The organism is Jongsikchunia kroppenstedtii DSM 45133 (assembly GCF_000380485.1).
GTDB classification, from domain to species: domain Bacteria; phylum Actinomycetota; class Actinomycetes; order Mycobacteriales; family Mycobacteriaceae; genus Jongsikchunia; species Jongsikchunia kroppenstedtii.
On record NZ_AQYG01000049.1, the window covers coordinates 57,550 to 113,994 of the forward strand.

The following is a 56,445-nucleotide window of genomic DNA, read 5'->3' on the forward strand; positions in this document are numbered from 1 at the left end:
CGTGATGTCCGCGGTGAAGTCGCCGAAGCCCGAGAAGTGCGCGAGCTTGCTCAGCTGGTCCCGAACCGCGTCGGCGATCTCGGTGCGGCCGTGGCCGACATTGGTGAACCACAGACCGGCGGTGGCGTCGAGGTACTTGTTTCCCTGGTCGTCCCAGACGTGTACGCCCTCGCCCCTGGTGACGACGAACGGCCCGGAAGCGTTCACGGCGCCCATGTCGGCGAATCCGTGCCACAGTGCTGAGCTAGAGGTAGTCATGAAGGACATCATGCCGAACCCCATTAGGCTTGGTGCAGCATGCCTGTCACTTCTGGGCCCACCCCGCCTTCGCGCACTTCCGAGCCCGCGCCGTCGCCGACCAAGGCACAGCTGTACGCGGCGCTCGCCGACGTCACCCTCCTCGACGAACACCGGCTGCGCCGCAAACTGCGCCGCGCCGACTCTGCGGACGCCCTCGAACGCGTCGCACGCGATGTCGAGAAGAGCCGTTCCCGCCTGCAGCGCCGGCTGGCCGTCGCACCACACCTCGACTACCCAGCACAGCTGCCGGTGTCGGCGGCCCGCGACGAGATCGCCGCGGCGCTGCAGCAGCATCAGGTGATCGTCGTGGCCGGCGAGACCGGTTCGGGCAAGACGACGCAGCTGCCGAAGATCTGCCTGGAACTCGGTCGCGGGCGACGCGGGATGATCGGCCACACCCAGCCACGCCGGCTCGCCGCCCGTGCCGTGGCGACCCGGATCGCCGAGGAATGCCAGACCGAACTCGGCACCGCGGTCGGATTCTCCGTCCGGTTCACCGACCAGGTATCCGACACCACGCTCGTCAAACTGATGACCGACGGCATACTGCTGCGCGAGATCACCAAGGATCGATTCCTCCGCGCCTACGACACCCTCATCATCGACGAGGCGCACGAGCGCAGCCTGAACATCGATTTCATCCTCGGCTATCTCAAACAACTGCTGCCGAAACGACCCGACCTCAAGGTCATCATCACCTCGGCGACGATCGAGCCCGGGCGATTCGCCGAACATTTCGCCGGGCCCGCCGGCCCGGCGCCGATCATCGAGGTCAGCGGTCGCACCTATCCCGTCGAAATCCGTTATCGTCCGCTGCAGCTGCAGCCTGACGATCCCGAGCATGAGCACGTGGATCTCGATCAGCAGCAAGCGATCTCGGCCGCCGTCGACGAACTGTGTTCGGACGCCCCATCCGGCGACATTCTGGTTTTCCTGCCGACCGAACGGGAGATCCGCGACACCGAGCAATCGTTGCGGCACCTGAAGAATCGCGGCATCGACATCCTGCCGCTGTATGCCCGCCTCTCGAACGCCGACCAGCAAAAGGTGTTCGCGCCCCATTCCGGCCGGCGAATCGTCCTGTCCACCAACGTTGCCGAAACCTCGCTGACGGTCCCCGGGATCCGCTACGTGATCGACGCCGGAACCGCTCGCATCTCGCGTTATTCGTACCGCACCAAGGTGCAGCGGCTCCCGATCGAACCGATCTCGCAGGCCAGCGCCCGACAGCGGGCGGGGCGCTGCGGCCGCGTCGCCGACGGCATCTGCATCCGCCTTTACAGCGAGGACGACTACGAATCCCGTCCGGAACACACCGATCCCGAGATCCTGCGCACCAATCTCGCGGCCGTCATCCTGCAGATGACCGCACTCGGCCTGGGCGACATCGCGGCCTTTCCGTTCGTCCAGGCGCCCGACCCCAAGTCGGTCCGCGACGGCGTAGCGCTGCTCGAAGAGCTCGGCGCGCTGAACCCGGTAGGAACATCACAGGCAGGGCCATCACAGGCAGGGCCATCACAGGCAGGCACCCAGTCCCCCGAACGCACGTTGACTCCGGTCGGCCGGGAGCTGTCGCAGCTACCGGTCGATCCGCGCCTGGGCCGGATGCTGGTTGCCGCGCATCAGAACGGCGCCCTGGCCGAAATGCTGATCCTGGTCGCCGCCCTGTCCATTCCCGACGTGCGCGAACGCCCGGCCGAACACCGACAGGCCGCCGACGAGACGCACGCCCGATTCGCGGTCCCCGGATCGGAGTTCCTGAGCTATCTGGAGCTCTGGAAATACCTGGGCGAGCAGCAGAAGACGCTGTCGGGCAATCAGTTCCGCAAGCAGTGCGGCCGCGAATTCCTGCACTGGCTGCGGATCCGCGAATGGCGCGACCTGCACGGCCAGCTGAGTCGCATGACCAAAGACCTGGGATGGCAGCCCAATTCGGCCGCCGCGACACCCGACGTCATCCATCAGTCCGTCCTCGCCGGGCTGCTCAGCCATATCGGCCTGCGCGACGCCGAGACACGAGAATTCCTCGGCGCCCGCGGCACCCGGTTCGCCATCTTCCCGGGCTCCTCGCTTGCTAAGAAGCCGCCACGATTCGTGGTGGCCGCCGAACTGGTCGAGACCTCACGCCTGTGGGCACGGACCGTCGCCGGCGTCGACCCGGCCTGGGCCGAAAGCCTTGCCGGACCACTGGCCAAGCGCAGCTACAGCGAACCGCGATGGTCGGCCAAGCGATCCGGGGCCGTTGCGGCCGAACGGGTCACCCTCTACGGCGTGACGCTGGCGGCCGACCGGCTGGTGCCGCTCGGCCGGATCGATCCGCCCCTGGCCCGCGAGTTGTTCATCCGGCACGCGCTGGTCGAGGGCGACTGGCGCACGAGTCACGCGTTCTTTCAACAGAATCGCGAACTACTGGAAGACGTCGCCGGGCTGGAGGACCGCGCGCGGCGGCGCGACCTGGTGGTCTCGGACGATGCCCTCTTCGACTTCTACGACAAGCGGATCCCCGACGATGTGGTGTCGGGCCGTCACTTCGACACGTGGTGGCGCAAGGAGCGTCGAAAGCATCCCGACTCCCTGACATTCACCGCCGACGACGTCGCGGCCGCAGGTACGGACGCGGTGCAGGCCGGCGACTTCCCCGGTAGCTGGGTGCAGGGCAGCACCGAGTTGGAGCTGCGGTATCGATTCTCACCGGGCGACCCGGACGACGGGGTGACCGCGGTGATCCCATTGCCGTTGCTGCCGACCATCCGGGCCGCCGGTTTCGACTGGCTGGTGCCCGGCTATCGCGCCGAACTCGCCGCCGAGCTGATCCGCACCCTGCCGAAAGCATTGCGGCGCCAGGTGGTTCCCGCTCCGGATATCGCCGCCGCGGCACTCGCCCGGCTGCGGCCGCGCAGCGAGCCGTTGGTGACCGGGCTCGCGCGGGAGGTCTCGTCGCTCGCCGGGGTGGCGCTATCCCCCGGCGACCTACGGCCGACTGAATTGCCGGCGCACCTGCGGATGACGTATCTGGTCGTCGACGATCGCGGCCGGGCCGTGGCCTCCGGCAAGAGTCTTCCGGAGCTGCAGCAGCAACTGGCCGACTCCGCCGAGCATGCGCATCGTGAGGCGGTCGACGAGCGCGGCGGCCCGCCCGCCCGCGACTGGTCCGACGACACGTTCGGGACGCTCGAACGCGAAGTCGTGCAATCGATTGCCGGCCAGCAGGTCACCGGCTACCCAGGTCTGGCCGTCTCCGGTGATGGCGTGCGTGTCCGCGTCTTCATCACCGAACGCGAACGCGACACGAATCATCATCTGGCGGTGCGCAGGCTGCTCGATCTGCAGCTGACGGCGTCGCGTCGCAACCTGCTGTCGGTCCTGGACTCCCCCAGCCGGCTGGCCCTGAGCCAGAGCCCGTACCGGGACACCGACCGGCTGATCGCCGACTGCAGACTCACGGCGCTTGACGACATCCTTCGCGCAGACGCTTTGTCGCACAACGGGTTGCCACGCACCACCGCCGAGTTCGCCGCCCTGCGGGAGCGGGTACGCGCCGAGCTGGGTGCCCGCACGCTGACCGCTTTCACCGCAGCGGTCGACACGCTGCGCGAAGTCGGGCCGCTGCGCTCGACGATCGACGGCTGCCGGGTGCGGCAAGCGGCCGACGACGTCGTCGACCAGCTGGAGAACCTGGTCTTCGACGGTTTCGTCGGCGCCACCGCGTTGGCTCACCTACAGCAAGTGCCCCGCTATCTGCGCGCCGCGCGCACGCGCTTGGAGGCGTTGCCGGCCTCGCAGTCGCGCGACACCGAAGCGATGGCCGCTGTCGATCGGACCGTGGGGCACTGGAATTCGGTCGCCGATTCCGTCTCCGTCGACCTCCGCGACGACCTCAATGAGCGCGCGGGCTGGATCGTCGAAGAGTTGCGAGTCGGCCTGTTCGCGCAGCGACTCGGTACCGCGTATCCGATTTCTGAGAAGCGCGCGAAGAAGATGATCAGCGAACTGCGATAACTACTCGATCAGGAATCGGCACGGGCGGAACGCAGCTCGTCGATCTCGCGCTGGAAGTCGTCGACCGACGCGAACGACCGGTAGACCGACGCGAACCGCAGATAGGCGACTTCGTCGAGATCGCGCAGCGGGCCGAGGATCGCCAAACCCACCTCGTTACTGGGGATTTCCGCCGACCCGCTGGATCGCACCGAGTCCTCGACCGCCTGCGCCAACTTCTGCAGCTTGTCGTCGTCGACCTGCCGGCCCTGGCAGGCGCGGCGCACACCCTTCATCACCTTCTCGCGACTGAATGGTTCGGTGACGCCATTTCGTTTGACGACGGCGAGTACGGCACTCTCGACTGTCGTGAAACGGCGTCCGCATTCATTGCACGACCGGCGCCTGCGGATCGCCTGCCCCTCGTCGGCCAGGCGCGAGTCGACCACGCGGGTGTCTTCGTTCTTGCAGAACGGGCAGTGCATCGGCGCATCCTCGGCAGGCAGTGGTACGACCGCACCGGAATCCGGCGCGTTATACACGGGCGCTGCCCAGAATACTGGTGGTCCAGCGCCGATCAATACCGTCGGCGGCTTGGTCCGCACCGCGCCCGCCCGCTAGCGCTGGTAGACGGGCGCGAGCAGCGGCTGACCGGCCATCAGCTGCGCATTCGGCAGATCATTGAGATCGAGAATCTTGTCGATGACAACGGACGACGGCATCGTCGGCGCAACGCGTTGTGCCACATCGCCGATGGTCTCGCCCGGCTTCACGTGCACGACCTCGGTCTGCGCCGACGCGGGCAGCGTCGCCTGCTCGATTCCGTTGCCCACCAGGCCGACGACGAACACGGTGATCGCGAGACCCAGGCCCACGAGAATGCCGACCGCCCAGGCCCGCCGCCGGGCATAGACGGACCGCGGCTCGCGTGGCATTCCCGCGCATGCGGTGCCCGCCGGCGATGCCGACATCGGCCGCCCGCCGGGCCGCTGACCGTACGGGCGCACGCGGCCGCCGCGGCCATCCCGCGGACCGCGAACCGCCGTGCCGCCGGAACGGCGAACGGTGCTTCCGGAGCCGCGGACCGGGGCGCGGAAATCGTCGGTGTAGATATCGGTGGAACGCAGTGCCAGTGCCGTGGCCATGTCGTCTCTCCTTCGATCATTCTTCGAACACCCGTTTGAGTGAACCTATGTTCGAATTTGTACCACGCGGCTCCGACAAGTGCGCAACATCGGTCGAACAGATGTTTGAAACTTGTGACCTTCTCGGCTAGCGTGGTCGACAACACCACCGACAGGAGAGGTATCCCGATGACTGAAAAGCGCGGGTCAGACGAGGGATCCGGCGACGCGACGCCCGAGCCCGGCGCCGAGGCCAGCCTGACTGATCGGCAACAACGCGTACTGGGAGTCATCCGCGCATCTGTTCGAGAGCGGGGCTACCCGCCGAGCATTCGCGAGATCGGCGACGCCGTCGGACTGACATCGACCTCGTCCGTGGCGCACCAGCTTCGCACCCTCGAACGCAAGGGCTTCCTGAAGCGCGACGACAACCGTCCGCGCGCGATCAACGTCCAGGACAGCGACGGTGAGCCGACGACGTCGGTGCTGGGCGAGGGCGATACGTCCCTGCCTACACCCACCTTCGTCCCGGTCCTCGGCCGGATCGCCGCCGGCGGCCCGATCCTCGCCGAAGAAGCCGTCGAGGATGTGTTCCCGCTCCCCCGCGAGCTGGTCGGTGAGGGATCGCTGTTTCTGTTGAAGGTGGTCGGCGATTCGATGGTCGACGCGGCGATCTGCGACGGCGACTGGGTGGTGGTGCGCCAGCAGAACGTCGCCGAGAACGGCGACATCGTGGCCGCCATGCTCGACGGCGAGGCAACCGTCAAGACGTTCAAACGCGTTGCGGGCGGCCAGGTCTGGCTGATGCCGCACAACGTCGAGTACGACCCGATCGACGGCAACCACGCCCAGATCCTCGGCAAAGTAGTGACGGTGATCCGCAGAATCTAGCGAAACGCGAGGATCCCCGGCCTCGGCGCAAAGCCAAGACCGGGGATCCAGAGGTGCGTTGGCGCAGGTATCAGACGCCCAACGACCTACCAATGATTTCCTTCATGATTTCAGTGGTTCCGCCATAGATGGTCTGGACGCGAGCGTCGAGGAACGCCTTGGCGACGAAGTATTCGCGCATGTATCCGTAGCCGCCGTGCAACTGCAGGCAGCGGTCGATGAGGTGTACCTGGTTCTCGCTGGCGTAGTACTTGGCCATCGCGGCCTCGGGAACGGTCAGCTTGCCCTGGACGAGCAGGTCGATGCAGCGGTCGACGAAGACGCGGGTGGCCGCGGTCGAGGTCGCCAGCTCGGCGAGTAGGAACCGGCTGTTCTGGAAGTTGCCGATCGACTTGCCGAACGCCTTGCGGTCCTTGGTGTATTCGATGGTCTTCTCGAGCACCGACTCCATCGCGGCGGCTGCGGCGACGGCGATCGAAAGCCGCTCCTGCGGCAGATTCTGCATCAGGTAGATGAAGCCCATCCCCTCTTCGCCGAGGAGGTTCTCGGCGGGCACGCGCACATCGTTGAAACTCAGCTCGGCGGTGTCCTGCGCCTTGAGGCCGACCTTGTCGAGGTTGCGCCCCCGTTCGAAACCCTCCATGCCACGCTCGACGGCGATGAGGCTGAAGCCCTTCGAGCCGGCTTCCGGGTCGGTGCGGCAGACGACGATCACCAGATCGGCGTTGATGCCGTTGGTGATGAATGTCTTGGAGCCGTTGATGATCCAGTCGCTGCCGGACTTGGTCGCCGTGGTGCGGATGCCCTGCAGGTCGCTGCCGGTGCCGGGCTCGGTCATCGCGATGGCGGTAATCATCTCGCCGCTGCAGTACTTGGGCAACCACCGCTGCTTCTGCTCGTCGTTGCAGAGAGCCATCAGGTACGGCGCGATGATGTCGTTGTGCAGGGTGAATCCCGGTCCGCTGAAGCCGCCGCGGGCGCTCTCCTCGCCGATGATGGCGTTGTAGCGGAAGTCGTCGACGCCACCGCCGCCGAACTCCTCGGGGATAGCCATCCCGAGGAAGCCGTTCTTACCCGCCTCGAGCCAGACGTCGCGATCGACGATTTCCTGCTCTTCCCACCGGGCGTGGTTCGGTGCCACGTGCTGGGCGAGAAAGCCCTGGTAGGCCTCCCGGAACAGGTCGTGCTCGGGTTCGAAGATCGTGCGTTCCACAGTGCCTCCTAGACAGGCGTCCAAACAAAACATGCAGGAATGATTGTTATCGCAGTGTAGAGCACGGGCCGAGCGGGCGTTCGGGTGGAGATCCGGGTGGAGATCGCGCCACAGCCCGCGATGTGCGCCGATCAACCCGTACACCCGTGGCAGGCTGGCGATATGTCCTTCGTGAACGTCGCCGCGGTCGATCGCTGGCTCGGTTTCAACGACTTCACCCCGCCCCCGCCGGCCGGTCCGCTGTTCGACACGATCGGGAAGGCGCGCAATCAATGGCCGGTGATCGTCATCATCGCCGTCATAGCAGCGACGACGGTTTCGCCACTGGGAGTGACCGGTCGTGGTCTATACGGTCTGTCGCTGCTCATCGTCAACATCGCCTTTACGTTCGTCCGCTTGATTGCACCCGACCATCTCTCTCCACGTCGCCGGTTTCTGCTCCTGTCTCTGGCGGCGGTATTCGGCGCATTGCTGATCGGTTTCGATCCGTCCAGTGCCGCGTCGGTCTTCTGCTGCTACGTCGCCGGCCACGCCGGCTATTCACTACCCACTCGCGCGGCGATAGTCGTCGCCTGCTGCTGCTCGATGTTCTCCGCAATCGCCGTTGCTCTCCATCACGGCACCGGGTACCTCTGGGCCCCGACCCTGCTCGTCGGATTTACGGTGCTGTTCGGCATGACCAGGCAAAGCCGCCAACAGATGCTCCGACTCGCTGACGAGAAGGTGCTCGAGACCCAGCGGGCCGCGACGGCAGAAGCACGCGCCAGTGCGCTGGCCGAGCGCGGTCGTATCGCCCGGGACCTGCACGATGTTCTGGCGCACTCGCTCTCCGGCGTCAACATGCAGCTCAATCTGGCTGAGGCGCTGCTGGATTCCGGTCGCGCCGACCAGGCCCGGACCGCGGTGGATCAGGCCCGGCAGATGGTGACCGACGGACTCGCCGACGCCCGCAGCGCGGTCTATGCACTGCGCGAAGAGACCCTCGAACTGATCCCGGCGATCCGCTCGCTCCTGCAGTTCGACAATGAACATCTTGATGCACCAACAGATTCCGTCGCGCTGGACGCCCGCCGCACCGCTGCGGTACTGCGGATCGTCACCGAAGCAGTCACCAACGCTCGTCGCCATGCGCCTGGCGCGGCGACGACAGTCACCGTTCAACAGACCGACACCATGCTGAAGGTCACCGTGCGCAACGCACCACCGGCGACCCCACCCGACCCGTCACCGGGCAGCGGTGTCGGTATCGTCGGCATGCGTGAACGAGCCGCCGAACTCGGCGCCCTGCTGATCGCCGGTGCCGATCCCGATGGATCGTGGACCGTATCCCTCGAGCTACCCACCGACACCGGACAGGAGCGTCAGGAATCGTGAACGGTGATGCCCGGCAAACCGATTCCCCACCGATCCGGGTCGTGCTGGCCGACGATCAGGCGACCATCCGGGACGCACTCGCCATGATGCTCGACCTGTTCGACGACATCGACGTGGTCGGCGTCGGTTCCGACGGCGCCGAACTGGTCGCGCTCACCCGCGAGCATCAACCGGATGTCGTACTCACCGACCTCCGCATGCCGGCGCTGGACGGCGCGGCGGCGACCGCCCGCATCCTCGATGAACGACCCGATCTGCCCGTCGTCGTGCTGACGACCTTCGACGACGACGAATCCGTATTCGCCGCACTCGATGCGGGCGCCCGCGGGTACCTGACCAAAGACGCGGGCCGGGCCGAGATCGCGGCCGCCATCCGCGCCGCGGCGGCCGGCCAGTCGGTCCTGGATCCGTCCGTGCAGATGCGATTGGTGCGGGCCGCCGCCGCCCGCGGAAAGGCCGCAGCCGCACCGCGTTCAGACCCCGGCGCCGGCGATCTCACGGCCCGCGAGCGCGAGGTTCTCGGGCTGATCGCCTCCGGACTGACCAATCGAGAGATCGCCGCGCGGCTGTTCATCGGCGAGTCGACGGTGAAGACGCATATCAACAACCTGTTCGCCAAGGCCGGGCTGCGCGATCGGGCGGCCGCCGTGGCGTACGCGTTTCAGAGCGGAATCGCCGCTCCGGCAGACTGATCCGCGACTCTGCCTCGCCTAGTCCGTCACACGCAGCGGCGTCAGCTGGGCGGCCAGGTCGGCCGGAACCCGCACTCGCATCAGCGTCCCGTCCGCGTTGTGCTCGGTATTGAGCACATCACCCTGCGCATGGATCCGCGACACCACATCGCCGCGGGAGAACGGAATCTGCACGGTGAGTTCGACATCGGCCCGGCCGACCGCCTCGCGGATCCGGTCGAGCAGCTCGTCGATGCCCTCGCCGGTGTGCGCCGACACGAATACCGCGCCGTCGAACAGTCCGCGCAGCTGTGCCAACACGGTCGGGTCAGCGGCATCGATCTTGTTGATCACCAACAACTCCGGCGGCGCATCCGCCGCGGCGATACCCGCCTCCGCGAACACCCCTTCGACGACGGTGCGCACGGCCGAGATCTGGCGCGTCGGAATGGGATCCGAGCCGTCGACGACATGCACGATCAGATCGGCCTCGGCGACCTCTTCGAGGGTCGATCGAAACGCCTCGACGAGCTGCGTCGGCAGATGCCGGACGAAGCCGACGGTATCGGTGAGCACGATCTCGCGGCCGCCGCCGGAACCGTCTGCGGCGGGCGGCAATTCGGTCCGGCGACTGGTCGGATCGAGCGTGGCGAAGAGGGCGTTCTGCACCAGCACCCCGGAGCCGGTGAGGGCATTGATCAGACTCGACTTGCCGGCGTTCGTGTAACCGGCGATGGCCACCGTCGGCACCGCGCCGGATTGACGCTGCTGCCGCTTGACGGTCCGCGCGGTCTTCATCTCCCGAATCTCGCGTCGCAGCTTGGCCATTCGCTCGCGGATGCGCCGACGGTCGGTCTCGATCTTGGTCTCGCCGGGACCACGGGTACCCACGCCGCCGCCGGCACCACCGGCCCGACCGCCGGCCTGCCGGGACATCGATTCACCCCAGCCGCGCAGCCGCGGGATCATATACTCCATCTGCGCCAACGACACCTGGGCCTTGCCCTCGCGGGACGTCGCATGCTGCGCGAAGATGTCGAGGATCAGCGCCGTGCGGTCGATCACCTTGACCTTGACGACTTTCTCCAGCGCGTTCAGCTGCGCGGGCGTCAGTTCGCCGTCGCAGATGACGGTGTCGGCGCCGGTGGCCACCACCAGATCGCGCAGCTCATTGGCCTTGCCCGACCCGATATACGTCGCCGGGTCCGGCTTGTCACGACGCTGGATCACCGCATCGAGCACCGCCGATCCGGCGGTCTCGGCGAGCGCGGCGAGTTCGGCCATGTTCGCCTCGGCCTCGGCAGACGTGCCCTCGGTCCAAACGCCGACCAGCACCACCTGTTCCAGTCGCAGCTGTCGGTACTCGACCTCGGTGACATCGGTCAGCTCGGTCGAGAGCCCGCCGACACGGCGCAGCGAACTCCGCTCATCGAGTTGGAGTTCGCCGGTCGTCGGCTGCCGCCCGGAAGAAGGAAGGGCGGTTGCGGAGAGTTCTTGTTCAGTCACTGGCATCGCGATTCATGATGCCGCGCTGCCCGGTTCGCCCGCATCCCAATTTCGGCGCCGGGTGCACCGCGAACGAGTCCGGCGGTCACTTTCGACGGCGTCACAGCGCTTGCGCCGTGAGCGTGCCGCGGGCCACGAGACGCGACGGACCGCGGAGCACACTGCCGTCCTCGGCGATCCGCACCTGGACCACGCCGCCGGGAATATGGACGGCGACCTCGCCGGTCGACTCGCCGCGGGCCAGCAACGTCGCTGCGGCTGCGGCAACGGTTCCGGTTCCGCAGCTGCGGGTCTCCCCCGAGCCCCGCTCCAGCACCCGCATCGCGACGGAGGACTCATCCCGCACCGAGATCACCTCGACGTTGCCGCCATGCGGGAACACCGTCGAATCCAGTTCGGCCGCAGGAACATCCAGATCGATCTCGGCCAGCCCGGCGGAGTCGAGACCATCCTCGACGCAGGCCAGATGCGGATTGCCGACATCCACGAAGATTCCCGCGAAGGTACGTCCGGCGATCGTCGCCTTGCTGTGCGCACCGAGACGCACAGGCCCCATCTGGACGCTGACGTCCGCGGCATCCGCGTCGGCCGAATGCACGGTCACCGGCCGCGCCCCGGCCCGCGATCCGACGACGAACTCCGGCCCGTCGACCAATCCGGCCGTCGTCAGATAGTGCGCGAACACCCGCACCCCGTTGCCGCACATTTCGGCGATGCTGCCGTCGGCATTGCGGTAGTCCATGAACCAGTCGGCCGATCCGACGCCCTCCGGGAGCGCGGGCAGCACGCCGGCGTTCACCAGCGCCCCGGCGGTGGCGACCCGCAGCACGCCGTCGGCACCGAGCCCCCGCTGGCGGTCGCACAGCGCGGACACGAAATCGGTGTCCAGCGACAGCGCGACATCGGGGTCCGGCAGGACGACGAAGTCGTTCTGCGTCCCGTGTCCCTTGAGAAATTCGATACCGGTCATCGCGGCCAGTCTACCGGCCGACGACCTGCGCCTTGTTCGTCGGCGACCAGCACCGCTGCCCGATCGAGGAGGTCGGCGGACCCCGCGTCCAGCCAATGAACCCGGGGATCGCGACGGAACCACGATCGCTGCCGTCGGACGTATCTTCGGGTGCCGATGAATGTCAGCTCCTGCGCCTTGTCGAGGTCGTAGTCGCCGTCGAGGGCGGCGAGCACCTGCGCGTAGCCGATCGCTCGAGCGGCCGTCACGCCGCCGCGCAGGCCATCCTCGATGAGCGCGGCCACCTCGTCGACCAGCCCGGTCTCGAACATCAGTGCCGTGCGCCGGGCGATCCGCTCATCCAGCTCGGCGGTGTCGCGGTCGAGGGCGATGATCGTCGTCCCCCACCGCGGTTCGCCGATCTGCGGTTGCGAGGCCGCGAACGGCCTGCCGGTCAGCCGGACGACCTCCAGCGCCCGCACGATGCGCCGGCCGTCGGTCGGCAGGATCGTCTCCGCGGCGGTCGCGTCGACTTCGGCGAGCCGCTGGTGCATCCGCAGCGGGCCGTCTGCCGCCAACTGCTCCTCGAACTCGGCACGCACCACCGGATCGGTCGCGGGAAACTGCCAATCGTCCAGCAGGGACTGGATGTACATCATCGATCCGCCGACCACGACCGGCACCCGGCCGCGGCGCAGAATGTCCTCGACGTCGGCGCGCGCCGCCTCCTGGTACCGCGCAACCGTCGCGGTCTCGGTGACGTCCAGGACATCGATCTGATGGTGCGCGATGCCGCGACGCTCCGACATCGCGAGCTTCGCCGTCCCGATGTCCATGCCGCGGTACTGCTGCATCGCATCGATATTCACGATCTCGCCGCCGAGGCGTTCGGCGAGATCGAGGGCCAGATCGGACTTGCCGGTGGCGGTCGGCCCGATCACCGCGATCGGCGACGGCCCCGACATCGAGGTGCTCACGTCGACCGGCGCCATCGGCTGACGACATAGCCGACCCCGAAAGGCGCTGCGGCATAGCAGTTCTCGGCATCCCACGCACCGTCGAGCGCGGCCAGCGCGACCTGATACACGGCGCGGCCGTCGATACCGACCGCCGCTGCGTCGGTCGCCGGCCAGGTGACCACCCGGGACCGGGCGTCGAGGTCGCCGCCGACCGCGGCGACCAGATCGTCCTGCCAGCGCTGCGCGTCGGCGTGGAAGCCGCCTGGGGCTTTGGCGGTCAGCGTCGTCGCCCCGTCGGCCACGACCAGCAAGCCGGTCGACCCGGATGCGGTCTCGCATTCCGCCCGCAACCGGCGGCCACGATCGGCGCAGTCCTGCGGCGTACTGGCCGGATCGATCAGCGCGGTCCGCGCGGTCGCGTCGGGCGCGGCCCGCCCGCGGAGCCATCCACCCACCAGGAGCGCGAGCGGCCATCGCGGATCGGCCGACCCGTCGGCGGTCGGCGACAGCCGGACCGGAACATCGGCCCCGAAGCCGGCGAACGTGCCGACACCGTCGGCGACACTCGGATCGGCCGACCCGGCCCCGAGAATCAGCCAGTCCGATACATCTGCGGCAAGTCCGGACGCCGCCTCGATCGCCGCGCCGCGGACAGCGTCCACGTCGGGGTCGACGCTCGAACCGGTCAGCTCCGGGATCAGCAGAGGCGCTCCGGGCACGAACACGGCAGCGGTCAACACATCCGCAACGCTAGCCGAGCACGGCGATTCGACCGGCCTCCGGCCCGCCCGCAGCGAAATCACCGATCTGGACGCCGCCCGGGGCCGTATCCGGCCCCGGAAACCGGAAACTACTGATTCAATTGGCAGACACCCTGCATACCGCGGGCGTGCACTTATAGACGGATGGCAGCCGTGACGCGCGGCGGGATGAGGACGTTATGACCGACAACACCACGGGGGATTCCACTACCGGAGCTTCGGACCACGGCGACGGGAAACCGACACCGAAGCCCATCCCTCGCCCCGGGCCCAAGCCCGGTCCGGGCCCGAAACCCGCCGTCCTCTCCTCCACGGTCATCCCGGTCGTGCATCCGCACCCGCCGACCGACCCGAGCAAGTTCGGCCGGATCGACGAGAACGGCACAGTCTGGCTCAAGACCCGGGATGGCGAGCGGGAGATCGGCCAGTGGCAGGCCGGATCGCCCGACGAGGGCCTGCATCATTTCGCGCGGCGCTACGACGACCTGTCCACCGAGGTCGAGATCCTGGAGACCCGGCTCACCGCCGGGACGGGCGATCCACGCAAGATGGCCGTGGCGGCCCAGGCGCTGGCCGACCAGCTGCCCACCGCCGCCGTCATCGGCGATGTCGACGAGCTGTCCGACCGACTCGCCAAGCTGATCGAGGGCTGCGGCAAGTCGGCGACCGAGGCCAAGGAGCACCGCGCGAAGGACCGCGCCGCCGCGATCGCCCGCAAAGAGGAGCTGGCCACCGAGGCCGAGCAGATCGGTGCCGAGTCGACGCACTGGAAGTCGGCCGGCGACCGGCTGCGCGCGATCCTCGACGAGTGGAAGACGATCAAGGGGATCGACCGCAAGACCGACGATGTGTTGTGGAAGCGGTATTCGGCGGCCCGGGACGCGTTCAACCGCCGCCGGGGCGCGCATTTCGCCGAGCTGGACCGCGAACGGGCCGGCGCGAAGTCCAAGAAAGAAGAGATCATCGCTGAGGCCGAAGCATTGCAGGACTCCACCGAGTGGGGCGACACCAGCGCCAAGTTCCGCGAGCTGCTGTCGCAGTGGAAGGCCGCCGGCCGCGCCCCCCGCGATCAGGACGACGCGCTCTGGGCCCGCTTCAAGGCCGCCCAGGACGTGTTCTTCGGCGCGCGCAATGCCGCCACCTCCGAACGCGATGCCGAGTTCGCCCACAATGCCGAGGCGAAGAAAGCGCTGCTCGCCGACGCCGAAAAGCTGGATCCGGCAACCGATCTCGAAGCCGCTCGACGCGCATTCCGGACGCTGCGCGACAAATGGGACGAGATCGGCAAGGTCCCGCGCGATCAGATGAATGCGCTGGAATCACGGATCAAGCAGGTGGAGAAGAAGATCCGCGACGCCGAGGGCGCCCAGTGGCGCCGCACCGACCCGGAGGCACAGGCCCGGGCCGAGCAATTCGCCAGCCGCGTCGCACAGTTGGAGGATCAGGCCGCCAAGGCCGAGGCTGCCGGCAAGGATCGCGACGCCAAGAAGCTGCGCGAGCAGGCCGCCCAGTGGCGCGAATGGGCGCAAACCGCCGAATCCGCCGTCGCAGATCGGTAGCCGACGACGATCGATCGGCCGGCACGGTCTCCCGAACCAACACAAAGAAGAGCCGGAATTAATCGGACTTGGGTCCGGTTACTGAGACATGAGCAAAAAGATCGGGTTCCTGTCGTTCGGCCACTGGTCGGACGGACACGGCTCGCAGGCCCGCACCGCGACCGACGTGCTGCACCAATCCATTGACCTCGCGGTGGCCGCCGAGGAATTGGGGGCGGACGGCGCCTATTTCCGCGTCCACCACTTCGCGCGGCAACTCGGATCGCCGTTTCCTCTGCTGGCGGCAGTCGGCGCCAAGACCTCCAGCATCGAGATCGGAACCGGCGTCATCGATATGCGCTACGTCAATCCCTTCACGTTCGTGGAGGACGCCGGGGCGGCCGACCTCATCTCCGACAGTCGACTGCAGCTCGGGATCTCGCGGGGATCGCCGGAGCAGGTGATCGACGGCTGGCGCTACTTCGGCTTCGCGCCCTCTGACGACGAAACCGACGCCGACATGGCGCGCCGGCACACCGAGCTGACGCTAGAACTGCTCAACGGCGACGGGTTCGCGCAACCCAATCCGAGGCCGATGTTCCCGAATCCTCCAGGACTGCTGCGGCTGGAGCCGCATTCGGAAGGTCTCCGCGAGCGGATCTGGTGGGGTGCGGGCAGCCGCGCGACCGCCGAATGGACAGCGCGCGAAGGCATGAACCTGATGTCGTCGACGCTGCTGACCGAGGACACCGGGGTGCCGTTCCACCAGCTGCAGGCCGAACAGATCCAACGGTTCCGGGATGCCTGGAAGGAAGCCGGCCACGAGTGGAAGCCGCGTGTATCGGTGAGCCGCAGCATCTTCGCGCTCACCAACGACACCGACCGCGCCTACTTCGGCCGCGACCGCCACAGCTCGGACCAAGTGGGCCACATCGACGGCGGGATCGCTCGGTTCGGCAAGTCCTACGCCGACGAGCCGGACAGACTCATTGAGCAGCTCCGGGGGGACGAAGCCATCGAGGCGGCGGACACCCTGCTGCTGACGGTGCCCAACCAACTCGGCGTCGAATACAACGCGCACATCATCGAGTCGATCCTGACGGAGGTGGCGCCGGCGCTGGGTTGGCGGTGAGCGCGGGCACGGATCGATACGACCGAAAACTCATAGCGGTGCTGACGCAGCTGGGTTAAGCGTCGTCTTTGCCGGCGGCCGGCTTGGCGCGCGGGGCATCGGCCGCCTGGCCGGCCCGGCGCTGTAGAGCCAGCGCACGTTTCTCCGCCTCCGCGGCCTCGTCGCGGCGCTGCGCCTCCAGCGACAGGTGATAGTTCGTGCGCGCCCACACCACCCGCGCCCAGTGGAAGGTGATGACGAACATCGCGATCCACCCGATCACCAGGCCGGCGCCGACGCCGTGCTTCGGGTCGCCGTCGAGGCCCGGGGTGTTGCGCGACCACCACGCCAGCATTCCGGCGACGCAGGCAACGGCGCTGCCGCACAGCGCGACCCACGCGAGCACCCACCGCCGCGTGACCAGCGCCAGGGCCGAGAACCCGATGCCGAACACCAGCGTCAGCCAGACGAACACGCGTGAGGTGATCACGATGTTCTCGGCGTGTGCGGTGGAATCGCTCGTCAGCACATCGATCGCGGTGGCATGCCCGGTATGCGGCAGCACCAGCGACCCGATGGCCACCAGCACGGCGATCGCGACGACCAGCGCGCGGGCGCCGGGGTCGATCTCGCCGGCGACCTTCCGCTCGGCTCGCTCCAAGTCGTCCTTGAATCCGTCGAATGCCTCGGCCTCGGAAGGCTTCTCGGCTCCGGACGACCCGTCGGTGCCGCGGTCTTCTGCGTTCGATTCTTCGGTCATCATGCACATCCTCCAGTCGCGCAGCCGGCGTCCGCCGGCGCCGGGGCGGGCGCGCCGATCCCCGGAATGCCCAGTCCCACACCGATCGGCGGGGTGGACGGTGTCTGTCCGCGTTCGGTCATATCCCCCGCGCGTGTGCGCCGGTGAGACAGCAGGCCGCCATCGGCGAGCAGATGATGCGGTGCGGCAGCGGTGATCTCGGCCGTCACCACGTCGCCCGCGCGCACCTGGGACGCGTCGGCGGCGAAATGCACCAGCCGGCCATCGCGGGCACGGCCGGCCAATCGACCGGACTCGGCACTCTTGCGGCCGTCGCTGCCGGTCACCAGCAGCTCGACCGTATTGCCGACGAGCTCCCGGTTCTGCTCCAGGCAGACGCGTTCCTGCAGCGCGATCAGCCGCTGGTAACGCTCGGTGACCACATCCTTGGGCACCTGATCGGCCATGTCGGCCGCCGGGGTGCCCGGGCGCGGCGAGTACTGGAAGGTGAACGCCGACGAGAACCGTGCCTTCTCAACGACCTCCAGGGTTTGCTGGAAGTCCTCTTCGGTCTCGCCCGGGAAGCCCACGATGATGTCGGTGGTGATCGCGGCGTGCGGCATCGCGGCGCGCACCTTGCCGATGATGCCGAGGAACTTCGCGCTCCGGTACGAGCGGCGCATCGCCTTCAGGATCCGGTCCGAGCCGGACTGCAGCGGCATATGCAGTTGCGGACAGACATTCGGCGTCGCCGCCATCGCCTCGATCACGTCGTCGGTGAATTCGGCCGGATGCGGCGAGGTGAAGCGGACCCGCTCGAGCCCGTCGATCTCGCCACAGGCGCGCAGCAGCTTGGCGAACGCGCCGCGGTCGCGATCCGGGGAGCTTGCGACCCGGCCATCAACAGGAGCGTCGGCCGCGAAGTTGACACCGTATGAGTTGACGTTCTGTCCGAGCAGCGTCACCTCGAGGACTCCCTCGTCGACCAGCGCCTGCACCTCGGCGAGGATGTCGCCCGGCCGGCGGTCGACCTCCTTGCCGCGCAACGACGGAACGATGCAGAACGTGCAGGTGTTGTTGCAGCCCACCGAGATCGACACCCACCCGGCGAAGGCCGACTCGCGCTTCGCCGGCAGCGTCGACGGAAATGCCTCAAGCGACTCGATGATCTCGACCTCAGCCGCCTGGTTGTGCCGCGCCCGCTCCAGCAGGGTCGGCAGGGAGCCGATGTTATGCGTGCCGAAGACGACGTCGACCCACGGCGCCTTGTTCAGCACGGTGTCGCGGTCCTTCTGCGCCAGACAGCCGCCGACTGCGATCTGCATGCCCGGGCGGTCCTGCTTCACCGGCGCGAGATGCGACAGGTTTCCGTACAGCTTGTTGTCGGCGTTCTCCCGGACCGCGCACGTGTTGAACACGACCAGGTCGGCATCGGTCCCGTCCGCCGCGCGCACATACCCGGCATCCTCGAGTAGTCCGCCGATCCGCTCCGAATCATGGACGTTCATCTGGCACCCGTAGGTGCGGACCTGGTAGCTGCGCGGGGTCCCGGACGAGGCGCTCGTCGTACTCGTTAGATCCAGGGTCTGCAGTCCACCACTCACCCGTCCAGGGTACGTGCAGCCCAGGTGGCATTAACAATTGATGACGCTCGGCGGCAATTGTCGGACTCGCGGGCCCACTCGGCATAGGGTCTGCGACATGACCGTCTCGCCGCCCGACCCGGCACCCCGATCCGATTCGGCCCACCCCGATACGACGCCGATGATCTCCCTCGAATCCGTCGACAAGAGCTTCGGCGATCTGCATGTCCTCAAGCACATCGACCTGCAGGTGTCTCGCGGGCAGGTCGTCGTCGTGCTGGGTCCATCGGGTTCGGGAAAGTCAACGCTCTGCCGCACGATCAACCGGCTCGAGGCGATCGATTCGGGCACGATCCGCATCGATGGTGACCTGCTCCCCGAGGAAGGGCGACCGCTGGCAGCACTGCGCGCCGAAGTGGGAATGGTCTTCCAGTCGTTCAACCTCTTCGCCCACAAGACGATTCTCGACAACGTGACCCTGGCGCCGATCAAGGTGCGCGGACAGAGCAAGGCCAAGGCGCAGGCGCGGGCCATCGAGTTGCTCGAACGGGTCGGCATCGCGGACCAGAAGGACAAGTTCCCGTCGCAGCTGTCCGGCGGCCAGCAGCAGCGCGTGGCGATCGCCCGCGCCCTGGCCATGGACCCGAAGGTGATGCTGTTCGACGAGCCGACCTCGGCGCTGGACCCGGAGATGGTCAACGAGGTCCTGGACGTGATGGTGTCGCTGGCCAAAGAGGGCATGACGATGCTGGTGGTGACCCACGAGATGGGTTTCGCCCGCAAGGCGGCCGACCGCGTCATCTTCATGGCCGACGGCGCCATCGTCGAGGACTCAGATCCCGAAAGCTTCTTCACGGCGCCGAAGTCGGACCGGGCGAAGGACTTCCTCGGCAAGATCCTCGGTCATTGATATGCGAGTGCGCGATATGCGAATGAACCCCACCCTGATCTGTGCCGCGGCGATCCTCGCGCTGGTCGCCGCGATGACCAGCGCCTGCGGCAGCACCGAGCCGCGCAGCCTGATGGATTCGATTCGAAACGGCTCGGTGATCCTCGGCACCAAATTCGACCAGCCCGGCCTCGGGCAGCGCGAACCCGACAAGACCTTCACGGGCTTCGACACCGATGTGTCCCGCTATGTTGTGAGCTACCTCGCCGACCGCTACAACGGCGGCAAACAGCCGAAGCTCCACTGGAAGGAAACGCCGAGTGCGCAGCGCGAGACCCTGATCGACAACGGCGAGGTCGACATGATCGCCGCCACCTATTCGATCAACGCCGCGCGCAGCAAGAAGGTGAGCTTCGCCGGGCCGTATCTGGTCACGTACCAGGGGCTGCTGGTCTCGGCCACCGACAAGCATCCGATCAACGGGCTGGACGACCTCAAGGGCCGCAAGCTGTGCTCGGTCGCCGGATCGACGCCGGCGCAGAACGTGAAAGCTCAACTCCCCCAGGTCCAATTGCAGGAGTTCGACACCTACTCGCTGTGCGTGGACGCACTGCGCGACGGCACAGTCGCAGCCCTGACCACCGACGAGACGATCCTCGCCGGGTTCGCCGACTTCCGGCAGTACAAGGACAAGTTCCGGCTCGTCAGCCTGACGTACTCGCATGATGCCTGCGTCAACAAGGCCTTCAAGAAGGCGGGCTCGCCGTTCTCCACCGAGCGCTACGGAATCGGGATGTCCAAGAAGGATCCGGACAGCGTCGCCAAGGTCAACGAGGCACTGAACGCCATGATCAGCAGCGGAGTCTGGGAACAAGACCTGCGAAAGTCGTTGGGCAACAGTACGGTCGACTCCTGGATCGCGCGGGCGAACGCCCCCGGCTCGGGATACAAGCTGTTCCCGACGGTCGGTGACCTCGCGTTCGTCAACAGCAAATCGACCCCGTGCCCGGGAGGTGCGTCGTGAGCGGACTCTGGAGCGACGTCGCGCCGCAGCTGTGGCCGGCGTTCTGGGTGACGATCAAGCTGACATTCTGGGCGGCGTTGGGATCCATGATCTGGGGAACCGTACTTGCCGCGCTGCGGGTTTCGCCGGTGCCTGTGATGCGGGTGTTCGGCACCTGGTACGTCAACATCGTGCGCAACACCCCGCTGACACTGATCGTCGTGTTCTGCTCGATCGGGTTGTACGGGAAGCTCGGGTTGGCGCTCGCCCCGGAGAACGAGAACTTCATCAAGAACAACAACTTCTGGCTGGCCGTTCTCGGATTCGTCTTGTACACATCGACATTCGTCTGCGAGACGTTGCGGTCGGGCTTCAACACCGTTCCGATCGGCCAGGCCGAGGCCGCCCGATCGCTGGGCCTGCCGTTCACGAAGGTGTTCACCATCATCGTGCTCCCCCAGGCGATTCGATCGGTGATCGTGCCGCTCGGCAGCGTGCTCATCGCGCTGACGAAGAACACCACGATCGCCTCCGCGATCGGTGTCGGCGAGGCATCGCTGCTGATGAAGGAACAGATCGAGAATCACGGTGACCAGGTGGTCGCGGTCTTCGCGATCTTCGCCGTCGGCTTCATGATCCTCACCCTGACCGAGAGCCTGGTATTCGGCGCGCTCGCACGACGATTGGCGGTACGGCGATGATGACGACCCAGACCGCCACGGTTCTTTACGACGCTCCCGGGCCCCGCGCCCGGATACGCAACCGCATCATCGCGGTGGCATTCGGCGTGATACTGATCGCTGCCGTCGCCTACGCGGTGTGGGTGCTCGACGACAAGCAGCAGTTGACGTGGGAGAAGTGGGAGCCGTTCACCCAGGCCGACATGTGGACCACCTACCTGCTGCCGGGTCTGTGGGGCACGCTGAAGTCGGCGGTGCTGTCGATCGTGTTCGCGCTGGTACTGGGCGCGGTGCTCGGTATCGGCCGACTGTCGGATCACCGGTCGGTGCGCTGGGTCGCGGGCATCGTCACGGAGTTCTTCCGGTCGATCCCGGTGCTGATCCTGATCATCTTCGCCTACTACCTCTTCGCCCAGTACGCCGTCTTTCCGTCGAGCCAGCTGGCATTCGCGGCCACGGTCACCGGCCTGACCCTCTACAACGGCTCGGTGATCGCGGAGCTCCTGCGGTCGGGCATCAAGTCGCTGCCTCGCGGGCAGACCGAGGCGTCCCAGGCGCTGGGCATGCGGAAGTCGCAGTCGATGCTCCTGATCCTGTTGCCGCAATCGGTGGCCGCGATGCTGCCGGCGCTGGTGTCGCAGATGGTGATCGCGCTGAAGGACAGTGCGCTCGGCTACCTCATCGGCTACATCGAGATCGTGCGGTCCGGCATCCAGTCGGCGACCTACTTCGGCAACTATCTGCCGGCGCTGATCGTCGTCGCGGTGATCATGATCATCATCAACTTCACACTGTCGATCGTCGCCACCCAACTGGAACGACGGATTCGGGAGGGCCGCACCGCCGCGCCACGGGCAGTGGTCGTCGAGGCGCCTCCGGAGTAGGCGACCACCAGGACGCGCGCCGGTCAGACCAGCCCGCGTCGCTGATCGATCGCCTCCCGGGCGACATCGAATGCCATCGACCCGCCGTACCCGCGGCGCGCCAGCATGGCCACCAGCCGGCGCAGATGCTTGTCTCGAGTCTCCCGGTCAGCCAGCGCATCCGGGTCCACCGACCCGATCTTGCGGTCGACCAGCGCCGCGGCCTGCGACCGCTCGGAATCGTCATCGATCTGCGACAGCGCATTCGCGATGACCGAGTCGTCGACTCCCTTGTCCCGCAGCTCGTGCCGCAGCGCGGTGCGTCCCTTGCCGGAATACAGATGCCGAGAACGCACCCACTCATCGGCGAAATCGCCATCGTCGAGCAGCTGTTGGCGGGTCAGCCGCTCCAACACCTCGTCAACATCGGCGGCCGCAAATTCTTTGTCCAGCAGACGCTTTCGAAGTTCACTGCGGCTGCGCGCCCGGACGCCGAGCAATCGCAGCGCGGCGTCGTATGGGCTGGGCGGCTGCTTGTCGCGGCCCGCCCGACCACCACTGACGCCACGCTCGGACGAGCCATCACCAGCGGGCCGGCCCGACGGTCGGACGGCCGGCGTAGAACCCCCGGGGATATCTTCACCCGTTGGCCCCGCCGAGCCGACCGACCGGGGTGGCGTGCGATCGAGCACCTCGGCGGTGGCCGATCGCAGCACCGCGATGACATCGGCAGAAGTCTCCCGCTCTCTGCGCGTCATCAAGCCACTACCGAATCCGGTTCAGCTGCTGCGCAAATGGATCAGAAGTCGACAGGTGCCGGGACCGGCTCGACCGGCTCGGCGTCGACGACAGCGCCGATACCGAGCTTCTCCTTGATCTTCTTCTCCAGCTCGTCGCGCACGTCCGGGTTCTCCAGGAGGAACTTGCGGGCGTTCTCCTTGCCCTGTCCCAGCTGATCGCCCTCGTAGGTGTACCAGGATCCGGACTTGCGAACGAAGCCCTGATCGACACCCATATCGATCAGCGAACCCTCGCGGCTGATGCCCTGGCCGTAGAGGATGTCGAACTCGGCCTGCTTGAACGGCGGCGACACCTTGTTCTTGACGACCTTGACGCGAGTGCGGTTACCCACGGCGTCGCTGCCGTCTTTGAGGGTCTCGATACGACGCACATCCAGGCGCACCGACGAGTAGAACTTGAGAGCCTTACCGCCCGTGGTGGTTTCGGGCGAGCCGAACATGACACCGATCTTCTCGCGCAGCTGGTTGATGAAGATGGCCGTGGTCCCGGACTGGCTCAGCGCGCCGGTCATCTTGCGCAGCGCCTGGCTCATCAGACGAGCCTGCAAGCCGACGTGGCTGTCGCCCATCTCACCCTCGATCTCCGCACGCGGAACCAGCGCGGCGACCGAGTCGATGACGAGGATGTCCAGGGCACCCGAACGAATCAGCATGTCGGCGATCTCAAGTGCCTGCTCTCCCGTATCCGGCTGCGACACCAGCAACGCATCGGTGTCGACACCGAGCTTCTTGGCATAGTCCGGATCCAGCGCGTGCTCCGCGTCGATGAACGCCGCGATACCGCCGTTGGCCTGAGCATTCGCCACCGCGTGCAGCGCGACCGTCGTCTTACCCGAGGATTCCGGCCCGTAGATCTCGACGACCCGGCCCCGCGGCAGACCGCCGATACCCAGGGCCACGTCCAGTGCGATCGATCCGGTCGGGATGACCGAAATCGGTTGGCGGACTTCTTCACCCAGGCGCATCACCGAGCCCTTGCCGAAGTTCTTATCGATCTGCGACAGGGCGAGGTCGAGGGCCTTCTCACGATCTTGCGTGGGTGCCATGGGGTTCTCCTTCGATTGGCGCCGCCGGGGTGTACGTACGGCCGGCGCGAGGTCTGTGGTCTGGTCTGCGATCCGGTTGCGAGCTGTCGATCTGGATTTCGCGCTCACGCTATGACGGCCCTCTGACATTTTCGGTTCAGCCGGACTCTGCGGACCCGGCGACGGATTTCGAACACCACCCACAGTAGGCGAACATCTGTTCGAGTCAAGTGGGACACGCCGAGTGTTTCGCCCCGGCGAGGGAGCTACCAGCGTTCGCGGGGAACATCGAAGTCGCGGCACAGTGCCAGCCACACTTCGCGGGGTTCGACGCCGTCGTCCAACGCCTGTGCGGGCGTCCGCCCGCCGAAGTCGATGAGGGCATGGTCGACCAGCATCGAGTCAGCTCGGACCGTGCCGAACTGCTCGGTCATCTGCTCGGAGAACTCGGTCAACCGCACGTGGCGAGGATAGGCCAACGACGGGCATCAGGCACACCGGCCCGATCGCGATAGCTCACGCGGTGAACGTCGAAGGCCTCGCTCGTCGAGGCCAACGGGCGCCGGCCTTTGGGCCCGTCCGGTTTCTGACCTACGGCGCCCCAGACGCGGTCGCGATGCACACCTGTACCGGGTCGACCACCGCCGCCGCACTCGCCGCCGCATCGCCGGCCGCAGTAGTGAACACACTGTCCGACAGCACCTTTCGACAGGCATCGGCCAGGGCATCGGCGGTCAGCGGCCGCACGAGCAGTCCGCTCCCCTGACGCTGAACCCGATTGGCCAGCTCCCACTGGTCGCCGCCGCCGGGCACCATCACCACCGGAACACCCGCCAGCAAGGCCTTCGACAACAGCCCGTGCCCGCCGCCGCAGACCACGAGATCGGCCGCGGCCAGCAGCCGATCCTGCCGGGCCGAACCGGCGACCGCCCAGGGCGGCAGTTCGTGCTGCGACGAATCCAGCATCGAAAGCGCCACGCGCACCGGCATTCCCAGTTTTTCGGGAGCCAGCGCAGCCAGCGCCGCATCGACCAGCCCACCCGCGCCGGTGTCGGCGGTCGACGGTGCCACCACGACCAGCGGGGCAGCCCCGGGCGGCAGCTCCAGCACGTCGTCCACCGGCTCCCAGTGCAGCGGCCCGACGAGGTGAGTGTTCGCCGGCCAGTCCGGCCGCGGCAGTTCCAGCGCGGGCAGCGTCGCCACCAGGCGAGCATCCGGCCCCGGATCGCGGGCCGGCAGACCCAAGCCGCTTCGTGCCGATTCCCGCTGCTGCACACCGGCTTTCACTGCTCGCGCGCTCATCGCCCGCAGTACCCGATTTCGCATCCGGCCCAGCGGCCCGACACCGGGCGCCAAACCCATGCCGACCGGCGGCAGCGCCCGGGAGGGCAGATACAGCGGATGCGGACACAGCTCGATAACCGGCAGCTCCAGCATCTCCCCGGCCATCGCGCCGCAGACCGTGATCACATCGGAGACCACCGAATCCGGCCGCTCGGCCGCCAGCAGCGGCGCCAGGTCGCGCGCCATCCGGGCGGCCCGTGCGTTCAGCTTGCTGCCCGCGTCGGCGTCGTCCTCGTCGTCGGCGACCAACAGCCCGGGCAGCTCCCGGATGGCGAATCGATCGGCGGCACGACCGGTCGACCACCGGGCACCGGTATAGATCACCGTCTCGATGTCGGCCGCTTCCAGCCGTTCCGCGAGTCCGAAGACCGGAAACGCATGCCCGGCCTCGGGGCCCGCCACCAGCGCAATTCGCACGCCGGTCAGTGTAAAGCGCCCGGCCTCCGGCCTGCCCGCTGCCAGCGTCGCCGCATCACCGCGGATCCGGTATGGGTCAGATCTTCGTCTTGGGCCTGTCGCTCGAAACGATCCACTTCACGAGGGCGACCGTGCCGACCACCACGAGGACCAGAACGATGAACGTCGCCACTCCCTTGAGCAGCGCGCCGATGATGCCGAACGCGACCCATAGCGCGACGACGGCCAGAGCGATCTTCCACCACATGTTTCCTCCATACGATCGGATTGCATCCGCCTCAACCGTCGCACCGACCGGCACGCAAAGTCACGTGCTCACAAGCGATTTCAGGGAAAGATGGGTGGGTACCCTGAGCTGGGCGAAACCCGCTACTGCGGGTCGGCCTGCTCGGCGTCCGGAGCCTTCCCGATGGCCGGGTTCGCCGCCCCGCCGCTCGGCAGGGCTCCGCCGTTCATGCTGGCGCGGATCTGCTCCAGCCGGGCGTGTCCGGCGGTCTGCACCGTCGCCTGCTGCACCTCGAGCATCCGACCGTGCACCGACTCGCCGGCGAGCTCCGCCGATCCGAGGGCCGTCGCATACCGCTGCTCGATCTTCTCGCGTACCTGTTCCAGGCTGGGCACGTTGCCGGGCACCGCGAGCTGGTCCATCTGCTGCAGGGACGCGCTGACCTGCTCCTGCATCTTCGCCTGCTCCAGCTGGCTGAGCAGCTTGGTGCGCTCGGCCAGCCGCTGCTGCAGCATCATCGAGTTCTGCTGCACCGCCTGCTTGGCCTGCCCCGCCGCCTGCAGCGATTGATCGTGGAGCGTCTTGAGGTCTTCGACACTCTGCTCCGCGGTGACCAGCTGGGAAGCGAACGATTCGGCCGCGTTCGTGTACTCGCCGGCCTTCGTGGCGTCGCCGGCCGCATTCGCCTGATCCGCCAGCGTGATCGCCTGGCGGGCGTTCGACTGCAACCGTTCGACCTCCTCGAGCTGACGGTTGAGCTTCATCTCGAGCTGCCGCTGATTGCCGATCACGGCCGCCGCCTGCTGCGAGAGCGCCTGATGCTGACGCTGCGCATCCTCGATGGCCTGCTGGATCTGAATCTTCGGATCGGCCTTCTCATCGATCTTGGCGTTGCTGTACGCCGTGAGGTACTTCCACGCCTTCACAATCGGATTCGCCATTACCCGCGCTCCTGCCCTTCTACCGGTTTCAGCTCGACCACCAATCTAGTCCCGATTTCGGGCAATAGTCTCAGGCGAGCGCAAGTTCGGCGGGCGGCGGGATGACCAGTCGCGTATTCGCGGCGATCGACGGACGTCCCGCGGCGACATCGACCCGACGGAGCGCATCACCGACATCTGTCATCACGTCGGCCACCGGAACCTCCAGCGCGGCGCAGATGGCGGCGAGCAACTCGCTCGATGCCTCCTTCTGTCCCCGCTCGACCTCCGACAGGTATCCGAGACTCACTCGGGCATCGGCGGACACCTCGCGCAGCGTGCGCCCCTGACCCGTCCGGGTCCGTCGCAGGGTCTCGCCCAGTGCTTCCCGCATCAGAACAGTCATGTGTGCCTACCTTTCTTGCAGGTGCAACGCATCGAGGACCGATTCAGTTCCCCTCGATCCAGTCACACAGTCCGTCGACGGCGGCCGCGCAGGCGCCGAACCGGATCTCCCACCGGTCTCCGTTCAGGTCCAGCACCCGCGAGATCGCGCCATCCGGCCCGGCCAGACCCAGATAGACCGTGCCCGGCGAGTGGCCGTCCTGGGAATCCGGGCCGGCCACCCCGGTCAATCCGATGCCCCAGGTCGCGCCGCATCGAGCGGCCGCCCCGGCGGCCATCGCCCGCGCCACCTCCGGGTCGACCGGTCCCCGCTCCGCCAGCAGGTCGGCGTCCACGTCGGCCAGGGCATGCTTCAACTCGGTCGCGTAGACGATCAGTCCGCCGCGTAGAACCGCCGACGCGCCCGGGACGCCGGCGATCGTGGCGGACAGCAGGCCCGCGGTGAGGGATTCGGCGGTCGCGACCGTCTCGCCGCGGCCGGCGAGGAGCCGGACGAGACGTTCGGGCCGGGCGCCCGCGAGCGGGTCAGGACGCACGTCGGGCGGCACGACGCAGCTTCATCGCCTGCCAGACGTAGTCGATTCCGGTGACGATCGTCGCGACGACCGCGGCCGCCATCACCACCACGGCGCACCAGTGCAGTGGGGTCGGCAGCGGCAGGATGAGCATCCCGATGCCGAAGACCTGCAGCAGCGTCTTGAGCTTGCCGCCGCGGCTGGCCGGGATCACACCGTGTTCGAGCACCCAGAATCGCAGCGCCGTCACGCCCAGCTCGCGCACCAAGATCACGATGGTGACCCACCACCAGAGATCACCCAGAATCGATAGCCCGATCAGCGCGGCACCGATCAGCGCCTTGTCGGCGATCGGATCCATCAGCTTGCCGAAGTCGGTGACCAGACCACGCTCCCGCGCGATACGACCGTCATACCGATCAGTGATCGCCGCGACGGCGAACACGGCCCACGCCGCCACCCGCCACCAGGTCTCGTGGCCGCCCTCGATGAACAGCACCGCCACGAACACCGGAACCAGCGCGATTCGGAAGAGGGTCAGAATATTCGCGATATTCCAGAGCGGAACCGATCGGGCCGCGGAGTGGTCATGGCCATCGGCTGACGACGAGCGGCCGATGCTGGCGTCGCCCGCCACTCCATCGGTGATTCCGTCCGTCATCGTTCTCCGTGCGTTCTGTGTCAAGTCTTCGGTAAAAAATCGGCATCACCAGCCCCGACATCGGGCGATGCACGACTTAAGAGTATCGGCGGCGGTATTACTGTGCTCGCATGGCTACCGATCGGACGCAGCGGCCGCCCTCCGGGCTGCCCGGCGACACGGCGAACACCTTGGATCCCGACCCGCAGCAGGTCGCGATCCGTCGTGCCCGCACGTCCGACGTGCCCCGGATCAAGGCGCTGATCGACCAGTACGCCGGCAAGATCCTGTTGGAGAAGAACCTGGTCACCCTGTACGAGGCGGTCCAGGAGTTCTGGGTGGCCGATCTCGCCGGCGACGTCGTCGGCTGCGGTGCGCTGCACGTGCTGTGGGCCGACCTCGGCGAGGTCCGCACCGTCGCGGTCGACCAGAACCACTCGGGCCTGGGCATCGGCCACCGACTGGTCGGCCGGCTGATGGAGATCGCCCGCGAACTCCAGCTGACCCGGGTCTTCGTGCTCACCTTCGAAACCGAATTCTTCGGCAGGCACGGTTTCGTCGAGATCGACGGCACGCCGGTCACCGCCGAGGTCTACGAGGAGATGTGCCGGTCGTACGACGAGGGCGTCGCGGAATTCCTCGACCTGTCCTACGTGAAGCCGAACACGCTCGGCAACACCCGAATGCTCGCCAATCTCGACACCGATTCCGACCACTAGAGGAACTCAAATGCCGCTGTTCGCAGTCGAATACACCTACGCCCCCGGGCCGCCGCCAAGCCTGCGGGAGATCCGTCCGCAGCACCGGGCGTGGCTCGGCGCGCTGTATGAGGCCGGAACCGTCCGGACCAGCGGGCCGTATCCGGACGACTCCGGCGCATTGATCATCGTCGAGGCGGAATCCGTTGCGGCAGTGCAGGATCTCCTGACTCACGACCCGTTGCGCGAATCCGACGCCATCAGTGATGTGCGGATCAACGAATGGGTCTGCGTCTTCGAGTGGCGCAGCTGATCATTCGGCGAGTTCGTCGTCCTTGCGACTCCTTGCCAGACTCGCGATCGTCGTGATCACGAGAGTGCCGATGATGACCGCCAACGACACCGGCGTGCTGATGTCCGGCACGGCGACGTGGTGCCCGCCGTTGATGAACGGCAGCGTGTTCTCGTGCAGCGCATGCAGAACCAGCTTGACGCCGATGAACCCGAGGATGATCGACAACCCGTAGGACAGGTACACCAGCCGGTCGAGCAGCCCGCCGAGCAGGAAGTACAACTGGCGCAATCCCATGAGCGCGAACGCATTCGCGGTGAAGACGATGTATGGCTCGGACGTCAGGCCGTAGATCGCCGGGATGGAGTCGAGCGCGAACAGCACGTCGCTGAAACCGATCACGATAAGCACCATCAGCATCGGCGTCGCCATCAGCGCGCCGGCCTTCTTGGTGAACAGCTTGTCCCGGTCGTACTCGTCGCTGGTGCGGAGCACCTTCTTCACGAACCGCACGATCCGGCTGTCGCGTTCCTCCTCGACCTCTTCCTCGTGACCGGACTCCCGCAGCAGCTTGATCGCGGTAAACAGCAGGAACGCGCCGAAGAGATAGAACACCCAGCTGTAGGCGCTGATCGCAGCGGCGCCGACGGCGATGAACGCGCCGCGCATCACCAGCGCCATCACGATGCCGAGCAGCAGCACCTTCTGCTGATACGCCTTGGGCACGGCGAATTTCGCCATGATGATGACGAACACGAAGAGGTTGTCGACCGACAGCGCCTTCTCGGTGATGAAGCCCGCGTAGTACTCGCCGCCGTAGGTGCCGCCCCACTGCCACCAGACGAATCCGCCGAAGGCCAGGGCGATCGAGATGTAGACCGCCGACCAGAATCCGGATTCCTTGAGGGTCGGTTCGTGCGGCGTACGCACGTGCGCGAAGAAGTCGAAGATGAAGAGACCGAGGATCACCGCGATCGTGACGATCCACACGGTCAATGAGACGTTCATAGGCAGACTCCAGCTATCTATCGTCGATAGCCGGAGGTCTCTCCCACCACGAACGTCGTCGTGGCCGACAGGCCCGGGAACCGATCCACCCGACGATCGGCGTCGAGGCTAGCGGCTCCGTATTGACGGACCTGCCGTCTTGGGGATACTCCCCTCACAGCGGTCACCACTTTACCAAGTGATTACCCGCGGCGCGCGCCGAGATGGCTACGATCGCTTCCATGGCTCGTCGCGGCCCGACCTCCCCGGCGACCGTGGCCGACATCCATGCCGCGGCCACCGCGATGCCGCATGTCACCGTCTATCCGGGCACCGAGAGCCGCCCCGTCTATCAGGTGGGCGGCAAGTCGTTCGTCTTCTTCCGGACCCCGCGACCCGACGCCGTCGACCCCGAGACCGGCGAACGCTTCGACGACGTCGTGGTGATCTGGGTGCCCTCGGAGGCCGACAAACAGGCATTGGTCCAGGACCTCTCGAACCCGCTCTTCACCACCAAGCATTTCGACGGTCATCTATCGGTGCTGCTGCGGACGTCGCGGGTCGGCGAAGTGTCGCGTCAGGAGGTGACCGAACTGATTCAGGACGCATGGCTGTCGCGAGCGTCGCGCCGCCGGGCACAGATCTGGCTGGCGGAGAACGGGCTCACCGACGACGCATCCGGCTGAGCCGCCGTGCACGGCGCAGCGGCCGTGACCTCCCGTTCGGGAGCCACGGCCGCCACGTTCGCCGTCGCCGACGGCCTCAGCCGCAGGTGCGCGGAGTAGCCCGCCCGGCCATCGCCGAACCCACGAACGCCTGCGCATCCGCCAGCGACGCCGGTACCGAGCCGCGGTGATCCTGGCCCGCGTATGTCCGGTAGTCCAGCGCAATGCCCCGGCCGCACATGGCTGCGACCATCGCGGTGGTACCCGCCGGCGCCACCACGGTGTCCGCCGTACCCTGCGCGACCATCGTCGGAACAGCGGGATTGGTCGTGATCGGATCCTGCGCCTTCAGGTAGGTCGTCAGCGGTCCGGTGTTCGCGCCGGCCTTGAACAGCTGCGCGGTCGGGATCGCCGGCACCGCCCGGATCTGCGCGATGCAGCCGGCGCGGGCGGCCTGCTCGAACGGCTGAGCAGCGGCGCTGAAGATGTCCTGCGGCCTGACCGCCGGATCAGCCGCCTGCGCGCCGAGCACGATCAGCGGCGCGAAGGCTTCCGCCGCTTCCGCGCCCGGACCGCCGGCCATCATGTACGGCACCATCTGATCGAGCGCCACGCCGCCGGGCGCGATCGACACGGCCGCCCGCAAGGCCAACTCGGGCGCCCGCTGCCGAGCCTGCTGCGCGGTGAACAGCGTGGCCTGACCGCCCTGGCTGTGTCCCGCGACCGCCCAGTTGCGACCGACAGCGGGATCGAGCCGGCGGGCCGCGCGGACGATGTCGATCACCGAATTCGCCTCGCTCACCCCGTTGAGGTACGGGTGCACACCCGGCGCGCCGAGGCCCTGGTAGTCGGTCTGGGCAACGGCGTAGCCCTTGCGCACCCAGGAATCCAGCACCTGGGTCACCGGCCCGAGATAGTCGTGATCGAGGCCGGTCGCCGTATCACGGGACGGCGCACACACATCGGCGATGCCGGTGGTGCCGTGGGCCCAGCTGAGGACCGGCCAACCCCCGGCCGGCGCCTTGCCCCGCGGGATCGCGACGGTGCCGGTCACCGCGATCGGCCGACCGTTCATATCGTCCGAGGCGTACGTGATCGCCATCGTGCGGGCCGCGCTCGGCAACGCGGCCGCGGTCCGCAGCGGCTTGGCGTCGAGCAATCGGCCGGCACCTGGGTCGTGCCGGCTCGGGGCCGCGGTCGCAGTGACGGCGCTCAGCGCGGCCACCGCCGCCACCGTCGCCGCGACGACGACGCGGCCGACTGTCCGCGTTGGACGTTGTGACATCTCGTATCTCCCTAGGATCGAATCCACACGCGGGCCGCTCTCGGACCCACCCGGTAACAATAAGAAAGATTTCTTAATCGTATGACCTCAACGGCAGAATCGACGGGCTCGTCGGCGGCTCCAGGCAAAGAAGCACTGGTCAGCGCCGCCGAGCGGCTGATCGCCGAACGCGGATTCCACGGCGTGGCAGCGCGCGAAGTGGTCAAGGAGAGCGGCCACAAGAACAACTCGGCGATCAACTATCACTTCGGCTCCTGGCAGGGGCTGCTCGACGGCATCTGGCAGCGCCACTCCGTGCCGATCAGCCGCGAACGCGCCGAACGACTCGCCGATATCGGTGACAACAGCACGCTGCCGGAGCTCGTCGCCGTCTACATCGGTCCGCTGGTGAACGAGGTCGCGCGGGCGACGCCGAGTTATTGGGCGCGGTACAACGAGCAGTGGCTGGCCAGCACGCCGCTCGACGTCACCGCGGCAGGGTGGACCGGCACGCTGTCACGGGTGCATACGCCAGAGCTGCCCGAGCTGTATCAACTCGGTGCGCTACTCGATCAGATTGCCGCTCAATTGGATTGGCTGCCGGCCGACGACCGGCGACGACGGGTGTCGCTGATGAGTCGATTCGTCATCGTGGCGCTGGCGGCCGTCGAGCGCGATGCCGCGCGCGAGACCCACGACCCCGCCCGGACCGACCCGCGCTGGCCGGACGTCACCGCGGAATTGGTGACGCTCGCGCTGGCTCTGCTACGCGCCGGGTAGCCGCGATCAGAGGTCGTCGTCGGCGTCCCCGGAGTCCCCGCCACCGGTGATCGAGGCGATCACCCCGGCCAGGTCTTCGGGCTTGACCAGCACCTCGCGGGCCTTCGAACCCTCACTGGGACCGACGACGCCGCGAGTCTCCATCAGGTCCATCAACCGACCGGCCTTGGCGAAGCCGACGCGGAGCTTACGCTGCAGCATCGACGTCGAGCCGAACTGACTCGACACCACCAGCTCGATCGCCTGCAGCAGATCATCGAGGTCATTGCCGATGTCGGCGTCGATGTCCTTCTTCTCCGACGCCTTCGCCGTGGTGACGCCCTCGGTGTACTCGGGGTCGCCCTGCTCCTTCGTGAAGTCGACGACCGCCGCGATCTCCTCGTCGGTGATGAACGCGCCCTGCATACGGATCGGCTTGTTGGCGCCCATCGGCAGGAACAGCCCGTCGCCCATGCCGATCAGCTTCTCGGCGCCCGGCTGGTCGAGGATGACCCGCGAATCGGTCAGCGACGACGTGGCGAATGCCAGCCGCGACGGGACGTTGGTCTTGATCAGGCCTGTCACGACGTCCACCGAGGGCCGCTGGGTCGCGAGGACCAGGTGGATGCCGGCGGCACGGGCCTTCTGCGTGATGCGGACGATCGCGTCCTCCACATCGCGCGGTGCGGTCATCATCAGGTCGGCGAGCTCGTCGACGATAGCGAGGATGTACGGGTACGGCTTGTACACCCGCTCGCTGCCGAGCGGCGCGGTGATCTCGCCCGAGCGCACCTTCTTGTTGAAGTCGTCGATATGCCGCACCCGGGACGCCTTCATGTCCTGGTAGCGCTGCTCCATCTCTTCCACCAGCCACGCCAGCGCCGCCGCCGCCTTCTTCGGCTGCGTGATGATCGGCGTGATCAGGTGTGGAATGCCTTCGTACGGAGTGAGTTCCACCATCTTCGGATCGATGAGGATCATCCGTACATCCTCCGGCGTCGCGCGGGTCAGCAGCGACACCAGCATCGAGTTCACGAAGCTCGACTTACCGGAGCCGGTAGAACCGGCGACCAGCAGGTGGGGCATCTTCGCCAGGTTCGCGCTGACGAAGTCGCCCTCGATGTCCTTGCCGAGACCGATCACCAACGGATGCTTGTCTTTCCGCGTCGATTCGGCGGTCAGCACGTCCGCCAGCCGCACCATCTCGCGATCGGAGTTGGGCACCTCGATGCCCACCGCCGACTTGCCCGGGATGGGGGCCAGCAGTCGCACGTTGTCGGTCGCCGCCGCGTAGGAGATGTTGCGCTGGAGCGCCGTGATCTTCTCCACCTTCACGCCCGGCCCGAGCTCGACCTCGTAGCGGGTGACCGTCGGGCCGCGAGTGAATCCCGTGACCGCTGCATCGATCTTGAACTGCTCCAGGACGGCCTGGATGCGGTCGATCATGTCGTCGTTGGCAGCACTGCCGGTCTTCGGCGGATCGCCCTCGACCAGCAGGCCCACGGGCGGCAGCTGATAGTCGCCGTCCAGCGCGCGGTCCACGGCCTTGGCGTTCGGGTCCATCGGCTTGGGCTTCGCCAGGGCCGGCTTGGCGGCCGGCTTCCGGGCCGGCTTGCGCGCGGGCGCCGCGGGGGCTTCCCGGACGATCGGTTCGGTCGTCGCGGTCGGATCCATTTCGGGCAGCAGCGGTTCGGTGAGCGCGTCGCCGGCGCGGACCGGCTGGTCCGCGCCCTGCCGGCGCCGGGACGGACGTCGCAGCCGAGCGTCCGACAGTCGTTCCAGGCCCGATCCCCCGGCGTCGTCCGGTGGATAGTTGTCGTACGGATCGCCGTATTCCGAGTCCCAGGTCGGCTCGTCGCCATCCGCCGGCTCGTCGTACTCGTCCTCATCGAATTCCCGATACCGCTCGGGGGTGACGCCGAAGTACTCGCGGGTGCGAAGGACCAACTCGTGCAGGGTCATTCCGCTCAGCAGCAGCAGGCCGAAGGCGATGCACAGCACCAGCAGCGGAATCGACAGCCAGACGGTGATGCCGTCCGTCAGCGGGCCGCCGATCGCGAATCCGACGAAACCGCCGGCCCGCTCGCGGCCGTCCAGATCCAGCGGTCGACCACCGATGATATGGAAGAGGCCGAGCAGCGGCAGCACGAGAAATGCTGTGCCCGCGATGATTCGGGGGCGCTCCGGCGGGTTCGGGTAGCGCCGCATCAGGGTCAGCGCAATCACCACGAGCACCGGGGGCGCGAACACCGACCCCAGGCCGACGACCGACCGGATGCCCTTGTCCACGAATGCACCCGCGGGGCCGCCCGCGCCGAACCAGACGCTCGCGGCCACGACCAGCGCGATCGCCAGGAGTGCCAATGCAATCCCGTCGCGGGCGTGGGACGGTTCGACCTCGACGGTCGAGCCGTAGCCCCTGTCCGTGCCGCGATCCCGGTCGATATCGCCGGACTCGGCGTGCTCGTCGTAGTCGTCGGCGTAATCGGCGTCGTGGTCGGACTCGTAGTCATAGTCGCCGCCGCGATGCGATCCCCCGAGGCGCGCCATCGATCCGACGCCCCGGGCGAGCAGCTTCCAGCTGGCACCGACACCCCGACCGACCGTGGCCGCCGCGCTCCGGCGCGGTTCCCGGCTCACCGTGGTCGGGGCGGTGCGTCCGCGGGGGGTCGACTTCTTGCTGCCGGCCGAGCCTGCAGACCGCCCGCTGCTCGACCGGCCCTTCGACCCGGTCGACTTCTTGGCGGTCGTTTTCTTGGCGGTGCTGGCCCGCGATGTGGTGGACGACCGGCCCGCGGCCGAGCGGCTCGAGGCGGCCCCACCCGACGACTTGCGCGACGACGCGGCCCGACCCGAACCCGACCGGGTCGAGCCACCGCGCGCACCACGAGATCCACGGCTCGTTGAAGGAGACGACATAGGTGTAAGACTAGTCGTCAACTGTCACATTGACCTCACCGATAACACGCGCCACGGGCGGTGTGTCGGTTTCGTTATCTGTCCCCGCCCCGGCTATCGCACCAGCTCATCCGGCAGTCGGCCGTGTCCATACAGGTCAGCGACGCGGCTGCGGAACAACCAGACGCCGTCGACCAGGACGATGTCGTCGATGTAGGCGCCGACCGCGTCAAGGCCGGGTGCCGTCGCGCGGGTGCGATCGCCGCCGACCATCGCGACCGGGGTGAATGTGACCAGCCGGTCGGGCGCGACCCGCGACATCAGCGTCAACCCGGTGAAATGCGCGGATACCAACCGCGACCCGCCGGGAATCTGCGCAGCCTGCTCGCCGAAGGCAAGCAGTTCCTGCCGCCCGGTGACAACCATCCGCTCCTCCTCGGACAGCGGGAATTCCAGCCGGCCGTCCTCGGTGAACAGGGCTACCCACGCATCGAGATGCCCGTAGTCGAAATAGGCTCCGTACCGCGAATGCAGATCAGTGACCAGCGCCCGCGTCTCGCCATCGACCGGCTCAGGGGTGTTCACATTCTGTAGAGCGTAAGTCGGCACCGATAACCGCGCGACTGTTAGTCCTGGTCATCGGGAGGAAGCCGCCGATCGAGCCAGCTCAGGTAGGCGGCGCCGCGCGGGGACAGCTCGTATCCGACGTCGTGACTGATGGTCAGGCCGAGCGCCTTGAGTTTGCGGATATCGGCCTTCATCGGCTGCAGTTCCACGCCGCGCCGCTCGGCCAGCACCGTCGACACGACTCGCGGGTTGTCGCGGATCCACGTCAGGATGTCCCGGATCCACGGGACGTCGCGTCGCGATTCCATCCGCGTGAGCCGGGCATGCAGGTCCGCAAGCTCGGCCCCATCGGGCAGCATCTCGCGCAGCGCGATCCGCGGATCCTCGCCGACCCACTCGACGTTGATGCGGAACACCGTGTCGCCGCCCCGGCCACCCCGCGGCGACCGGGGCCGATCGCTGGTCAGCGCCTTGCGCAGGGTGTCCGCATTCTTCATCCCGGCGGCCTGCGCCGCGCGATCGGTGATGCGGTCCAGGTCGCTCACCCTCGTGACCCGGGTGAACCGGATGATCCCGGCCGACGTCATCTGCGTGCCGCCGACTTTCACCCGTGGTTCGTCCCAGCGCCGGTATTGGGTGGTCACGCTGCCATCCCGAATGCCCTCGGCGATGCGCCTGGTGATCAGCATGAGTCGGTCCCGATCGCTCAGAAGCCGCGCTTCGCCGCCTTCACGGCGGCCACGGCATCGGCGTCGCCCGCGAACTCCACCTGTGCAGGTTCGCGACCGAACGCGAACAGCAGCAGCTCTGCCGGCTCCCCGGTGACCTCGACGACGGAGCCTGACCCGCCCCGCGCGAGTTCTGCGCCGTCCGGGGTCTTGAGCACGGTGGTCGCCGGCGACCTCCGCAACGACTGCTTGCCGACGGTGGCGACCGGACGGCGCAGCTGCCGTTGCAGGTCGGCGCCGATTTCCCGTGGTGTCCAATCGGCTCCGGTGCGGCGCACGTCCTCGTGGTGAACGAACATCTCACTGAGATTGGCGAAGTTGTCGACGAGTTTGAACGGCGAGTAGACCGGCGGACCGCTCGCCAGCTTGTCGAGCATCTGGTCCCAGTCGCCGGCGGCGATCTTCGCGAACACCTTGTCGTGATAGCCCGACAACGCCTTGATCAGGATGCCACCCGCGGCATCCGGCCGACCCTCGCGAAGGATCAAGTGCGCGACCAGATCTCGGGTCGTCCATCCTCCGCAGAGCGTCGGCGCGTCCGGGCCGACCTCGCGCAGCGTCGCGACCAGGGCAGCGCGTTCATCCTGTGCAGCCGTCATCCCTGTCTTGCTCCGATCATCTCAGTCCTGTTCCCCGGCAGGCGGCCGGTTGTGTCAGTCCCCGACCGACATCACGGTCGGTACGATCATCGGCTTGCGCCGGTACGTGCTCGCCACCCACTGCCCGACCGTGCGGCGGATCGTCTGCGCGATCCGGTGCGCGTCGGTGACCTGTTCGGCGGCGAGCTGGTCCAACGCCTTGTCGACCAGCGTCGCGGCCTCCTTGAGCGCGGTCGGATCGTCGGAGAATCCGCGCCCGGACACCTGCGGCGTGCTCACCGCCCGACCGGTCTCGGCATCGACCGCCACGGTGATGGCGATGAAGCCGCCCTCACCCAGGACCAACCGGTCCGACAGCGTGGAGTCGCCGACGTCGCCGACCGACAGACCATCGACGTAGACATGCCCGACCGGGACCCGTCCGACGATGTCCGCGCGACCGTCGACGAGGTCGACCACCACGCCGTCCTCGGCGAGGACGATGCGGTCCTCGGCGACACCCGTCGCCTTGGCCAGTGCCGCATTGGCTCGCAGATGCCGCCATTCGCCGTGCACCGGCATGGCATTCGACGGCCGCACCGCGTTGTACAGATACAGCAACTCGCCCGCCGAGGCGTGGCCGGAGACATGCACCTTCGCGCTCTGCTGCGTGACCACGGTCGCCCCGCGCTTGGCGAGACCGTTGACGACGGCGAACACCGAGTTCTCGTTGCCCGGGATCAGCGACGACGCCAGGATCACCAGATCGTCGGCGCTGATGTTGATCTGCCGATGCTCGCCGTGCGCCATCCGCGACAGCGCCGACAGCGGCTCGCCCTGCGAACCCGTGCTCACCAGCACCACCCGATGATCGGGAAGTGTTGCGGCCGTGTCCATGTCGACGATGACGCCGTCGGGCACCGTGAGGTAGCCGAGCTCCTGGGCGATCTGCATGTTGCGCACCATCGAGCGGCCCACGAAAGCCACGCGACGATCATGCGCCTGCGCGACATCGACGACCTGCTGCACGCGATGCACATGGCTGGCGAACGAGGCCACGATCACGCGCTGGCGGGCCCGCCCGATCACCTGGTCGAGGACGCCGCCAATATCGCGTTCGGGGGTGACGAATCCGGGGACCTCGGCGTTGGTCGAGTCGACCAGGAACAGGTCGACGCCCTCGTCGCCGAGCCGGCTGAACCCCGCGAGGTCGGTGAGACGGCCATCGAGCGGCAGCTGATCGAGCTTGATGTCGCCGGTGTGCAGCACCAGGCCGGCCGGCGTACGGATCGCCACCGCGAGGGCGTCCGGGATCGAGTGGTTGACCGCGAAGTACTCGCAGTCGAACGGTCCGTGCTTGGTCTTCTCGCCCTCCACGACCTCGATGAGCTTCGGCTTCTGGCGATGCTCCCGACACTTCGCGGCGAGCAGGGCCAGGGTGAACCTGGCGCCGACGACCGGGATGTCCGGGCGCAGACGCAGCAGGAACGGCACCGCGCCGATGTGGTCCTCATGCCCGTGGGTGAGGATGATCGCCTCGATGTCGGCGACACGGTCCTCGATGTACCGGAAGTCCGGAAGGATCAGGTCGACTCCGGGCTGCTGGTCCTCCGGGAACAGCACGCCGCAGTCGACGATGAGCAGCCTGCCGTCGTACTCGAAGACCGTCATGTTGCGGCCGATCTCGCCGATGCCGCCGAGCGCGACGACGCGCAGCCCGCTCTTCGGCAGCCGCCCCGGCATGCCCAGACGCTCGGTCGGGTCGGCGACGGCCGGTCGCTTGGCCCGGGTCGACGCCGACGGCGGCGTCGACTTACCGGACTTCTTCCTTTTCCTGGGCGCGTTCTTGGGTGCGGACTTCTGCTGCTCCGCCTTCGGCGCAGATTTCTGCTCGCCCTTCGGCGCGGACTGCTGCTCGGCCTTCGGCGCGGACTTCGACTCCACCTTCGCGACATGCGGGGCCGCCGGCGGCCCGGCCTGGCGACGGGCACGGCGCGGCTTATCCGCGGACGTCACGAAATCACCCCGGCCGCACGCAGATCCGCGAGGACACCCTCGACTTCCCAACCGGACGCGGCTATCTGCGGCAGTCGCGGATCCCCCACGTCCATACCCATGATCCGCAAGGCGGTCTTGACCAGCGTCACACCGCCGACCCGGCCCTGCGCCGCGACGAGCGGGGCCATCGAGTTGTAGATCTTGCGGGCCGTCGCGATGTCGCCGGCTTCGTGGGCCGCCAGCAGCGCGGCCAACCGGTCCGGAACGAGGTGACCGAGGACGCTGACGAAGCCGACCGCGCCGACCGAGAGCCAGGGCAGATTCAGCGCGTCGTCGCCGGAAAAGAACTGGATCCCTTCGGAAATCAGCTCGGCGCCGGCATGCAGGTCACCCTTGGCATCCTTGACCGCCGCGATGTTCGGATGCTTCGCCAGTGCACGGATGGTGTCGGACTCGAGCGCCACCGCCGAGCGCGGCGGGATGTCATACAGCATCACCGGCAGATCGGTCGCATCGGCGACCGCCTGGAAATGCGCGAGCAGTCCCCGCTGATTCGGCTTGGAATAGTACGGCGACACCACAAGCAGGCCGTGCGCGCCGTTCTTGGCGCCATCCTTGGCGAATTCGACGCTCTCCAGGGTGTCGTAGGTGCCCGCGCCATGGGTGATCCGCACCTTGTCGCCGACCGCACCGACGACCGCCCGCAGCAGCTCGAGCTTCTCGTAAGGCTGGGTCGTCGGCGATTCACCTGTGGTACCGGACAGAACCAGCCCGTCGACGCCCTTGCTGACCAGGTGATCCGCGAGCTCGCAGGCCTTGTCCAGATCCAGCGACCCGTCCGGCCTGAACGGCGTCACCATTGCCACGACGACGGATCCAAACGGGCGCGCCCCAAACCGGGCCGAATCGGTTGCCATAGCGGTAAGGTTACCGCCTCATCCGGCCGATCATCGCGCCAGGACCCGCCGCGGCTCGCCGCGACTACCTGCGGGTTTGGCGGTCGTCAGCTTTCGGCGACGAACGGCGACGTGGCCACCTCGGAACCGTCGCTGAGCTGGGCGATCTCGAAGTCCCCGAAAACCGTCGGAGCCAGCTTCGAGAGCTCGCGCAGGCAGGCGATCGACAGCTGCCGAATCTCGGTGTCCGCATGCTCGGTGGCACGCATGCCGATGAAATGGCGCCAGGCCCGCAGATTCCCCGTGACCACGACGCGGGTCTCCGTCGCGTTCGGCAGCACGGAACGGGCCGCCTGCCGGGCCTGTTTGCGGCGCAGGATGGCGTTAGGCACGTCCGCAAACTTGTCCTCCAGCGCCGTCAGCAGTTCGCTGTAGGCGGCACGACTGGCATCGGTCGCCGCCCGGAACTTCGTCTCGAGCTCGGCATCGCCGGCGATGGCGGGCGGTACCACCACATTCGAATCATGTTCGGGCACAAAGCGCTGCGACAGCTGGGAGAACGAGAAATGCCGGTGCCGGATCAACTCGTGGCTGCAGGACCGCGAGATTCCGGTCAGATAGAACGTCGCCATCGCATGCTCGAGCAGCGACGTGTGCCCCACCTCGAGGATGTGCCGCAGATACGCATCGTTGGTGGCCGTCCGCGGGTTGGGCTTGTCCCAGCTCTCGTAGCAGGCCCGGCCTGCGAACTCGATGAGCGCCTGGCCGCCGTCGGCATCGGTGGACCAGTCCACGTCGGCGGGCGGTTCGAAGGCGGTGGACGCGATCAGACGCACCTGCATCGGCACGAACTGCGACATGGGCGCTTACTCCTTAGGCGACTGTGGACGATCACTCTGGGGCCGATCGGACCGGGGACCATCGCTCCGGCGAACGCTTCGCACAATTGTCTCCCAGTGAGCCGAATCAACCTCTGGCGACCTCTTCGGACGGCCACTAGGCTCCACCGACATGACTCCCGAAGATCTCGTTGACATCGCCGAAATCACCGCACTGAAGTACCGATACGGACGCAGCCTCGACAATCGACTGTGGGACGAATTCGGGTCGACACTGGCACCGAATGTCAAGGCGAACTACGGATCGGTCTCGCAGGGCCGCCCGCTCGTGTTCGATTCCCGCGATGCGGTCGTCGAGTACCTGAGCTCCGCGATGTCCGGCTCGCTTGTCAGCGAGCACCGGTTCAGCCAGCCGGAGATCACCGTGGAAGGCGACACTGCGACCGGAACGTGGGCGCTGTCGGACATTGTGATCATGCCGGACAGCGACACCCTCGTCACCGGCAGCGCGTTCTACACCGATCGGTATGAGCGCGGGCCCGACGGCTGGCAGATCACCGAAACCAGCTATTACCGCATGTACGAATCGGCGCAGTCGATGAAGGCGATGGGGTTCATGCTGCTCTCCAACCGCTTCGCCCAATAGTTCACCGGCGCGGGCCAGTAGTCTCGCTCGGGTATCGATGAACGGTTACGAACTCTAAGGACAGAAACGTGAAGAAGCAGCTCGTCTCGGCCCTCGCCACCGCCGCGCTGGTCGCCGTGCCCGCCACGTCGATGGTCGCCACCGCGCAGGCGGCCCCGCCACCGGCCACCACCGCACCCGCCACCACCGGACTGCCGCATTCGTTGGGCCTCACCAGCGTCAAGAACGCTCGCGACCTGGGCGGATACCGCACCGCGAACGACAAGACGCTCGCAAGCGGCTTGGTCTTCCGCACCGCCAACCTGGCCACGCTGTCGCCCGCCGATGCGGCCAAACTGACGTCGCTGCATCTGGCCACCGACGTCGACCTGCGCACCGCGATCGAGCGCACCGTGCAGCCGGACCGCCCGGTCGCCGGCGCGGCGCAGCAGTGGAATGACGTTCTCGGACAGGCCAATCCGATCGACATGCTGGTGCTGTCCGGCGCCTACGTCGATTTCGTCACCAACCCGGCGGCGCGCGCGGCCTTCAGCAAGACCCTGAAGACCATCGAGACCAACGCCGCGGCCGGCAAGGCGACGCTGTTCCACTGCAGCGCGGGCAAGGACCGCACCGGCTGGACGGCCGCGGTGCTGCTCACGATCCTCGGCGTCGACCGCAGCACGGTGAACCAGGACTACCTGCTGTCGAACGCGTACAACAACGCGACGCCGAACGACCCGATCAACGGCGTCAACATCGACTGGCTCAACGCGTCGTTCAATGCCGCCAAGCAGCATTACGGCAGCTTCGACAACTACGTGCGCAACGGCCTCGGACTCACCGCCGCCGACATCGCGTCACTGAAGCACAGCCTGCTGAAGTAGCGGGGCGAGGTCTCCGCGGGTCCCGACGCGGACCCGCGAGACCCCCTGCCAGCGGGCGAGTTCGGCCAGGTCTGCGGCGAGCGACTGCGCGACCGCGGCCTGGTCGACACCCGGCTCGGCGAAGACTCCCCGTGCCCACAGCGTGTCGGCCGCCCGGTCGATCTTGATGTCGACACGGGCGACCAGCCGGTCGCCCAGCAGATACGGGAACACGTAATAGCCGTGCACCCGTTTGGCCTCGGGCACATAGATCTCGATGCGGTAGTGAAAGTCAAAGAGCCGCAACGCCCGCGGGCGGAAGAACACCACCGGATCGAACGGTGACAGCAACGCCGATCGGGCGATGGTGCGCGGCAGCGTGATCGACGGATCCCGATAGGCCTGCTGGGTCCAGCCGGCCACGCGTACCCGCTCGACGACCCTCGCACCGACGAGATCGGCCAGCGCCGAACGGGTCTGCGCTATCGAGAGTCGGTAGTAGTCGCGGATATCCGCCTCGGTCCCGACGCCGAGCGCGCGCACCGAATTGGCGACCAGCCGACGGACCGAGTCCCGCTCCGAGACCTCCAGCTCGAAAAGCTCTGCCGGAACGATGTTCTCGGCGAGATCGTAGTAGCGGGTGAAACCGCCGCGGCGGATGGCCGACAGCTCACCGGCGGCGAACATCGCCTCGCAGACATGCTTGACCTCGCTGCGGTTCCACCACGCACCCTTCTGACGGTTGCTGACGTGACCGAGTACATCCTCGATCTGTCCGCTGGTCGACGGTCCCCTATCGGCAACTGCCGCAGCGACTTCCGCCCGGAGCGCGGCCCGTCCAGGATCGTCCGGCTGGCGCGACCAGCGTCCATGCCGATACTCGCGCATGCGCCAGCGGAACAGCGGCCAGTCCGCCATCGGAATCAGCGCCGCCTCGTGCGCCCAATACTCGACCAACAGCTGCGGCGACCGCGCGGTCGGCTCCCACGCCGCCCGCTCCAGAATCCGCTGGTCGTAGGCGCCGAGCCGGGAATAGCCCGGCATGTAGTGGGCGCGGACCGCCACGGATACCGAATCCATCTGCAGCAGTTGCGTTCTGCCGACCAGCCGCTTCAGGTGCGTCCGCGTGGGCGTCGACGGCACACGATCCGCGAAGCCCTGCGCCGCGAGCGCGAGCCGGCGCGCCTGCGGCAGCGAGAGTTCCGGACCGACCAGTTTGCCCATCGCTATCGCCGATAGGTCAGCCAGCGCACCCGCTGACTGCCTGCGGTAACCGTCCAGGGTTCGTCGGCGTCGAGGCGCCAGTCCGCGCCGATCGCGGGAGCCCGCGTGTCACCGTCGATGACTTCGTCGATCTCGGTGACGTGCAGCCGATCAGCCTGTTCCATTGCGGCGGAGTAGATTTCACCGCCGCCGATGACGTAGGCAGTCTCGTCGTCGGCCACCAGCGCACATGCGTCGGTCACCGATCCGACGGCGGTCGCCCCCTCCGCCGACCAGTCGTGTTGGCGGGTGACCACGATGTTGCGGCGTCCCGGCAGCGGGCGGAATCGGGGCGGCAGCGAGTCCCAGGTGCGACGCCCCATGATCACCGGATGCCCGGATGTCGTCTCCCGGAAGTACTTCATGTCCTCCGGAATGTGCCACGGGATATCGCCGTCACGGCCGATCACCCCGCCGCGGGCCTGCGCCCAGATCAGCGCGAGCGTCATACGGCGACCGGCGCCTTGATCCCAGGATGATGCTGATAGCCGAGCACCTCGATGTCCTCATACTCGTACTCGAAGATCGAATCCCGCTGCCGCAGTTGTAGAGTCGGATACGGATACGGGTCCCGCGACAGCTGGGTGCGCACCTGCTCGATGTGATTGTCGTAGATGTGGCAGTCGCCGCCGGTCCAGATGAATTCACCGACGTCGAGCCCGGCCTGCTGCGCCATCATGTGCGTCAGCAGCGCGTACGACGCGATGTTGAACGGCACGCCGAGGAACAGGTCGGCGCTGCGCTGGTACAGCTGGCACGAAAGCTTGCCGTCGACCACATAGAACTGGAAAAACGCGTGGCACGGCGGCAGCGCCATCTGCGGGATCTCCCCCACGTTCCACGCCGACACGATGTTGCGGCGCGAATCCGGGTTTGTCTTCAGCATTTCCAGCGCGCCGGCGATCTGGTCGATGTGTTCGCCCGACGGCGTCGGCCAGCTGCGCCATTGCACGCCGTACACCGGGCCCAGCTCCCCCTGCGGGTCGGCCCACTCGTCCCAGATGGTGACGCCGCGGTCCTGCAGCCAGCCCACATTGGAGTCGCCGCGCAGGAACCACAGCAGTTCGTAGACGACCGACTTGAGGTGCACCTTCTTGGTGGTGATCAGCGGAAAGCCATCGGATAGGTCGTATCGCAGCTGATGCCCGAAGAGGCTGCGGGTGCCGGTGCCGGTGCGATCGGACTTCGTGGCACCGGTCTCCAGCACCAGCCGCAGCAGATCTTCGTACGGGGTCTTGATCGCCGGAGTCACGATCCCAGTTTGTCACGGCGCCCGCCGCCGGGTCCGCGCAGCAGGGAGCCGTGTCGCCGGACGCCGCCGAGATTATTGACAACGATTTTCATTAAATGGCTGATTTGTGTACGTTCTTATCGACAATCATTTTCAATAACTGGGTTCGGCTGGGCCCAGAGGAGGAGCACAGAAATGAACTCGATCGTCACCAAGGCCGTCGTGGCAACGGCATTGACCGCGACCTCGCTCACGGTCGGCGCCGCGGTGGCCGGCGCCGCGCCCGCAACCCCCACCGGACCGGTTCAGCCGAGCAAGCCGAGCAACCCGCCGGTGACGGTTCAGGTCGCGCCGGGCGTGCAGTACACCGGCAACGGCAGGACCGGCGCGACCGAGCTGACCACGCCGTTCGGCGTCGTCCGGACCGCGCCCGGGCAGGTCGCTGTCGTCGACAACGGCGGCCGCACCCTCGTCGGCAATCCCGATCTCGCCGGACCGGCGGCCGCGCCGGCAGCTCCGGCCGCCCCCGGCATCAAGACCAACGCGGCAGCATCCGGCGCCACCAACGCTGCCGACGCCCCGAAGTCCCAGGCCGACAAGAACGCCGACATCCAGGGCAGCATCAACAACGTCGCCACCAACTTCGGGCTGGCCACCGGCGTCGGCGCCATGGTCGGCGGCGTCGGCGGCATGGTCGTCGGCTGCGCGGTCCCCGGAATCGTCACCGGCGTCGTCACGCCGATCAGCGTTCCCGCCTGCATCGCCGGCGGCGGTGCGCTCGGCGGCGTCGGCGCGATCGTCGGCGGCGCGGCCGTCGGCGTTCCGGTCGGCATCGCCTCGGGCATCTACGAGTACCAGCAGCTGCAGGCCAACGGCGATCTCTGAGTACGGCGATCTCTGAGTCATGACCCCGCTCCCGCCCGGCGCGCGTCAGCGACCCGGGCGGGAGCACCCGCCGCACCGATATCCGGCAGCGCTCAGGAGTCGGTCTCGGCGAGCAATTGTTCGAGGCGCGCCACATCTTCTTTCAGCAGCGCCAACGCGGCCGGCACCGCCGGCCCATCCGCGTTCGGGCGATCACCCAAGACGCCTTCCAGGGCGATGTCCGCCAGCTGGTCACCGGCCTGCACGGGCGTGAGCCGATCGCGTCCGGACCGCGGGTACCAGAAGGCCACCCAGTTCGCGGTTCCGATCAATGCGAAGGCGGTCAGTTCGGTGTCCACCGGTCGGCAGGACCCCTCACGCTTGCATTGATCGATCAGGCTGCACATCGCCTCCAGCGTGGCGCGCCGGGCGCTCCGATGTTGCCGCGCAAGCGATTCGGGAAACGAGTCCTCATTAGTCAGCAGCAGCCGGAACCGCTTCGGATGCTCGGCCACGCGTGTCGCCATCGATGCGACGGCCTGATGCAGCCTCTCCGCCGCCGACGTCTCGGTACTCTCCGCCAGCTCGCCCAACGATTCGGCGGCCTCCAGCGTGAAGCCCCGCACCAGCTGTTCGAGGATGTCTTCCTTGCCGCTGATGTAGTGGTAGATCCCGGTTCGGGTGAGGCCGACCGCATCTGCGAGTTCCTGCAATGACGTGCCCGCCACCCCCTGACGCGCGAACAATGTCTCGGCCGCCTCCATGAGCTGCTCGAGAACGAGATCATGCCGTCCTGCGCTGCGAATCGTCGGTTTCGCCATGCGACTCAGCGTATTACTCGATCATCGTCGTCGGACCACACGCATCGCGGAATCCGACGACGATTCACGATCTGACCCTGGTCTTTCAGGAGCCCGCAGAGGGCGCGACCTGCGCGTAGAGCTTCACGTCCTGGAATTCGGCGATCGCACTGGGACCGCACAGTAGGCCGTAACCGCTCTGCTTGAGCCCGCCTTCTTCGAAGGCTTCGTGGATAACCCCCCAGCAGTTGGTCCACACGAATCCGGCCCGCATGTTGCGGGTGACTCGGCGCGCCTTCCATTCGTCGGTGGTGAAGACTGCGGCGCCGAGACCGAAGGATGTTCCGTTTGCCATTCGGACGGCGTCTGCTTCGTCATCGAAGACCTCGAAAGTCTGAACGGGGCCGAACAGCTCGTCTTGGACGATCGGCACGTCAAGGCGATCGACCTCGATAAGTGACGGCTGGTAGAACGCCCCTCCGGGGCGCTCGTCGTCTTCTATGAGACCACCCCGGACGAGCACGGTGGCGTACTGCTCGGCGTCCGCGACGATCTTGTCGACACGCGCCGCGCTCGCGGCGTCGATCAAGGGACCGAGATCACTGGTGAGATCCTCGCTCGGGCCGGACCGCAGGCTGGCGATCGCCTCGACGATCATCGGGCGCAAGCGATCGGCCACGCCACGCTGCACAAGCAGCCTGGAGCCGGTCAGACAAAATTGCCCGTTCATCAACGAGATTGCCGCAACAACGTTCTGCATGACGACGTCAAGGTCAGCATCGTCAAAGATCACCAGCGGGGTCTTACCTCCCAGTTCGAGGCTGAGTCGCTTCAGTGTCGATGCTCCCGCGGCTGCGATCGCGCGTCCGACGTGGGTACTGCCGGTGTAGCTGATCATGTCGACATCGGGCGAATTGACAAGCGCGGGGGCGACCTCATTGGCCCCTTCCGTGAGGATGTTGACGACGCCGGCGGGAATCGAGTCCGTCGACGCGATGATCTCAGCAACGAGGGTGTTGGTCAGTGCGGTCTGACCAGGCATCTTCACGACCATTGTGCATCCAGCGGCGAGCGCGGGACCGATGGAACGCATCGACAGGATCACGGGCGAATTCCAGGGAGTGATGATGCCGATCACTCCCATTGCCTCACGACCGGTCTGAAAATAGACCCCGGGGCTGACTTCCGACGACCGGCCGCCGTCGAGAACAAGGGCGGAGGCCGCCGCATAGCGCAGCCAGTCGACAGTCGTCGACACCTCCCACACAGTTTCGGGCAGCCGCTTTCCATTTTCGCGAGAAAGCATCAGCGCCACTTCTTCAACCCGCTCAGCCAATCGGTCAGCCAATTCATTGACGGCGCGAGAACGACGTCGAGGGTCTCGCGACCAGTCGGTGTTGTCAAACATGTTGCGGGCGACGGCGATTGCGTCGAGCGCCGCACCCTCGTCAGCGCTTGCATAGGCGCCCAGGACCAGCCCAGTGGAGGGATTGATCGTCTCCAGCTGTCGGCCCGAGTCGCTCCACTCGCCGGCGATCAGATTGCGCCCGGCGGCGAGGCTGGTCGGAATGGATTCGGTAGTCATGCGGGTGATTCCTTTCGAGGGTGCATCGCTGCATGGTGGCCTTGAGTACTGGCCCAATGGGCGCTGACCTGGCTATTGGCGGTGGACCTACACCCACCTCGGTGGGTGTGACGAGGTTCACGACGCCAATACTGATCTGCGCAGACGAATATGTCAATATATCGACTAGTTCGTTGACATGCGCCTGCGGCCGTACTTACGGTGTTGGCGGTGTCGCAGGTTGTTCCGATGGATTGGCGCACCGCGACGCTCATCGGGGCGGCACCTGCCCCTTGATGTTCGGAATCATCACCACGGAAACAAATCACCGACGTCAGCGATCGCAGGCTGCGTCGAACCACTACAAAGGAGACGGTACAAAAAATGAGCATTTCCAAGATGTTTGGCGGAATCCGATGACATCGAGCACTCACGAGGGCCGCGTCGCGGTGGTTACCGGCGCGGGTCAGGGATTCGGGCGCGCAATAGCAAGAGAACTCGCCCGTCGGGGCGCAGACATCGTCGTGCTGGACCTCGATGAGGCGTCTGAGACGGTTGCCGAGATCGAGGCGCTTGGCCGCAAGGCGATGGCTCTGCAAGCCGACGTTTCCGATCCCAATGCGGTGGACGCCGCGGGTCGCCAAGCGCTCAGCACCTTCGGCGCCGTCGATATCCTGGTGAACAACGCTGGCGTGTACCCATTTCGAGACTTCTTCGAGGTCGACTTCGACTACTGGAAACGCATTCAGGCAATCAATCTCGACTCGCAGTTCCTGACAGCGAAAGCGTTCGCACCATCCATGAGAGAGCGCGGCTGGGGGCGGATCGTGAACCTAGCCTCCAACTCACTGGGGCTCGCGGTGCCGGCACTGGCGCACTACATGGCCAGCAAGGGCGGGGTCATCGGCTTCACCCGCGGGCTCGCAACAGATTTGGCTCCGTACGGAATCACGGTGAATGCAGTCGCACCCACCGCTTCTCGCACACCGGGCGGCGAAGCAAACATCGCCGAGGAGGTGCTCAACGGCGTCGCCTCGATGCAGGCGATCAAACGCAGCGGGCTCGCCGACGACATCGTCGGAACGGTGTGCTTTCTATCCAGCGATGACTGCGCTTTTGTGACTGGCCAGACGATCATGGCAGATGGAGGCCTCGTTCGTCTGTAACTGGTCTTCTGATGCGGGTCCGTCTAAGTCAGACGGGCCCGCATCTGTTTCTGCAGAACAGCCGACGGAATCCTTGACTTTTGACGACCACGTCATTACTTTCACATATATGTCTAACAGCCAGGTTGCACTGCCGACGAAGCGGATTGGGCTGATCGTCCCGAGTTCGAATGTGACGGTTGAAACGGAGATGCCGCGCATCCTCGCCCGCTCCGAGGACGTCGAATTCACCTTCCACGCGAGCCGCATGCGGATGCAGGCCGTCACCCCCGCCGGCCTGGCCGCGATGAACGCGCAGCGCGAACGCTGCGTCATCGAGATCGGTGACGCCGGCGTCGACGCCGTGCTGTACGCCTGCCTGGTCGCGATCATGGCCACGGGGCCCGGCGAGCACAAGAACGTCGAATTCGCCGTCGCCGAACAGCTGGCCACCGGCGGGTCGACCACCAAGGTGCTCTCCAGCGCCGGCGCGCTGGTCCAGGCCCTCCGCGAGACCGGCGCACAGCGCGTCGCCCTCGTGATGCCCTACATGCGCCCGCTCGCCGAGCAGGTCGTCGCCTATATCGAGAACGAAGGCATCGAGGTCGTTGACTGGCGCGCGCTCGAAGTCGCCGACAACATCGAAGTCGGATGCATTCCGCCCGAACGAGTTATGGACGCCGCCCGCAGCCTGGACCGCTCCCGAGCCGACGCCCTGGTGCTGTCGTGCTGCGTGCAGATGCCGTCCCTGTCCATCGTGCAGGCCGCCGAGAACGAACTCGGTCTACCCATCCTCTCCGCCGCCACCGCGGGCGCATACTCGATACTGCGCGCCCTGCAACTGCCGGTGAACATCCCCGGCGCCGGATCGCTCCTCCGCGCCGACGCACCCGTGACCGCTTAAACCACTCAGCACAAAAGAACGGAGAAGCTGATGACCACCAAACCCGAACATCGCGTGCAGGGCGTCGACCACACCGCCTTTCCCACCTTCGACCCCGCCGCTACCGTGAAGTTCTATCGAGACACGCTGAAATTTCCTGTCGTGCACTCGATCTGCGCCGCCGGGTGGGGGCCCGAGGATCACCCCGACTTCATCCACTTCTTCTTCGACATCGGCGGCGGCGACCGGATCGCGTTCTTCTACTACTTCGGTCTCGAACCGTTCGGCGATCCCGACGCGCCCGGCGACTCCTGGGCGAAGCTGCCCGCCGGCACTCCGCAGTACTTCGTCAACTCGCGGCACCTCGCGATCCACGTGGACGACGAAGAAGACCTCCTCGAATACCGCCGGCGGTTGGACGAGTCGCAGTGGCCGGTCGAGATGCAGGTGATGCACGAGACGATCGAGTCGATCTACACCCATGACCCGAACGGGTACATGGTCGAGATCACGCGCGCCCTGCGGCCGGTCACCCCGCAGGAAGACCTGGATGCCGAGCTCACCATCGAGGCGCTATGCGATGTCGCCCAAGGCGATTCGCCGTCGCTGGACAAGCTGCTCACCCGCAAGGCCGAGCTGATCGTCGAGAAGGCCGCCGACTGGACCCCCGCGGAGGCCGCCCGATGACCACCCGCCTCTACGTCCTGGACGTCCCCGAGAACGAGGGCGTCGTCGACGTCGCCAAGAACCTGCCCGACGTGACGGTCGACCAGGTCGGACCGTATTACCGGGTCAGCTCCGAGGGCGACATCGTGATCGACCGCCGCGCCACCGGTGCCCGGCACGCGGTCTGGTACAGCTCGGTCGCCGGCCTCGAAGGCTCGAAGATCACGCAACACGACAAGGACGCCCTGCGCGTCGTGCGGCGATGACGGGGATGACACAGGCCCAAGGACTTGGCGCCGGGCGGTATCTCTCCGTGGGCGAGATACCCGACAACACCATCACCTCCGCCCATGAGCTGACCACCTCGGACGGCGCGACCGTGCCAGGCATCCTGCGGACGGTGCCCGGCGCCACCACGGTCTGCGTGCTCATGCATCCGCGGCAGGACTTTTCGCATCACGTGCTGATGCCGGAGCTGCTCAGCCGCGGCTTCGCGGTGTGGACGCAGAACACCCGCACCGGCCTCAACGATCTGAGCCTGGTGCACGAGCAGGCCTTGCTCGACGTGGCCGCAGGCCACGTATTCCTGCGCGACAAGGGATTCGAATCGGTGATATCCGTCGGGCATTCCGGCGGCGGGGCGCTCGCGGCGTTCTACATCGAGCAGGCGGAACTGCCCGGCGATCGACGATTCTCGAAAACCCCCGGGGGCCGGCCGGTTCCGCTGCCGGACGCGAATATGCCCGCCCCGGACGGATTCATGCTGATGGCACCGCATCCCGGCCAGGGAGTGCTGCTGGGCCGGATGATCGACCCCTCGGTCGCCGATGAGACCGATCCGATGTCGGTCGTGCCCGAACTCGATCCCTACAATCCGGACAACGGATTCCGAGCCGCACCCGAGCCGTCGAGCTACAGTGACGACTTCATCGCGGAGTATCGGGCGGCGCAGCATCGCCGAATGGAACGCATCGACGCTGTCGCCCGCGAACGCGTGGCGGCCGCCGCGGCGGCCCGCAAGCGCTTCGCCGACGGCGGCGACGCACGGGATCGGCGAATCTCGTTGGCCACCGGCGTGATCACGGTTCATCGCACCGACGCCGACCTGCGCAGTGTCGACCCCACGCTCGACCCGAACGAGCGGCCGTACGGTTCATTGTTCGGCCGGCGTCCGGATCTGACGAACTACGGAATCGTCGGCTTCGGCCGGCTGACGACGCCGGAGGCCTGGCTGTCGACCTGGTCGTCGATCTCCAGCCGCGCCGGCATGGTGCGATGTGCGGCCGGTATCACCGTGCCGACCCTCATGGTCGAGCTCACCGGCGATCAGGCCTGCTTCCCCGCCGACGCCAGGGAGATGATCGACGCACTCGCCGGCGACGATGTCACCCTTACTCGTGTCCCCGGAAAGCATTTCGGTGGCGCGCTGCACGACGGCGAACCGACCGGCGCCACCTTGGCCGGCGACGAGATGGGCCGATGGCTGACCGAGCGTTTCGCCAGCGGCGCCGCCGCTTCGCACTGATGGATGATGGCCGCACACCCCGGATTCTTCGACGGGCATGCGGCCATCAAGCCGATCTCAGGCGGCGGGCAGGAACTCCTCGATGAAGGCCAGCTGCCGCAGGATGTAGTCCCGAGCCCGCCGATGCAGCTCGATCGAATGTCCGGCGCCCGCGAAGAAACTCCACCCGAACATCCGGAGAACCCGTGAAATGCGATGCGAGGGCGGCGCGCGCGGCATCGTCGGACTGCCAGATGTTGTCGTTCTCGGCCAACGTCAGGCTCACCGGTGCGGTGACGGCGGGCCCACGTCCGGCAGCTGCTGTGACCAGATCACCACGTCGATCAGCTCGGGCATCGGGAGCGGCCGCAGCAGATCGGCATCGACACCCGTCGCCGCGGCGGTCCGCAGCGCCAGCATGCCGCCGATCGAATGCCCCACGATGGCAAGGGGTCCGGGATAGCGGTCGGAGATCTGATCGACGGCCGCGATCAGGATCTCGGTCTGCCCGGCGAACGACGTATGCGACGGATCGGTGTCCACGGCGGCGCGTATCCGGGACGATCGGGGGCCACGACAGTGAAGCCCCGCTGCGCTCCGAGGGACAACAGGGAGTCGTCGCCGATGTCGTAGTAGCCGGAATCGTATGTGCCGCCTTGAAACGCGACGATGACGGCGCGGGACTCGTTGTCCGGCTACGCAATACGCCCACTCAGTGGGACGCCCGCCGCCTCCATCGACAGCGGCGAGACCTCGGATCGAACGGTCATATCGGTCCTCTCGAGTGGTTATCTGGTGATCAGTCACGCAGCTCGATGCGGTCGCAGCGGCGGGCCGCCACCGCGGACGTGCCCTGCGTGCGATCCTTGTCCGGCAGTGCGACGATGGTCATGGCGTTGCTGGTCAATCGAATTCGTTCGGCGAGATCGATGCGTGCGCCGACCGCCGAATCGTCGTCCGGCCCGTCCAGGCGCACGGCGCGCGCCGATGCCAGCGACGTCACGACGGTATCCGCCTCGCGGCCCCACACGTCGGGCTCGCGCCAATGCACGTCGGCCACCGGAGCATCCGTCGCCGGGGTCATCCGGGTCATGATCCAGTCGTCGAGTTCGCTCGGGTCCGACGGCCGCCCACCGCCGAGCGACGCGAGGGCCGCGGCCGCGGTCTCCGGCTCGTTGCGGGCGAAATCCGCCACCGACAGATTGCCGGCTCGCGTCATGAACGAGAGCGCGATCTGCTCCGCGGGCGCCTGATACCGCAATCGGTAACTCTCCCACCACCGTTGGCTGCGCGCGGCCAGCAGCTTGAAGCGGTCGACCGGCGGCCGACGCCTGGTCTCGTATTCCGCGAAGGCCGCCGCGATATCCGATGTTCCGGCCAGCGCCTGCGACAGCGCGATGGCATCTTCCATCGCCAGCTTGGTTCCCGAGCCCAGCGTGTAGTGCGCGGTGTGCGCGGCGTCTCCGAGGAACACCACGTTGTCGGCCCACCACCGGTCGAGCCCGATCGTCGAGAACCGCGCCCAGCGGCTGCGATTCGCGAGCAATCGATGCCCGGCGAGTTCGTCGGCGAAGGCCTCGGTCAGGATCGCGAGGCTCCGCTCGTCGGACTCCCCCGGCGCCGTCGCCGCATCGAATTCGCCCAGCCCGACCGCGTCCCAGGTCTCGTCATCGGTCTCCAACAGGAAGGTGCTGCGCTCGGACGTATACGGATAGGCGTGCGCCACATAGAGCCCGTCGCCGAGCGTGCGAGATGAGAAGAACGCCGAGTCGACGGCGAAGTCAGTGCCGCACCACATGTACAGGCCGCGTCCGATCGACTCGTGCACGCCCAATTGCTCGGCATATTTTGCCCGCGTCGCGCTGCGCACGCCGTCGGCGGCCACGATCACGTCGGCGGTGATGTCGTCCACCAAGACCCGTTGGCCATCCCGGATCGTGACACCCGCTTCCAGCGCCAGCTTGGTGAGCACGGCCAGCAGCTCAGCCCGCCCGATCGCCAGATTCCGCGCGCCGTGCAGCGGAACGGACGCGGTACCGGTGCGCAGCTGCAGATCATGTCCGGCATGGCTGGCCTGCCGCACGAGCTCGCTGGCGTGCGGATCGGCGGCGGCGATATTGCTCATCGTCGCCTCGGTGAGCCCAACGCCGAATCCGAAGGTGGCGACGTCGCTTCCGTTGCGCTCGTACACGACCACGTCGGTCGACGGCTGGTTGAGCTTGATGAGCCGAGCGGCGAACAGACCCGCGGGACCCCCGCCGATCACTGCGATCATGTTGTGCACCATGAGAATTCGATCCTTTCGGGAGTCTTGCTGAGTCAGGCCTGCTCGGTTCGGACGAGGCCGGCGATCTCGTCACGCAACTCCTTGCGCGCGACCTTGCCGACATTCGACAGCGGCAGCGAGTCGCGGACCTCGACCCGCTCGGGCAGCTTGTACTTCGCCAGGCCGAGCCCGCTCAGATGTCGACCCAGTGTGTCGACCGTCAACGCCTCTGTGCCCGAACGCATCACGAGGTAGGCGCACACCCGCTCGCCCAGAACGGCATCCGGCATCGCGACGATCGCGGCGTTCTCCACCTCCGGGTGCTCCAGGATCAGCTCCTCGACCTCCTCGGCATGCACCTTCTCGACGCCGCGGTTGATGACGTCCTTGATTCGGCCGTCGATCGAGTAGTAGACCTCGCCGCCGATACGATGTGCTCGCGCCAGATCGCCGGTCCGATAGAACCCGCCGTCGGTGAAACACCCCGAATTATGCTGCTGCGCACGGTAGTAGCCCCGAATCGTATATGGCCCGCGGGCCCACAACTCGCCCAGCTCGCCTTCCGGCAGGTCCTGCCCGGTACTCGGGTCGACGATACGCACCTCGTCCAATGGCGAGATGGGGCTGCCCACGGTGTGGAAGCGGACGTCCTCGCCAGCACCGTCCGGGGTGACCAGGAACATCCCCTCGGCCATGCCGAACATCTGGCGAACATCGATCATGAGGTCATCGCGTAGCTGCCGGGCGACCTCGATCGCCAGTTTCTGCCCGCCGACGATGAATTGCTCGATCCCGCCGAAATCGATGTTCTTGCTTCGGGGAGCTTCGAGGAGGCGGATCGCGACGGCCGGCGGCACGAGCGGCAGGGTGTTGGGATGTTCGGCCTCGAATAGGTCGAGGATGACGTCGATATCGGCGTTCGCGGCCAGCACTATCGTGGCGCCGGCGAACAGCGTCGGCTGCAGCGCCAGCGCGATTCCCGCGTTGTGCATGAGCGGCAGTGGATAGAGGACCGTGGTGTCCTGGGTCCAGCCCAGGGCCGCCGCCCACTGCCGAGCGTTATAGGCGTACTCCTCATGTAGCCGGGGCGCTACCTTGGGCAGACCTGTTGTGCCACCCGATAATTGAAAGACCGCGACGCCCGCCAGGTCGGGGTCGAACTCCAATTCCGTCGA

At 67.0% G+C, this 56,445-nt stretch carries 58 protein-coding genes (2 of these 58 cut by a window edge); 22 read left to right on the plus strand and 36 right to left on the minus strand.

Features of this window, described 5'->3' with window-relative positions; all coding sequences use genetic code 11:
• Positions 1-258: the start of an aminotransferase family protein gene (locus G341_RS0114425; protein ID WP_043451673.1), read on the minus strand. 978 nt of this gene lie to the left of the window's left edge; only the first 258 of its 1,236 coding nucleotides appear in the window; its start codon is at positions 256-258; the stop codon falls past the left edge of the window.
• A 39-nt stretch (positions 259-297) separates the two neighbouring features.
• On the opposite strand from G341_RS0114425, the gene hrpA reads away from it, so the two are divergent.
• Positions 298-4,299 (plus strand): ATP-dependent RNA helicase HrpA, encoded by a 4,002-nt coding sequence (hrpA, locus tag G341_RS0114430; RefSeq protein ID WP_018179863.1) that lies wholly within the window; start codon positions 298-300, stop codon positions 4,297-4,299.
• An 8-nt stretch (positions 4,300-4,307) separates the two neighbouring features.
• On the opposite strand, the gene nrdR is transcribed toward hrpA, so the two are convergent.
• Both nrdR and G341_RS24185 read right to left on the minus strand, forming a co-directional pair.
• Positions 4,308-4,763 (minus strand): transcriptional regulator NrdR, encoded by a 456-nt coding sequence (gene nrdR, locus G341_RS0114435; protein ID WP_026303692.1) that lies wholly within the window; start codon positions 4,761-4,763, stop codon positions 4,308-4,310.
• Positions 4,764-4,895: 132 nt separating this feature from the next.
• Positions 4,896-5,423 carry a LysM peptidoglycan-binding domain-containing protein gene (locus tag G341_RS24185; protein ID WP_018179865.1) on the minus strand — a complete coding sequence of 176 codons (528 nt, stop codon included), beginning with the start codon at positions 5,421-5,423 and terminating at the stop codon, positions 4,896-4,898.
• Positions 5,424-5,591: 168 nt separating this feature from the next.
• On the opposite strand from G341_RS24185, the gene lexA reads away from it, so the two are divergent.
• A complete protein-coding gene (gene lexA, locus G341_RS0114445) occupies positions 5,592-6,293 on the plus strand; it encodes a transcriptional repressor LexA (RefSeq protein WP_018179866.1) in 702 nt (233 codons plus the stop codon).
• A gap of 70 nt (positions 6,294-6,363) precedes the next feature.
• On the opposite strand, the gene G341_RS0114450 is transcribed toward lexA, so the two are convergent.
• Positions 6,364-7,506: an acyl-CoA dehydrogenase family protein gene (locus G341_RS0114450; protein ID WP_018179867.1), complete on the minus strand. Its 1,143-nt coding sequence runs from the start codon at positions 7,504-7,506 to the stop codon at positions 6,364-6,366.
• A 162-nt stretch (positions 7,507-7,668) separates the two neighbouring features.
• Here G341_RS0114450 and G341_RS22150 point away from each other — a divergent pair, with 162 nt between their 5' ends.
• Both G341_RS22150 and G341_RS0114460 read left to right on the plus strand, forming a co-directional pair.
• A complete protein-coding gene (locus G341_RS22150; protein ID WP_162140719.1) occupies positions 7,669-8,880 on the plus strand; it encodes a sensor histidine kinase in 1,212 nt (403 codons plus the stop codon).
• Entirely contained in the window at positions 8,877-9,572 is a 696-nt protein-coding gene (locus G341_RS0114460; protein WP_018179869.1) for a response regulator transcription factor, read from the plus strand. The genes G341_RS22150 and G341_RS0114460 overlap by 4 nt, the downstream gene beginning before the upstream one ends.
• A gap of 18 nt (positions 9,573-9,590) precedes the next feature.
• Here the strand turns inward: G341_RS0114460 and hflX are convergent, their stop codons facing one another.
• The 4 genes from hflX to G341_RS0114480 all read right to left on the minus strand — a co-directional run bounded on the left by hflX (position 9,591) and on the right by G341_RS0114480 (position 13,705).
• Positions 9,591-11,063 carry a GTPase HflX gene (hflX, locus tag G341_RS0114465; protein ID WP_043451620.1) on the minus strand — a complete coding sequence of 491 codons (1,473 nt, stop codon included), beginning with the start codon at positions 11,061-11,063 and terminating at the stop codon, positions 9,591-9,593.
• 94 nt (positions 11,064-11,157) lie between these two features.
• Positions 11,158-12,027 (minus strand): diaminopimelate epimerase, encoded by an 870-nt coding sequence (dapF, locus tag G341_RS0114470; protein WP_018179871.1) that lies wholly within the window; start codon positions 12,025-12,027, stop codon positions 11,158-11,160.
• Positions 12,024-12,998: a tRNA (adenosine(37)-N6)-dimethylallyltransferase MiaA gene (miaA, locus tag G341_RS0114475; protein WP_018179872.1), complete on the minus strand. Its 975-nt coding sequence runs from the start codon at positions 12,996-12,998 to the stop codon at positions 12,024-12,026. Before miaA ends, dapF begins: the two co-directional genes overlap by 4 nt.
• The gene (locus G341_RS0114480) at positions 12,980-13,705 is read right to left on the minus strand and encodes a class III extradiol ring-cleavage dioxygenase family protein (protein ID WP_018179873.1); all 726 of its coding nucleotides are present in this window, start codon (positions 13,703-13,705) and stop codon (positions 12,980-12,982) included. The genes miaA and G341_RS0114480 overlap by 19 nt, the downstream gene beginning before the upstream one ends.
• Positions 13,706-13,905: 200 nt before the next feature.
• On the opposite strand from G341_RS0114480, the gene G341_RS0114485 reads away from it, so the two are divergent.
• Positions 13,906-15,285 (plus strand): DUF349 domain-containing protein, encoded by a 1,380-nt coding sequence (locus G341_RS0114485; RefSeq protein WP_051092835.1) that lies wholly within the window; start codon positions 13,906-13,908, stop codon positions 15,283-15,285.
• A gap of 88 nt (positions 15,286-15,373) precedes the next feature.
• Positions 15,374-16,396: an LLM class flavin-dependent oxidoreductase gene (locus G341_RS0114490; RefSeq protein WP_018179875.1), complete on the plus strand. Its 1,023-nt coding sequence runs from the start codon at positions 15,374-15,376 to the stop codon at positions 16,394-16,396.
• 55 nt (positions 16,397-16,451) lie between these two features.
• Here the strand turns inward: G341_RS0114490 and G341_RS0114495 are convergent, their stop codons facing one another.
• Together G341_RS0114495 and miaB are read right to left on the minus strand one after the other, a co-directional pair.
• Complete coding sequence (locus tag G341_RS0114495) at positions 16,452-17,135, minus strand: Rv2732c family membrane protein (protein ID WP_018179876.1); 684 nt, start codon at positions 17,133-17,135, stop codon at positions 16,452-16,454.
• On the minus strand, positions 17,135-18,697 hold the full coding sequence (gene miaB / locus G341_RS0114500; protein WP_043451683.1) for a tRNA (N6-isopentenyl adenosine(37)-C2)-methylthiotransferase MiaB: 1,563 nt from the start codon (positions 18,695-18,697) through the stop codon (positions 17,135-17,137). Before miaB ends, G341_RS0114495 begins: the two co-directional genes overlap by 1 nt.
• Before the next feature lie 181 nt (positions 18,698-18,878).
• On the opposite strand from miaB, the gene G341_RS0114505 reads away from it, so the two are divergent.
• From G341_RS0114505 to G341_RS22155, 4 genes are read left to right on the plus strand one after another with little or no spacing between them, the layout of a single operon-like run.
• Positions 18,879-19,607: an amino acid ABC transporter ATP-binding protein gene (locus tag G341_RS0114505; protein WP_026303694.1), complete on the plus strand. Its 729-nt coding sequence runs from the start codon at positions 18,879-18,881 to the stop codon at positions 19,605-19,607.
• A 16-nt stretch (positions 19,608-19,623) separates the two neighbouring features.
• The gene (locus G341_RS0114510; protein WP_026303695.1) at positions 19,624-20,610 is read left to right on the plus strand and encodes a glutamate ABC transporter substrate-binding protein; all 987 of its coding nucleotides are present in this window, start codon (positions 19,624-19,626) and stop codon (positions 20,608-20,610) included.
• Positions 20,607-21,290: an amino acid ABC transporter permease gene (locus tag G341_RS0114515; RefSeq protein WP_018179880.1), complete on the plus strand. Its 684-nt coding sequence runs from the start codon at positions 20,607-20,609 to the stop codon at positions 21,288-21,290. Before G341_RS0114510 ends, G341_RS0114515 begins: the two co-directional genes overlap by 4 nt.
• Positions 21,290-22,153, plus strand: coding sequence for an amino acid ABC transporter permease (locus tag G341_RS22155; RefSeq protein WP_018179881.1), 864 nt, complete (start codon positions 21,290-21,292; stop codon positions 22,151-22,153). The genes G341_RS0114515 and G341_RS22155 overlap by 1 nt, the downstream gene beginning before the upstream one ends.
• Positions 22,154-22,176: 23 nt before the next feature.
• On the opposite strand, the gene G341_RS22160 is transcribed toward G341_RS22155, so the two are convergent.
• From G341_RS22160 to pgsA, 9 genes are all read right to left on the minus strand, one after another.
• Positions 22,177-22,890 (minus strand): regulatory protein RecX, encoded by a 714-nt coding sequence (locus G341_RS22160; RefSeq protein WP_018179882.1) that lies wholly within the window; start codon positions 22,888-22,890, stop codon positions 22,177-22,179.
• Positions 22,891-22,931: 41 nt separating this feature from the next.
• Positions 22,932-23,978 (minus strand): recombinase RecA, encoded by a 1,047-nt coding sequence (gene recA, locus G341_RS0114530; RefSeq protein ID WP_018179883.1) that lies wholly within the window; start codon positions 23,976-23,978, stop codon positions 22,932-22,934.
• Between the two features lie 245 nt (positions 23,979-24,223).
• Positions 24,224-24,418 (minus strand): DUF3046 domain-containing protein, encoded by a 195-nt coding sequence (locus G341_RS0114535; protein ID WP_018179884.1) that lies wholly within the window; start codon positions 24,416-24,418, stop codon positions 24,224-24,226.
• A 130-nt stretch (positions 24,419-24,548) separates the two neighbouring features.
• Positions 24,549-25,718, minus strand: a complete 1,170-nt coding sequence (locus tag G341_RS0114540; protein ID WP_018179885.1) for a glycosyltransferase — start codon at positions 25,716-25,718, stop codon at positions 24,549-24,551.
• Between the two features lie 76 nt (positions 25,719-25,794).
• Complete coding sequence (locus G341_RS23990; RefSeq protein WP_018179886.1) at positions 25,795-25,965, minus strand: hypothetical protein; 171 nt, start codon at positions 25,963-25,965, stop codon at positions 25,795-25,797.
• Between the two features lie 122 nt (positions 25,966-26,087).
• The gene (locus G341_RS0114550; protein ID WP_018179887.1) at positions 26,088-26,885 is read right to left on the minus strand and encodes a PspA/IM30 family protein; all 798 of its coding nucleotides are present in this window, start codon (positions 26,883-26,885) and stop codon (positions 26,088-26,090) included.
• Between the two features lie 70 nt (positions 26,886-26,955).
• On the minus strand, positions 26,956-27,270 hold the full coding sequence (locus tag G341_RS0114555; RefSeq protein WP_018179888.1) for a helix-turn-helix domain-containing protein: 315 nt from the start codon (positions 27,268-27,270) through the stop codon (positions 26,956-26,958).
• 43 nt (positions 27,271-27,313) lie between these two features.
• The gene (locus G341_RS0114560) at positions 27,314-27,817 is read right to left on the minus strand and encodes a CinA family protein (RefSeq protein ID WP_018179889.1); all 504 of its coding nucleotides are present in this window, start codon (positions 27,815-27,817) and stop codon (positions 27,314-27,316) included.
• Positions 27,795-28,445 carry a CDP-diacylglycerol--glycerol-3-phosphate 3-phosphatidyltransferase gene (gene pgsA / locus G341_RS0114565; RefSeq protein WP_018179890.1) on the minus strand — a complete coding sequence of 217 codons (651 nt, stop codon included), beginning with the start codon at positions 28,443-28,445 and terminating at the stop codon, positions 27,795-27,797. Before pgsA ends, G341_RS0114560 begins: the two co-directional genes overlap by 23 nt.
• Positions 28,446-28,555: 110 nt before the next feature.
• Between pgsA and G341_RS0114570 the strand changes: the two genes are divergently transcribed.
• Both G341_RS0114570 and G341_RS0114575 read left to right on the plus strand, forming a co-directional pair.
• The gene (locus G341_RS0114570) at positions 28,556-29,143 is read left to right on the plus strand and encodes an amino-acid N-acetyltransferase (RefSeq protein ID WP_018179891.1); all 588 of its coding nucleotides are present in this window, start codon (positions 28,556-28,558) and stop codon (positions 29,141-29,143) included.
• A 10-nt stretch (positions 29,144-29,153) separates the two neighbouring features.
• On the plus strand, positions 29,154-29,435 hold the full coding sequence (locus tag G341_RS0114575) for a YciI family protein (RefSeq protein WP_018179892.1): 282 nt from the start codon (positions 29,154-29,156) through the stop codon (positions 29,433-29,435).
• Here G341_RS0114575 and G341_RS0114580 read toward each other — a convergent pair whose 3' ends face one another.
• Positions 29,436-30,422, minus strand: coding sequence for a TerC family protein (locus tag G341_RS0114580; RefSeq protein ID WP_018179893.1), 987 nt, complete (start codon positions 30,420-30,422; stop codon positions 29,436-29,438).
• A gap of 221 nt (positions 30,423-30,643) precedes the next feature.
• Here G341_RS0114580 and G341_RS0114585 point away from each other — a divergent pair, with 221 nt between their 5' ends.
• Positions 30,644-31,087 (plus strand): MmcQ/YjbR family DNA-binding protein, encoded by a 444-nt coding sequence (locus G341_RS0114585; RefSeq protein ID WP_018179894.1) that lies wholly within the window; start codon positions 30,644-30,646, stop codon positions 31,085-31,087.
• Positions 31,088-31,163: 76 nt separating this feature from the next.
• Here G341_RS0114585 and G341_RS0114590 read toward each other — a convergent pair whose 3' ends face one another.
• The gene (locus G341_RS0114590) at positions 31,164-32,351 is read right to left on the minus strand and encodes an alpha/beta hydrolase family protein (RefSeq protein WP_018179895.1); all 1,188 of its coding nucleotides are present in this window, start codon (positions 32,349-32,351) and stop codon (positions 31,164-31,166) included.
• Between the two features lie 81 nt (positions 32,352-32,432).
• Between G341_RS0114590 and G341_RS0114595 the strand changes: the two genes are divergently transcribed.
• On the plus strand, positions 32,433-33,110 hold the full coding sequence (locus G341_RS0114595) for a TetR/AcrR family transcriptional regulator (RefSeq protein ID WP_018179896.1): 678 nt from the start codon (positions 32,433-32,435) through the stop codon (positions 33,108-33,110).
• A gap of 6 nt (positions 33,111-33,116) precedes the next feature.
• On the opposite strand, the gene G341_RS0114600 is transcribed toward G341_RS0114595, so the two are convergent.
• From G341_RS0114600 to thyX, 7 genes are all read right to left on the minus strand, one after another.
• Entirely contained in the window at positions 33,117-36,008 is a 2,892-nt protein-coding gene (locus G341_RS0114600) for an FtsK/SpoIIIE family DNA translocase (protein ID WP_081622553.1), read from the minus strand.
• A 93-nt stretch (positions 36,009-36,101) separates the two neighbouring features.
• A complete protein-coding gene (locus tag G341_RS0114605) occupies positions 36,102-36,572 on the minus strand; it encodes a nuclear transport factor 2 family protein (RefSeq protein WP_018179898.1) in 471 nt (156 codons plus the stop codon).
• 41 nt (positions 36,573-36,613) lie between these two features.
• Positions 36,614-37,243, minus strand: a complete 630-nt coding sequence (locus tag G341_RS0114610) for an ASCH domain-containing protein (RefSeq protein WP_018179899.1) — start codon at positions 37,241-37,243, stop codon at positions 36,614-36,616.
• A gap of 17 nt (positions 37,244-37,260) precedes the next feature.
• Positions 37,261-37,881, minus strand: coding sequence for a TIGR03085 family metal-binding protein (locus G341_RS0114615; protein WP_018179900.1), 621 nt, complete (start codon positions 37,879-37,881; stop codon positions 37,261-37,263).
• Positions 37,882-37,935: 54 nt separating this feature from the next.
• Positions 37,936-39,876, minus strand: a complete 1,941-nt coding sequence (locus G341_RS0114620; RefSeq protein WP_018179901.1) for an RNase J family beta-CASP ribonuclease — start codon at positions 39,874-39,876, stop codon at positions 37,936-37,938.
• Entirely contained in the window at positions 39,873-40,775 is a 903-nt protein-coding gene (dapA, locus tag G341_RS0114625) for a 4-hydroxy-tetrahydrodipicolinate synthase (protein WP_026303700.1), read from the minus strand. Before dapA ends, G341_RS0114620 begins: the two co-directional genes overlap by 4 nt.
• Before the next feature lie 86 nt (positions 40,776-40,861).
• Positions 40,862-41,614 (minus strand): FAD-dependent thymidylate synthase, encoded by a 753-nt coding sequence (thyX, locus tag G341_RS0114630; protein ID WP_018179903.1) that lies wholly within the window; start codon positions 41,612-41,614, stop codon positions 40,862-40,864.
• A 151-nt stretch (positions 41,615-41,765) separates the two neighbouring features.
• Here thyX and G341_RS0114635 point away from each other — a divergent pair, with 151 nt between their 5' ends.
• Both G341_RS0114635 and G341_RS0114640 read left to right on the plus strand, forming a co-directional pair.
• Positions 41,766-42,239, plus strand: coding sequence for a nuclear transport factor 2 family protein (locus tag G341_RS0114635; protein ID WP_018179904.1), 474 nt, complete (start codon positions 41,766-41,768; stop codon positions 42,237-42,239).
• A 68-nt stretch (positions 42,240-42,307) separates the two neighbouring features.
• Complete coding sequence (locus tag G341_RS0114640) at positions 42,308-43,105, plus strand: tyrosine-protein phosphatase (protein ID WP_018179905.1); 798 nt, start codon at positions 42,308-42,310, stop codon at positions 43,103-43,105.
• Here the strand turns inward: G341_RS0114640 and G341_RS0114645 are convergent.
• Genes G341_RS0114645 through G341_RS0114655 form a run of 3 tightly spaced genes read right to left on the minus strand, consistent with a single transcriptional unit; the run spans position 43,079 to position 45,599 of the window.
• The gene (locus tag G341_RS0114645) at positions 43,079-44,308 is read right to left on the minus strand and encodes a winged helix-turn-helix domain-containing protein (protein WP_018179906.1); all 1,230 of its coding nucleotides are present in this window, start codon (positions 44,306-44,308) and stop codon (positions 43,079-43,081) included. The genes G341_RS0114640 and G341_RS0114645 overlap by 27 nt on opposite strands.
• Before the next feature lie 2 nt (positions 44,309-44,310).
• Positions 44,311-44,796, minus strand: coding sequence for a dihydrofolate reductase (locus G341_RS0114650; RefSeq protein WP_018179907.1), 486 nt, complete (start codon positions 44,794-44,796; stop codon positions 44,311-44,313).
• Complete coding sequence (locus G341_RS0114655; protein ID WP_018179908.1) at positions 44,793-45,599, minus strand: thymidylate synthase; 807 nt, start codon at positions 45,597-45,599, stop codon at positions 44,793-44,795. The genes G341_RS0114650 and G341_RS0114655 overlap by 4 nt, the downstream gene beginning before the upstream one ends.
• Positions 45,600-45,773: 174 nt before the next feature.
• On the opposite strand from G341_RS0114655, the gene G341_RS0114665 reads away from it, so the two are divergent.
• On the plus strand, positions 45,774-46,463 hold the full coding sequence (locus G341_RS0114665; protein WP_018179910.1) for a hypothetical protein: 690 nt from the start codon (positions 45,774-45,776) through the stop codon (positions 46,461-46,463).
• Positions 46,464-46,555: 92 nt separating this feature from the next.
• On the opposite strand, the gene G341_RS0114670 is transcribed toward G341_RS0114665, so the two are convergent.
• Together G341_RS0114670 and G341_RS0114675 are read right to left on the minus strand one after the other, a co-directional pair.
• Positions 46,556-47,263, minus strand: a complete 708-nt coding sequence (locus G341_RS0114670) for a TetR/AcrR family transcriptional regulator (RefSeq protein ID WP_018179911.1) — start codon at positions 47,261-47,263, stop codon at positions 46,556-46,558.
• An 85-nt stretch (positions 47,264-47,348) separates the two neighbouring features.
• Complete coding sequence (locus G341_RS0114675) at positions 47,349-48,827, minus strand: aldehyde dehydrogenase family protein (RefSeq protein WP_018179912.1); 1,479 nt, start codon at positions 48,825-48,827, stop codon at positions 47,349-47,351.
• Between the two features lie 275 nt (positions 48,828-49,102).
• Between G341_RS0114675 and G341_RS0114680 the strand changes: the two genes are divergently transcribed.
• From G341_RS0114680 to G341_RS0114700, 5 genes are all read left to right on the plus strand, one after another.
• The gene (locus G341_RS0114680) at positions 49,103-49,972 is read left to right on the plus strand and encodes an SDR family NAD(P)-dependent oxidoreductase (RefSeq protein ID WP_222836602.1); all 870 of its coding nucleotides are present in this window, start codon (positions 49,103-49,105) and stop codon (positions 49,970-49,972) included.
• A gap of 130 nt (positions 49,973-50,102) precedes the next feature.
• Entirely contained in the window at positions 50,103-50,855 is a 753-nt protein-coding gene (locus G341_RS0114685) for a maleate cis-trans isomerase family protein (protein WP_026303703.1), read from the plus strand.
• A 30-nt stretch (positions 50,856-50,885) separates the two neighbouring features.
• Positions 50,886-51,521 (plus strand): VOC family protein, encoded by a 636-nt coding sequence (locus tag G341_RS0114690; protein ID WP_018179915.1) that lies wholly within the window; start codon positions 50,886-50,888, stop codon positions 51,519-51,521.
• Positions 51,518-51,766 carry a hypothetical protein gene (locus G341_RS0114695; RefSeq protein ID WP_018179916.1) on the plus strand — a complete coding sequence of 83 codons (249 nt, stop codon included), beginning with the start codon at positions 51,518-51,520 and terminating at the stop codon, positions 51,764-51,766. Before G341_RS0114690 ends, G341_RS0114695 begins: the two co-directional genes overlap by 4 nt.
• The gene (locus G341_RS0114700) at positions 51,763-53,025 is read left to right on the plus strand and encodes an alpha/beta fold hydrolase (RefSeq protein WP_026303704.1); all 1,263 of its coding nucleotides are present in this window, start codon (positions 51,763-51,765) and stop codon (positions 53,023-53,025) included. The genes G341_RS0114695 and G341_RS0114700 overlap by 4 nt, the downstream gene beginning before the upstream one ends.
• A 261-nt stretch (positions 53,026-53,286) precedes the next feature.
• Here G341_RS0114700 and G341_RS24460 read toward each other — a convergent pair whose 3' ends face one another.
• The 3 genes in view from G341_RS24460 to G341_RS0114720 are tightly spaced (at most 44 nt apart) and all read right to left on the minus strand, a layout consistent with a single transcriptional unit that may run on beyond the window.
• Positions 53,287-53,811, minus strand: a complete 525-nt coding sequence (locus tag G341_RS24460; protein WP_483790095.1) for an alpha/beta fold hydrolase — start codon at positions 53,809-53,811, stop codon at positions 53,287-53,289.
• Complete coding sequence (locus G341_RS0114715) at positions 53,804-55,279, minus strand: FAD-dependent monooxygenase (RefSeq protein WP_162140720.1); 1,476 nt, start codon at positions 55,277-55,279, stop codon at positions 53,804-53,806. The genes G341_RS24460 and G341_RS0114715 overlap by 8 nt, the downstream gene beginning before the upstream one ends.
• A gap of 44 nt (positions 55,280-55,323) precedes the next feature.
• Positions 55,324-56,445, minus strand: partial view of an AMP-binding protein gene (locus G341_RS0114720; RefSeq protein ID WP_081622555.1) — the 3' portion only. 564 nt of this gene lie beyond the right edge of the window; the window shows 1,122 of its 1,686 coding nt (coding positions 565-1,686); its start codon lies off the right edge, out of view; its stop codon occupies positions 55,324-55,326.

Coding starts and splice junctions, on each gene's coding strand:
- hrpA (WP_018179863.1), top strand. CDS start 298: ATGCCTGTCACTTCTGGGCCCACCCCGCCTTCGCGCACTTCCGAGCCC.
- nrdR (WP_026303692.1), bottom strand. CDS start 4,763: ATGCACTGCCCGTTCTGCAAGAACGAAGACACCCGCGTGGTCGACTCG.
- G341_RS24185 (WP_018179865.1), bottom strand. CDS start 5,423: ATGGCCACGGCACTGGCACTGCGTTCCACCGATATCTACACCGACGAT.
- lexA (WP_018179866.1), top strand. CDS start 5,592: ATGACTGAAAAGCGCGGGTCAGACGAGGGATCCGGCGACGCGACGCCC.
- G341_RS22150 (WP_162140719.1), top strand. CDS start 7,669: ATGTCCTTCGTGAACGTCGCCGCGGTCGATCGCTGGCTCGGTTTCAAC.
- hflX (WP_043451620.1), bottom strand. CDS start 11,063: ATGCCAGTGACTGAACAAGAACTCTCCGCAACCGCCCTTCCTTCTTCC.
- dapF (WP_018179871.1), bottom strand. CDS start 12,027: ATGACCGGTATCGAATTTCTCAAGGGACACGGGACGCAGAACGACTTC.
- miaA (WP_018179872.1), bottom strand. CDS start 12,998: ATGGCGCCGGTCGACGTGAGCACCTCGATGTCGGGGCCGTCGCCGATC.
- G341_RS0114485 (WP_051092835.1), top strand. CDS start 13,906: ATGACCGACAACACCACGGGGGATTCCACTACCGGAGCTTCGGACCAC.
- G341_RS0114490 (WP_018179875.1), top strand. CDS start 15,374: ATGAGCAAAAAGATCGGGTTCCTGTCGTTCGGCCACTGGTCGGACGGA.
- G341_RS0114495 (WP_018179876.1), bottom strand. CDS start 17,135: ATGACCGAAGAATCGAACGCAGAAGACCGCGGCACCGACGGGTCGTCC.
- G341_RS0114505 (WP_026303694.1), top strand. CDS start 18,879: ATGATCTCCCTCGAATCCGTCGACAAGAGCTTCGGCGATCTGCATGTC.
- G341_RS0114510 (WP_026303695.1), top strand. CDS start 19,624: ATGCGAATGAACCCCACCCTGATCTGTGCCGCGGCGATCCTCGCGCTG.
- G341_RS22155 (WP_018179881.1), top strand. CDS start 21,290: ATGACGACCCAGACCGCCACGGTTCTTTACGACGCTCCCGGGCCCCGC.
- G341_RS22160 (WP_018179882.1), bottom strand. CDS start 22,890: ATGACGCGCAGAGAGCGGGAGACTTCTGCCGATGTCATCGCGGTGCTG.
- recA (WP_018179883.1), bottom strand. CDS start 23,978: ATGGCACCCACGCAAGATCGTGAGAAGGCCCTCGACCTCGCCCTGTCG.
- G341_RS23990 (WP_018179886.1), bottom strand. CDS start 25,965: ATGTGGTGGAAGATCGCTCTGGCCGTCGTCGCGCTATGGGTCGCGTTC.
- G341_RS0114550 (WP_018179887.1), bottom strand. CDS start 26,885: ATGGCGAATCCGATTGTGAAGGCGTGGAAGTACCTCACGGCGTACAGC.
- G341_RS0114555 (WP_018179888.1), bottom strand. CDS start 27,270: ATGACTGTTCTGATGCGGGAAGCACTGGGCGAGACCCTGCGACGGACC.
- pgsA (WP_018179890.1), bottom strand. CDS start 28,445: ATGACGGACGGAATCACCGATGGAGTGGCGGGCGACGCCAGCATCGGC.
- G341_RS0114570 (WP_018179891.1), top strand. CDS start 28,556: ATGGCTACCGATCGGACGCAGCGGCCGCCCTCCGGGCTGCCCGGCGAC.
- G341_RS0114575 (WP_018179892.1), top strand. CDS start 29,154: ATGCCGCTGTTCGCAGTCGAATACACCTACGCCCCCGGGCCGCCGCCA.
- G341_RS0114580 (WP_018179893.1), bottom strand. CDS start 30,422: ATGAACGTCTCATTGACCGTGTGGATCGTCACGATCGCGGTGATCCTC.
- G341_RS0114585 (WP_018179894.1), top strand. CDS start 30,644: ATGGCTCGTCGCGGCCCGACCTCCCCGGCGACCGTGGCCGACATCCAT.
- G341_RS0114590 (WP_018179895.1), bottom strand. CDS start 32,351: ATGTCACAACGTCCAACGCGGACAGTCGGCCGCGTCGTCGTCGCGGCG.
- G341_RS0114595 (WP_018179896.1), top strand. CDS start 32,433: ATGACCTCAACGGCAGAATCGACGGGCTCGTCGGCGGCTCCAGGCAAA.
- G341_RS0114600 (WP_081622553.1), bottom strand. CDS start 36,008: ATGTCGTCTCCTTCAACGAGCCGTGGATCTCGTGGTGCGCGCGGTGGC.
- G341_RS0114610 (WP_018179899.1), bottom strand. CDS start 37,243: ATGCTGATCACCAGGCGCATCGCCGAGGGCATTCGGGATGGCAGCGTG.
- G341_RS0114615 (WP_018179900.1), bottom strand. CDS start 37,881: ATGACGGCTGCACAGGATGAACGCGCTGCCCTGGTCGCGACGCTGCGC.
- dapA (WP_026303700.1), bottom strand. CDS start 40,775: ATGGCAACCGATTCGGCCCGGTTTGGGGCGCGCCCGTTTGGATCCGTC.
- thyX (WP_018179903.1), bottom strand. CDS start 41,614: ATGTCGCAGTTCGTGCCGATGCAGGTGCGTCTGATCGCGTCCACCGCC.
- G341_RS0114635 (WP_018179904.1), top strand. CDS start 41,766: ATGACTCCCGAAGATCTCGTTGACATCGCCGAAATCACCGCACTGAAG.
- G341_RS0114645 (WP_018179906.1), bottom strand. CDS start 44,308: ATGGGCAAACTGGTCGGTCCGGAACTCTCGCTGCCGCAGGCGCGCCGG.
- G341_RS0114650 (WP_018179907.1), bottom strand. CDS start 44,796: ATGACGCTCGCGCTGATCTGGGCGCAGGCCCGCGGCGGGGTGATCGGC.
- G341_RS0114665 (WP_018179910.1), top strand. CDS start 45,774: ATGAACTCGATCGTCACCAAGGCCGTCGTGGCAACGGCATTGACCGCG.
- G341_RS0114670 (WP_018179911.1), bottom strand. CDS start 47,263: ATGGCGAAACCGACGATTCGCAGCGCAGGACGGCATGATCTCGTTCTC.
- G341_RS0114675 (WP_018179912.1), bottom strand. CDS start 48,827: ATGACTACCGAATCCATTCCGACCAGCCTCGCCGCCGGGCGCAATCTG.
- G341_RS0114680 (WP_222836602.1), top strand. CDS start 49,103: ATGTTCGGAATCATCACCACGGAAACAAATCACCGACGTCAGCGATCG.
- G341_RS0114690 (WP_018179915.1), top strand. CDS start 50,886: ATGACCACCAAACCCGAACATCGCGTGCAGGGCGTCGACCACACCGCC.
- G341_RS0114695 (WP_018179916.1), top strand. CDS start 51,518: ATGACCACCCGCCTCTACGTCCTGGACGTCCCCGAGAACGAGGGCGTC.
- G341_RS0114700 (WP_026303704.1), top strand. CDS start 51,763: ATGACGGGGATGACACAGGCCCAAGGACTTGGCGCCGGGCGGTATCTC.
- G341_RS0114715 (WP_162140720.1), bottom strand. CDS start 55,279: ATGATCGCAGTGATCGGCGGGGGTCCCGCGGGTCTGTTCGCCGCTCGG.